General features: G+C 44.0%; 54 protein-coding genes and 1 pseudogene (2 of these 55 cut by a window edge). 21 read left to right on the forward strand and 34 right to left on the reverse strand.

Annotated elements, in window-relative coordinates:
* Together ACQRBJ_RS05455 and ACQRBJ_RS05460 are read left to right on the forward strand one after the other, a co-directional pair.
* Window positions 1–1,054: the 3' portion of a sensor histidine kinase gene (locus ACQRBJ_RS05455; RefSeq protein ID WP_153123077.1), read on the forward strand. It extends 506 nt beyond the left edge of the window; the window shows 1,054 of its 1,560 coding nt (coding positions 507–1,560); the start codon falls outside the window, past its left edge; it ends in the stop codon at window positions 1,052–1,054.
* A 48-nt stretch (window positions 1,055–1,102) separates the two neighbouring features.
* Window positions 1,103–1,801: a response regulator transcription factor RprY gene (locus tag ACQRBJ_RS05460; protein WP_153123075.1), complete on the forward strand. Its 699-nt coding sequence runs from the start codon at window positions 1,103–1,105 to the stop codon at window positions 1,799–1,801.
* 66 nt (window positions 1,802–1,867) lie between these two features.
* Here the strand turns inward: ACQRBJ_RS05460 and ACQRBJ_RS05465 are convergent, their stop codons facing one another.
* Entirely contained in the window at window positions 1,868–2,059 is a 192-nt protein-coding gene (locus ACQRBJ_RS05465; RefSeq protein WP_153123073.1) for a hypothetical protein, read from the reverse strand.
* Window positions 2,060–2,298: 239 nt separating this feature from the next.
* On the opposite strand from ACQRBJ_RS05465, the gene rpsF reads away from it, so the two are divergent.
* The 8 genes from rpsF (at window position 2,299) to ACQRBJ_RS05505 (ending at window position 8,391) form a co-directional block, all read left to right on the forward strand.
* Complete coding sequence (rpsF, locus tag ACQRBJ_RS05470; RefSeq protein ID WP_153123072.1) at window positions 2,299–2,643, forward strand: 30S ribosomal protein S6; 345 nt, start codon at window positions 2,299–2,301, stop codon at window positions 2,641–2,643.
* A gap of 2 nt (window positions 2,644–2,645) precedes the next feature.
* On the forward strand, window positions 2,646–2,915 hold the full coding sequence (rpsR, locus tag ACQRBJ_RS05475; protein ID WP_006847399.1) for a 30S ribosomal protein S18: 270 nt from the start codon (window positions 2,646–2,648) through the stop codon (window positions 2,913–2,915).
* Window positions 2,916–2,934: 19 nt separating this feature from the next.
* Window positions 2,935–3,459 carry a 50S ribosomal protein L9 gene (gene rplI, locus ACQRBJ_RS05480; protein ID WP_445303034.1) on the forward strand — a complete coding sequence of 175 codons (525 nt, stop codon included), beginning with the start codon at window positions 2,935–2,937 and terminating at the stop codon, window positions 3,457–3,459.
* 208 nt (window positions 3,460–3,667) lie between these two features.
* Window positions 3,668–4,555 (forward strand): ACP S-malonyltransferase, encoded by an 888-nt coding sequence (gene fabD / locus ACQRBJ_RS05485; RefSeq protein WP_217759918.1) that lies wholly within the window; start codon window positions 3,668–3,670, stop codon window positions 4,553–4,555.
* Between the two features lie 91 nt (window positions 4,556–4,646).
* A complete protein-coding gene (locus tag ACQRBJ_RS05490; protein WP_297158660.1) occupies window positions 4,647–6,839 on the forward strand; it encodes an alpha-amylase family glycosyl hydrolase in 2,193 nt (730 codons plus the stop codon).
* A 662-nt stretch (window positions 6,840–7,501) separates the two neighbouring features.
* Window positions 7,502–7,813, forward strand: a complete 312-nt coding sequence (locus ACQRBJ_RS05495) for a helix-turn-helix domain-containing protein (protein ID WP_117727878.1) — start codon at window positions 7,502–7,504, stop codon at window positions 7,811–7,813.
* Window positions 7,773–8,111 carry a hypothetical protein gene (locus ACQRBJ_RS05500; protein ID WP_445303035.1) on the forward strand — a complete coding sequence of 113 codons (339 nt, stop codon included), beginning with the start codon at window positions 7,773–7,775 and terminating at the stop codon, window positions 8,109–8,111. The genes ACQRBJ_RS05495 and ACQRBJ_RS05500 overlap by 41 nt, the downstream gene beginning before the upstream one ends.
* Before the next feature lie 94 nt (window positions 8,112–8,205).
* A complete protein-coding gene (locus ACQRBJ_RS05505) occupies window positions 8,206–8,391 on the forward strand; it encodes a hypothetical protein (RefSeq protein ID WP_308397549.1) in 186 nt (61 codons plus the stop codon).
* Window positions 8,392–8,462: 71 nt separating this feature from the next.
* On the opposite strand, the gene ACQRBJ_RS05510 is transcribed toward ACQRBJ_RS05505, so the two are convergent.
* The 4 genes from ACQRBJ_RS05510 to ACQRBJ_RS05525 form a co-directional block, all read right to left on the reverse strand.
* Entirely contained in the window at window positions 8,463–9,713 is a 1,251-nt protein-coding gene (locus tag ACQRBJ_RS05510) for a TonB family protein (protein WP_445303036.1), read from the reverse strand.
* Between the two features lie 21 nt (window positions 9,714–9,734).
* Window positions 9,735–10,517, reverse strand: coding sequence for a hypothetical protein (locus ACQRBJ_RS05515; RefSeq protein WP_445303037.1), 783 nt, complete (start codon window positions 10,515–10,517; stop codon window positions 9,735–9,737).
* Window positions 10,514–10,960: a hypothetical protein gene (locus ACQRBJ_RS05520; RefSeq protein WP_445303038.1), complete on the reverse strand. Its 447-nt coding sequence runs from the start codon at window positions 10,958–10,960 to the stop codon at window positions 10,514–10,516. The genes ACQRBJ_RS05515 and ACQRBJ_RS05520 overlap by 4 nt, the downstream gene beginning before the upstream one ends.
* A gap of 886 nt (window positions 10,961–11,846) precedes the next feature.
* Window positions 11,847–12,191 (reverse strand): hypothetical protein, encoded by a 345-nt coding sequence (locus ACQRBJ_RS05525; RefSeq protein WP_445303039.1) that lies wholly within the window; start codon window positions 12,189–12,191, stop codon window positions 11,847–11,849.
* A 565-nt stretch (window positions 12,192–12,756) separates the two neighbouring features.
* Here ACQRBJ_RS05525 and ACQRBJ_RS05530 point away from each other — a divergent pair.
* Together ACQRBJ_RS05530 and ACQRBJ_RS05535 are read left to right on the forward strand one after the other, a co-directional pair.
* Window positions 12,757–12,984, forward strand: coding sequence for a hypothetical protein (locus tag ACQRBJ_RS05530; protein WP_445303040.1), 228 nt, complete (start codon window positions 12,757–12,759; stop codon window positions 12,982–12,984).
* A gap of 93 nt (window positions 12,985–13,077) precedes the next feature.
* A complete protein-coding gene (locus tag ACQRBJ_RS05535) occupies window positions 13,078–13,287 on the forward strand; it encodes a DUF4248 domain-containing protein (RefSeq protein WP_441936826.1) in 210 nt (69 codons plus the stop codon).
* A 285-nt stretch (window positions 13,288–13,572) separates the two neighbouring features.
* Here the strand turns inward: ACQRBJ_RS05535 and ACQRBJ_RS05540 are convergent, their stop codons facing one another.
* The 12 genes from ACQRBJ_RS05540 to ACQRBJ_RS05595 form a co-directional block, all read right to left on the reverse strand.
* Window positions 13,573–14,466, reverse strand: a complete 894-nt coding sequence (locus ACQRBJ_RS05540) for a YitT family protein (protein ID WP_295346239.1) — start codon at window positions 14,464–14,466, stop codon at window positions 13,573–13,575.
* 41 nt (window positions 14,467–14,507) lie between these two features.
* Complete coding sequence (locus tag ACQRBJ_RS05545; protein WP_089542938.1) at window positions 14,508–14,693, reverse strand: DUF4250 domain-containing protein; 186 nt, start codon at window positions 14,691–14,693, stop codon at window positions 14,508–14,510.
* Between the two features lie 149 nt (window positions 14,694–14,842).
* Window positions 14,843–16,294, reverse strand: a complete 1,452-nt coding sequence (locus ACQRBJ_RS05550; RefSeq protein WP_445303041.1) for an NADH-quinone oxidoreductase subunit N — start codon at window positions 16,292–16,294, stop codon at window positions 14,843–14,845.
* Window positions 16,295–16,309: 15 nt separating this feature from the next.
* Window positions 16,310–17,809 (reverse strand): complex I subunit 4 family protein, encoded by a 1,500-nt coding sequence (locus ACQRBJ_RS05555; protein WP_445303042.1) that lies wholly within the window; start codon window positions 17,807–17,809, stop codon window positions 16,310–16,312.
* 33 nt (window positions 17,810–17,842) lie between these two features.
* Window positions 17,843–19,798, reverse strand: a complete 1,956-nt coding sequence (nuoL, locus tag ACQRBJ_RS05560) for an NADH-quinone oxidoreductase subunit L (protein ID WP_118081956.1) — start codon at window positions 19,796–19,798, stop codon at window positions 17,843–17,845.
* Window positions 19,799–19,804: 6 nt separating this feature from the next.
* Window positions 19,805–20,113: an NADH-quinone oxidoreductase subunit NuoK gene (gene nuoK / locus ACQRBJ_RS05565; protein ID WP_006846356.1), complete on the reverse strand. Its 309-nt coding sequence runs from the start codon at window positions 20,111–20,113 to the stop codon at window positions 19,805–19,807.
* Window positions 20,110–20,637 (reverse strand): NADH-quinone oxidoreductase subunit J family protein, encoded by a 528-nt coding sequence (locus ACQRBJ_RS05570; protein WP_006846357.1) that lies wholly within the window; start codon window positions 20,635–20,637, stop codon window positions 20,110–20,112. Before ACQRBJ_RS05570 ends, nuoK begins: the two co-directional genes overlap by 4 nt.
* Window positions 20,638–20,652: 15 nt before the next feature.
* Entirely contained in the window at window positions 20,653–21,183 is a 531-nt protein-coding gene (locus tag ACQRBJ_RS05575) for a NuoI/complex I 23 kDa subunit family protein (protein ID WP_006846358.1), read from the reverse strand.
* A gap of 105 nt (window positions 21,184–21,288) precedes the next feature.
* Window positions 21,289–22,374: an NADH-quinone oxidoreductase subunit NuoH gene (gene nuoH, locus ACQRBJ_RS05580; protein ID WP_006846359.1), complete on the reverse strand. Its 1,086-nt coding sequence runs from the start codon at window positions 22,372–22,374 to the stop codon at window positions 21,289–21,291.
* A gap of 2 nt (window positions 22,375–22,376) precedes the next feature.
* A complete protein-coding gene (locus tag ACQRBJ_RS05585; protein WP_445303043.1) occupies window positions 22,377–23,948 on the reverse strand; it encodes an NADH-quinone oxidoreductase subunit C in 1,572 nt (523 codons plus the stop codon).
* Between the two features lie 19 nt (window positions 23,949–23,967).
* Complete coding sequence (locus ACQRBJ_RS05590; RefSeq protein WP_006846361.1) at window positions 23,968–24,693, reverse strand: NADH-quinone oxidoreductase subunit B; 726 nt, start codon at window positions 24,691–24,693, stop codon at window positions 23,968–23,970.
* On the reverse strand, window positions 24,684–25,034 hold the full coding sequence (locus tag ACQRBJ_RS05595; RefSeq protein WP_006846362.1) for an NADH-quinone oxidoreductase subunit A: 351 nt from the start codon (window positions 25,032–25,034) through the stop codon (window positions 24,684–24,686). The genes ACQRBJ_RS05590 and ACQRBJ_RS05595 overlap by 10 nt, the downstream gene beginning before the upstream one ends.
* Window positions 25,035–25,507: 473 nt before the next feature.
* On the opposite strand from ACQRBJ_RS05595, the gene ACQRBJ_RS05600 reads away from it, so the two are divergent.
* Both ACQRBJ_RS05600 and ACQRBJ_RS05605 read left to right on the forward strand, forming a co-directional pair.
* Window positions 25,508–26,008 (forward strand): hypothetical protein, encoded by a 501-nt coding sequence (locus tag ACQRBJ_RS05600; protein WP_445303044.1) that lies wholly within the window; start codon window positions 25,508–25,510, stop codon window positions 26,006–26,008.
* Window positions 25,962–26,555, forward strand: coding sequence for a glycosyl hydrolase family 28-related protein (locus ACQRBJ_RS05605; protein ID WP_445303045.1), 594 nt, complete (start codon window positions 25,962–25,964; stop codon window positions 26,553–26,555). The genes ACQRBJ_RS05600 and ACQRBJ_RS05605 overlap by 47 nt, the downstream gene beginning before the upstream one ends.
* Before the next feature lie 312 nt (window positions 26,556–26,867).
* Here the strand turns inward: ACQRBJ_RS05605 and ACQRBJ_RS05610 are convergent, their stop codons facing one another.
* The 14 genes from ACQRBJ_RS05610 to ACQRBJ_RS05675 form a co-directional block, all read right to left on the reverse strand.
* The gene (locus ACQRBJ_RS05610; protein WP_217760343.1) at window positions 26,868–27,482 is read right to left on the reverse strand and encodes a deoxynucleoside kinase; all 615 of its coding nucleotides are present in this window, start codon (window positions 27,480–27,482) and stop codon (window positions 26,868–26,870) included.
* Window positions 27,483–27,610: 128 nt separating this feature from the next.
* On the reverse strand, window positions 27,611–28,228 hold the full coding sequence (locus ACQRBJ_RS05615; RefSeq protein ID WP_294970577.1) for a deoxynucleoside kinase: 618 nt from the start codon (window positions 28,226–28,228) through the stop codon (window positions 27,611–27,613).
* 218 nt (window positions 28,229–28,446) lie between these two features.
* The gene (locus tag ACQRBJ_RS05620; protein WP_445303046.1) at window positions 28,447–29,628 is read right to left on the reverse strand and encodes an AGE family epimerase/isomerase; all 1,182 of its coding nucleotides are present in this window, start codon (window positions 29,626–29,628) and stop codon (window positions 28,447–28,449) included.
* A 30-nt stretch (window positions 29,629–29,658) separates the two neighbouring features.
* Window positions 29,659–31,002, reverse strand: a complete 1,344-nt coding sequence (locus tag ACQRBJ_RS05625; RefSeq protein WP_445303047.1) for an MFS transporter — start codon at window positions 31,000–31,002, stop codon at window positions 29,659–29,661.
* 124 nt (window positions 31,003–31,126) lie between these two features.
* Complete coding sequence (locus tag ACQRBJ_RS05630; protein ID WP_295346255.1) at window positions 31,127–32,299, reverse strand: glycoside hydrolase family 130 protein; 1,173 nt, start codon at window positions 32,297–32,299, stop codon at window positions 31,127–31,129.
* A gap of 29 nt (window positions 32,300–32,328) precedes the next feature.
* Window positions 32,329–33,492, reverse strand: a complete 1,164-nt coding sequence (locus tag ACQRBJ_RS05635) for a glycoside hydrolase family 26 protein (RefSeq protein WP_445303048.1) — start codon at window positions 33,490–33,492, stop codon at window positions 32,329–32,331.
* Between the two features lie 101 nt (window positions 33,493–33,593).
* Window positions 33,594–34,934 carry an acetylxylan esterase gene (locus tag ACQRBJ_RS05640; RefSeq protein ID WP_445303049.1) on the reverse strand — a complete coding sequence of 447 codons (1,341 nt, stop codon included), beginning with the start codon at window positions 34,932–34,934 and terminating at the stop codon, window positions 33,594–33,596.
* Between the two features lie 184 nt (window positions 34,935–35,118).
* Entirely contained in the window at window positions 35,119–36,675 is a 1,557-nt protein-coding gene (locus ACQRBJ_RS05645; protein WP_445303050.1) for a cellulase family glycosylhydrolase, read from the reverse strand.
* A gap of 13 nt (window positions 36,676–36,688) precedes the next feature.
* Window positions 36,689–38,329 carry a glycan-binding surface protein gene (locus ACQRBJ_RS05650; RefSeq protein WP_445303051.1) on the reverse strand — a complete coding sequence of 547 codons (1,641 nt, stop codon included), beginning with the start codon at window positions 38,327–38,329 and terminating at the stop codon, window positions 36,689–36,691.
* A 33-nt stretch (window positions 38,330–38,362) separates the two neighbouring features.
* The gene (locus tag ACQRBJ_RS05655) at window positions 38,363–40,156 is read right to left on the reverse strand and encodes a RagB/SusD family nutrient uptake outer membrane protein (protein ID WP_445303052.1); all 1,794 of its coding nucleotides are present in this window, start codon (window positions 40,154–40,156) and stop codon (window positions 38,363–38,365) included.
* Between the two features lie 51 nt (window positions 40,157–40,207).
* Window positions 40,208–43,414 carry a SusC/RagA family TonB-linked outer membrane protein gene (locus ACQRBJ_RS05660; RefSeq protein WP_445303053.1) on the reverse strand — a complete coding sequence of 1,069 codons (3,207 nt, stop codon included), beginning with the start codon at window positions 43,412–43,414 and terminating at the stop codon, window positions 40,208–40,210.
* A 243-nt stretch (window positions 43,415–43,657) separates the two neighbouring features.
* Window positions 43,658–44,677, reverse strand: a complete 1,020-nt coding sequence (locus ACQRBJ_RS05665) for a hypothetical protein (protein WP_445303054.1) — start codon at window positions 44,675–44,677, stop codon at window positions 43,658–43,660.
* Between the two features lie 388 nt (window positions 44,678–45,065).
* A complete protein-coding gene (locus ACQRBJ_RS05670; RefSeq protein ID WP_445303055.1) occupies window positions 45,066–46,379 on the reverse strand; it encodes a glycoside hydrolase family 5 protein in 1,314 nt (437 codons plus the stop codon).
* A 383-nt stretch (window positions 46,380–46,762) separates the two neighbouring features.
* Window positions 46,763–47,716 carry an ATPase gene (locus ACQRBJ_RS05675; RefSeq protein ID WP_445303056.1) on the reverse strand — a complete coding sequence of 318 codons (954 nt, stop codon included), beginning with the start codon at window positions 47,714–47,716 and terminating at the stop codon, window positions 46,763–46,765.
* A 221-nt stretch (window positions 47,717–47,937) separates the two neighbouring features.
* Between ACQRBJ_RS05675 and kdsA the strand changes: the two genes are divergently transcribed.
* From kdsA to ACQRBJ_RS05695, 4 genes are all read left to right on the forward strand, one after another.
* Window positions 47,938–48,690, forward strand: coding sequence for a 3-deoxy-8-phosphooctulonate synthase (gene kdsA, locus ACQRBJ_RS05680; protein WP_445303057.1), 753 nt, complete (start codon window positions 47,938–47,940; stop codon window positions 48,688–48,690).
* A 158-nt stretch (window positions 48,691–48,848) separates the two neighbouring features.
* The gene (locus tag ACQRBJ_RS05685) at window positions 48,849–49,829 is read left to right on the forward strand and encodes a KpsF/GutQ family sugar-phosphate isomerase (RefSeq protein WP_153125880.1); all 981 of its coding nucleotides are present in this window, start codon (window positions 48,849–48,851) and stop codon (window positions 49,827–49,829) included.
* A gap of 71 nt (window positions 49,830–49,900) precedes the next feature.
* Window positions 49,901–51,172, forward strand: coding sequence for a cardiolipin synthase (gene cls / locus ACQRBJ_RS05690; protein ID WP_445303058.1), 1,272 nt, complete (start codon window positions 49,901–49,903; stop codon window positions 51,170–51,172).
* A gap of 21 nt (window positions 51,173–51,193) precedes the next feature.
* The gene (locus ACQRBJ_RS05695) at window positions 51,194–51,826 is read left to right on the forward strand and encodes a response regulator transcription factor (protein WP_445303059.1); all 633 of its coding nucleotides are present in this window, start codon (window positions 51,194–51,196) and stop codon (window positions 51,824–51,826) included.
* Window positions 51,827–51,970: 144 nt separating this feature from the next.
* Here the strand turns inward: ACQRBJ_RS05695 and ACQRBJ_RS05700 are convergent, their stop codons facing one another.
* Window positions 51,971–52,927, reverse strand: a complete 957-nt coding sequence (locus tag ACQRBJ_RS05700; RefSeq protein ID WP_294972030.1) for a LuxR C-terminal-related transcriptional regulator — start codon at window positions 52,925–52,927, stop codon at window positions 51,971–51,973.
* A gap of 362 nt (window positions 52,928–53,289) precedes the next feature.
* Here ACQRBJ_RS05700 and ACQRBJ_RS05705 point away from each other — a divergent pair, with 362 nt between their 5' ends.
* From ACQRBJ_RS05705 to ccsA, 3 genes and pseudogenes are all read left to right on the forward strand, one after another.
* Window positions 53,290–53,922, forward strand: a complete 633-nt coding sequence (locus ACQRBJ_RS05705) for a hypothetical protein (protein WP_445303060.1) — start codon at window positions 53,290–53,292, stop codon at window positions 53,920–53,922.
* A pseudogene (locus ACQRBJ_RS05710) lies at window positions 53,900–55,046 on the forward strand (di-heme oxidoredictase family protein); the annotation flags it as partial. The gene ACQRBJ_RS05705 and the pseudogene ACQRBJ_RS05710, both read left to right, overlap by 23 nt.
* A 162-nt stretch (window positions 55,047–55,208) precedes the next feature.
* Window positions 55,209–56,417: a cytochrome c biogenesis protein CcsA gene (ccsA, locus tag ACQRBJ_RS05715; RefSeq protein WP_445303061.1), complete on the forward strand. Its 1,209-nt coding sequence runs from the start codon at window positions 55,209–55,211 to the stop codon at window positions 56,415–56,417.
* 111 nt (window positions 56,418–56,528) lie between these two features.
* On the opposite strand, the gene ACQRBJ_RS05720 is transcribed toward ccsA, so the two are convergent.
* Together ACQRBJ_RS05720 and rny are read right to left on the reverse strand one after the other, a co-directional pair.
* Window positions 56,529–57,227 carry a tRNA 2-thiocytidine biosynthesis TtcA family protein gene (locus ACQRBJ_RS05720; protein ID WP_445303062.1) on the reverse strand — a complete coding sequence of 233 codons (699 nt, stop codon included), beginning with the start codon at window positions 57,225–57,227 and terminating at the stop codon, window positions 56,529–56,531.
* A 110-nt stretch (window positions 57,228–57,337) separates the two neighbouring features.
* A protein-coding gene (gene rny, locus ACQRBJ_RS05725; protein WP_294971458.1) for a ribonuclease Y crosses the window boundary here: on the reverse strand, window positions 57,338–57,671 show its end. It continues 1,202 nt past the right edge of the window; only the last 334 of its 1,536 coding nucleotides appear in the window; its start codon lies off the right edge, out of view; its stop codon occupies window positions 57,338–57,340.

Consider the following 57,671-nt stretch of genomic DNA (forward strand, 5'->3'; position numbering starts at 1 on the left):
TGATAAGCCTTTGAAGGAGCGTATCAACTTCAAGCAGCTGGATCAGGACTTGAAGGCAGAGATGATGAACAATGGTATTAACATACCATATCATTTCACCGTAACTACACAGGATGGACGTGAGGTGTATCGCTGTCCAGACTATAGCGATGAGGGCGAGGAATACAGCTATTCGCAGGTACTTTTCCGTAACGACCCGCAGTCGAAGATGGGAGTTGTGAAGATTCATTTCCCTGATATGAATAGTTACATCTTCTCCAGTGTGCGCTTCATGATACCAAGTATCATCTTTACTCTGGTATTGCTGATTACCTTCATCTTTACCATTGTGGTTATCTTCCGACAGAAGAGATATACGGAAATCAAGAACGATTTCATCAACAATATGACCCATGAGCTGAAGACGCCTATTGCCAGTATCAGTCTGGCAGCACAGATGCTAAATGATTCCTCTGTTTCCAAGAGTGAACAGATGCAGAAACATTTGGGTGGGGTGATAAACGATGAGTCTAAACGACTTCGCTTCCTTGTAGAGAAAGTGCTGCAGATGAGTATGTTCGACCGTAAGAAGGCGGTATTCAAGAAGAAAGAACTCGATCTCAATGAGATGGTGGAAAACATTGCTCATTCATTTGCACTCCGTGTTGAGCATACGGGGGGTAAGGTATATACCGATATTGAAGCGATTGATTCGGGGCTCTATGTAGATGAGGTACATTTCCAGAATGTAATCTTCAATCTGATGGATAATGCGGTGAAATATCGCAAACCGGATGAGCCACTCAACATTACGATGAAAACCTGGAATGATGAAGAACATCTTTATCTCTCTATAACTGATACCGGATTGGGTATGAAGAAGGAGAATCTGAAGAAAATCTTCGATAAGTTCTATCGTGTTCATACTGGTAATGTGCATGATGTGAAGGGATTCGGTCTCGGATTGGCCTATGTGAAGAAAATCGTGGATTTGCATGATGGCGAAATCAAGGTAGAAAGTGAATTCGGCAAGGGTACTACTTTCACCATAAAACTGCCGGTAATACATAGTTAAAAAGGAAATAAATAATAGGAATATTAACAAATTAAAATGGATTAAGATATGGAAGAGACAATTAAAATCTTGCTTTGTGAGGATGATGAGAACCTGGGTATGTTGCTTCGCGAATATTTGCAGGCAAAGGGGTATTCTACAGTGTTGTGTCCTGACGGTGAGCAGGGATTCAAGGAATTTACAAAGAATAAGTATGATATAGCTGTTCTTGACGTGATGATGCCGAAGAAAGACGGTTTCACCCTGGCACAGGATATTCGACAGGCTAATGCGGATCTGCCTATCATCTTCTTGACAGCCAAGACATTGAAGGAGGATATCCTCGAAGGTTTCAAGATTGGTGCTGATGATTATATCACCAAGCCATTCTCTATGGAGGAGCTGGTATTCCGTGTAGAGGCTATCTTGCGCCGTGTACGTGGCAAGAAGACCAAGGAGAGCACTCTGTATCACATCGGCAAGTTCGTATTTGATACACAGAAGCAGCTCCTTACTATTGGTGATCAACAGACTAAGTTGACAACCAAGGAGAATGAGTTGTTGGCTCTTCTCTGTTCACATGCCAATGAAATCCTGCAGCGTGATTTTGCCCTCAAGACAATCTGGATTGATGACAACTACTTCAATGCTCGCTCTATGGATGTGTATATCACCAAACTTCGTAAGCACCTGAAGGATGATGATCAGATTGAAATCATCAATATCCATGGCAAGGGTTACAAGTTGATTGTGCCAAACCAGGATTAATAAGCCGGAAAGACAGGCAAAGTATTCTGCTGATTAAAAAGATAAGGATGAGTCGAAGCAGTCGGCTCATCCTTTTTTGATAGTATAAATATATCCCGCTACCCCAGCAAGGATAAAAAACAAACCAGCGTAGAGCATGCTGTTGTTCTTGATGTTCATCGCAAAGCTGGCAGCAAGTAGCAATACGCCCAACACAATGAAAGCCATGCCCATGGTAGGGAGAGCACGGAATGATTTCTTTAATTTCTGATTCTTCATAATCTTTACTTCTTATTTTATTTTATATATTTAATAAGGTGTAACCCTTCAAAAAGTCTTCTAAAAACTTCATAAAAGCTAAAAAGAACAAATGTTTTCTGCAAAAGTACAAAAAATATTTGGTTAATTCAAGAAAAAGTCGTACTTTTGCACCGCAATTCGTGAAAAGGATGTTTTATGGCATCTTTTACGAAGCGCAAAATATTTATTAATAACAAATTTTAATTATCAAAAGTAGTATGAATCAATACGAAACCGTTTTCATTTTGACTCCCGTTTTGTCTGATGAACAGATGAAGGAAACGGTCGCTAAGTTCGAGAAGGTACTCACCGATAATGGTGCTGAGATTCTGAACAAAGAGGCTTGGGGTTTGAAGAAGTTGGCTTACAACATCGAGAAGAAGACATCAGGCTTCTACAGCCTGGTTGAGTTCAAGGCTGAGCCAACTGTTATCGCTAAGCTCGAAACAGCTTATCGCCGCGACGAGAAAGTAATTCGTTACATGACTGTTAAACTTGACAAGTATGCTGTCGCTTACGCAGAGAAGCGTCGTGCAAAGCTTGGTAAAAAAGAGGAGGCTTAATCATGGCAGATCAGAAATCAGAAATCCGTTATTTGACCGCTCCTTCTATCGACACAAAGAAGAAGAAGTATTGCCGTTTCAAGAAGAGCGGTATTAAGTACATCGACTACAAGGATCCAGAGTTCTTGAAGAAGTTCTTGAACGAGCAGGGTAAAATCCTTCCACGTCGTATCACAGGTACATCTTTGAAGTATCAGCGCCGTGTAGCACAGGCTGTAAAGCGTGCTCGCCAGATCGCTTTGCTTCCTTACGTAACCGATTTGATGAAGTAATTTAAGGAGGAGAAGAAGAATGGAAATTATTTTGAAGCAAGATATTATCGGTCTTGGATACAAGAACGATATCGTTAATGTAAAGAGTGGTTATGGTCGTAACTTCCTTATCCCTACAGGTAAGGCTGTTATCGCTTCTCCATCTGCTAAGAAGCAGTTGGCTGAGGATTTGAAGCAGCAGGCTCACAAGCTTGAGGCTATCAAGGCTGAGGCTGTTAAGAAGGGCGAGGCTCTCAATGGCGTTGTTCTTACTATTACTGCTAAGGTTAGTGCTACTGGTCAGCTCTACGGTTCAGTTAACGCTGCAACTGTTGCTGAGGAGCTCGCTAAGAAGGGCATCGAGGTTGATCGCAAGATCGTTACTATGAAGGATGCTAAGAAGGTTGGTGAGTACGAGGCTACAGTACACTATCACAAGGAGGTTGAGGTTAAGGTTCCTGTTATCGTTGTTGCTGAGAATGCTCCTGTAGCTGCTCCAGCTGAGGCTTCTGTAGAGGCTCCTGCTGCTGAGGCTGCTGAGGAAGAGGCTCCTGCAGCTGAGTAATCCTTAATCAATCAATTTGTCATTAGTACGATAATTTTCGCACTGTAAAGCAAATTAATATAAAGAATCCCTTTTGCCGGAAGGCATTAGGGATTTTTTTTGTTTTTCTCTCCCGATTCTCAGAAAAAAATTGTATCTTTGCACCCGAATTGGAAGTATTTATAGTAAAATAGTATATTAATAATAAACTTTTAAAATAAGGATAAAAATGAAAGCATTTGTTTTCCCTGGTCAGGGTTCTCAGTTCGTAGGTATGGGTAAGGACCTCTACGACAACAACGCATTGGCAAAAGAACTTTTCGATAAGGCCGACGAGATTCTCGGCTTCAAGATTACTGATATTATGTTTGCAGGTACTGATGAGCAGTTGAAGGAAACCAAGGTTACACAGCCTGCTGTGTTCCTCCACTCTGTTATCTCTGCTCTCTGCTTGGGTGAGGAGTTCCAGCCTGCAATGGTTGCTGGTCACTCTCTCGGTGAGTTCTCTGCATTGGTAGCTGCTGGTGCAATGGCTTTCGAGGATGGTTTGAAGCTTGTTGCTGCACGTGCTAATGCTATGCAGAAGGCTTGCGAGGCTAATCCTGGTACTATGGCTGCTATCATCGGTTTGCCTGATGAGAAGGTTGAGGAAATCTGCGCTCAGGTAAGCACAGAGGGCAACGTAGTTGTTGCTGCTAACTATAACTGCCCTGGTCAGCTCGTTATTTCTGGTAATGTTGATGCTATCAATGCTGCTTGTGAGCAGTTGAAGGCTGCTGGTGCTAAGCGTGCTTTGCCTTTGAAGGTGGGCGGTGCTTTCCACTCTCCATTGATGCAGCCTGCTAAGGATGAGCTTCAGGCAGCAATCGAGAAGACTACTTTCTCTGCTCCTAAGTGCCCTGTTTATCAGAATGTAGACGGTAAGCCTCATACTGATCCTGCTGAGATTCAGCAGAACCTCATCGCTCAGCTCACAAGTTCTGTACGTTGGACTTCATCTGTTCAGGCTATGATTGCTGATGGTGCTGATGATTTCACAGAGTGTGGTCCAGGCAAGGCTTTGCAGGGTATGATTGGCCGCATCGACAAGAATGTAGCTGCTCACGGCATTGCTTAATTGAGATTTAATTATAGTCAGCGCTTTATTTTCTCAGCAAAGGCGTTGTTGGGAAGATAAAGCGTTTCATTCTTTACGTATAGACCGCTAAATGAAGGAAAAAATTATTATTTACCAGGTTCTCCCTCGACTCTTTGGCAATCAGAATACCAATTGCAAGGAGAATGGTACAATAGAAGAAAACGGTTGCGGAAAGCTTAATAACTTTACTGATGAGGTTCTGGCCCGTATTCATGACATGGGCTTTACACATATTTGGTATACAGGTGTGATTCGTCATGCCACACAGACAAACTACTCATCTTATGGAATTCCTACCCAACATGCTGAGGTGGTAAAGGGCAAGGCAGGTTCGCCATACGCCATCACCGATTATTATGACATCGATCCGGATTTGGCGGAGAATGTCAGTCTAAGAATGAAGGAGTGGGAAATGCTTATTGAGCGCACGCATAAGGCTGGTATGAAAGTTGTGATGGACTTTGTGCCAAATCATGTGGCTCGTGAGTATCATTCCATTTGCAAACCGGCAGGTGTACGAGATTTGGGAGAAGATGATGATCCTAACATGCATTTTTCTACCAAGAATAATTTCTATTATGCTTGGGGCGATTTAGATTTGAACGATGTTCGCTACTCTAAGCCGGAGTTCAAGGCTTTTCATGCCAAGGATGCCAAGATATATGAACAATATAAGGAGAGTCCTGCTAAGGCAACGGGTAACGACCGCTTTGACAACCGTCCTGGCTGCAACGACTGGTATGAGACCGTGAAACTCAACTATGGTGTAGATTATTGTGATGCGGGAGGCAGAAGCTATCATTATGAGCCTGTGCCAAATACATGGGGCAAGATGACGGATATCCTGCTTTATTGGGCAAGCAAGGGTGTAGATGGTTTCCGCTGCGATATGGCAGAGATGGTGCCTACTGCATTCTGGTCTTATGCCACACAGATATTGAAATCGAAGTATCCTCACATTGTTGTAATAGGTGAGGTATATGATCCTAACCAGTACCGCAACTATGTGAAGGCAGGTTTCGATTATCTTTATGATAAGGTGGGAATGTATGATTGCCTGCGTGGTGTGGTTCGGGGTGAGCGCCCTGCTGCCAGTATCACTCATGAATGGCAGGTGGTGGATGATATCCGCCAGCACATGCTCTATTTCCTGGAAAACCATGATGAGCAGCGCATCGCCAGCGATTTCTTCTGCGGCAATGCCATGAAGGCAATTCCTGCAGCAGCCATGAGCCTCTTCTTCCAGAAGAATCCTTTCATGCTTTATAGCGGACAGGAGTTTGGCGAGAAGGGTATGGACAAGGAGGGATTCAGCGGAAGAGATGGTCGTACCACAATATTCGACTACTGGAGTCCTTCAACTTTGGCACATGCTTATCAGGATTCTGCCGATGAGACTTTGACAGCTGAGCAGAAGTATCTGGCAGCTACCTATCGCCAGCTTCTTCGTCTTGCTAATGAAGAGAAGGCGCTTCGAGAAGGTGATACTTTCGACCTGATGTATGTGAATCCTGGTTCAGAGGGCTTTGATCCACGTACCAATTTTGCTTTCCTTCGCAAGAAGGATAATGAGGTGATGCTCATCGTGCTCAACTTTGCCCAGGAGGCTCGCCAGCTTCAGGTATGTATCCCTGGTCATGCTTTCGATTTCTTCCAGATCACTGAAGAGGAGGTTCTCGTTACCGAACTGTTCTCGGGAGGCAAGAAGAAGGTTGAGCTGAAAAAGGATGGTGTATTCCCGATATCCATGGATGCTAACGGAGTAAGAATCTATAAATTCAATGTCAAGATGGAGGAAAGTGATATTATATTGAACGAGCATCATAAGGAGGAGTTCCCTCCTGCTCATACGGCTGAGCATCTGCTCAACCAGTTGATGGTTCGTATGTTTGGTTGCGAGCGTAGCAAGAATGCCCATGTCGAGCGCAAGAAGAGTAAGATGACCTTCGTAGTCGATCACAAGCCTACCCGCCAGGAGGAAAAGGAGATTGAGACGGAGATGAATCGCCTGATAGAGCTTGATATGCCAGTAACTTACGAGTTCGTAGATCGTGATCACATTCCAGCAGAGGTGAAACTCGATCGTTTGCCTGATGATGCTAGTGATACCTTGCGTCTGGTTCGTATCGGTGATTATGATGTTTGTCCATGTATTGGCAAGCATGTACGTTCTACGGCGCAGATTGGTAAGTTTGTATTGCTCGGAACAAATTGGGATGAGCATGCCCATTCATTGCGTATTCGTTTCAAGATCGTGCAGTAGTGATAAAATATAGTAACGATATAAAAAAAGCAGCAATGGCTATACTTTTCAGTAGTAGCTATTGCTGTTTTTTTTTCTTATATAGCAAGATGTGATTTTTTCTCCTGATATAAATTGTTTATGCACCAGGGAGAATTCTTCGTTCAGCGTCTTTGAATGTCGGTTCAGCGTCTTTGAATGTCGGTTCAACGTCTTTGAACGACAGTTCAACGTCTTTGAATGACGGTTCAACGTCTTTGAATAGAAATTTATCCTATAAGAGAGAAACATTTATTGAGGTATAGATGCTTTTCTATGCCTTTTGACATCTTTGTTAGTGTCAGTCTTATCCTATAAATACGTTTCTTTGTCTGTGCTCGTCTGATGGGCACATACGGACCAACTGATGGGCATCGATGGATCAACAGACGAGCACTCACTGCTCATCACGTGAGCATTGAGTGCCCATAGTATAGAGTGATTTTTGGGCACTTTGTGCAAAAAGAGCATCAAAAGTACGTCATTTATCAGAAAAAATAGAAAGGAAAAAAATAATCTCTTGAAAGCTTGCCAGTCTCATTCCTTTTTATTATTTTTGCAACCATAAATATCAGTATATTGAAGATAAAGGCTGATATAAAGGGTAAATATCATTATAATGATAGATAAATGAATAGAAGATTATGGCAGATTTATATGAATATTCTACTCCAGAGTTGGTACGCTTGTTGGGAATGAGATTCAAAGAATATAGAATGAGATGCAATCTCACCCAGAAAGAGGTAGCCGAGCTTACGGGGCTTGGTTTGACCACCATCCACAAGTTTGAGAATGGAACAGCGGGCAATCTTTCGCTTGCCACTTTTCTTCTCTTGTTGAAGGTGGTGGGGCAGATTGATGCCATAAATGATGTGCTTCCAGAACTACCCCCTTCACCTTATTTGATGAGAAAGGATGAGAAGAAGGCACAGAGAATACGTCATACAAAACGATGATAGATGGATCAGTTCCATAGAGTCAGCGATAAATGCTCATCTCGTATCATGGGGGTTGGAGGATAAAGACAACAGTTCTTCTTCTTCTTTTGAGATAGATGGCAAAAGTTGTACAGATGTTCGCATAGAACAGGCCTACAAAGGCAACTTCCATTTGTATGCAAGCATAGATGGGCGAGGCTGTAAGTTTATTATCGGAAAGAACAAGCCCGAATATGCTTTGATTCAAGAGTTGGGATTGTCCAATCTTTCTAAATCGATGCTCAGAGATTTGGTTGCGAAATATCTGGTGAGATAGAATAAATGGGATAAAAAACAGAAAACGGCAGTTTCTTTGATAATACTTTTCTATTGTCTTCATCAATTATGAGGATAAAATCATACATAGTGCAATGTACTTGTTGTATATCAGCTATATTAACGAAGCAACAAACTTTGTAGAAAGCCTAGGTGGTGGTATCGATACTAAGGATTGGGGATATGAGAAGGACGAAGATGAGATAGAATGGATAAGACGATGCTTGCGACAAGCTACGAAGATGGTAAAATCAAGAAAGGGCAAAGGGTTAGGTCGATAACGAGAACCAGCCATTCTCTCATATAATGAAGGAGAATGGCTGGAGCGGACACATCATATTTTCTTTGTGTCTTATTGCAACCGGAATACGAAAGGATGGCTACATTCCACTTTTACGGTTTTTCCATTTATTTGTCCAGGAATCCATTTCGGCATGGCTTTGACTACTCGCATTGCCTCATTGTCCAAACTCGGACTAACAGATCGGTCTACCTCAACGTTACTTATACTGCCGTCTTTTTCCACGATAAACTTTACAACAACCCTTCCTTGAATGCCTTTTTCTTGTGCCCATACAGGATACTTAAGATTAGATGCGATAAATGTATTTAATGCATTGGTGCCACCAGGGAAAGAAGGCTGTTGGTCAACATCGTCACCATTAAATATCTTATTGCTCTCACTTTCATTTTGTTCCTTTTTTGAATAAATATCATTATCTCCCTTTTTGAACACATAAACATAGTTAGTAAGGTACTTATCTTTTAAGCCTAAATCATTGAACCTTACAGCAACAGGTTTCACCCTGCTAGAAAAAGTTATTTTTACACTATCCGCATAATCAAAAAAATCCTCTCTAATATATCCGCTGGTTCCCCCCTCTCCTCCACTTATTTCCCAACGCATATAAGGTCTTTGACTGAACAATATAGTTGAAGGACACAAATCACTAGCATAGCCTTCTGATTCTGGGTTTGTGACATAAACAAATTTGTCACAACGTAGCATTGGTAATACTATTAGATCGCCATATCGAAGTCCTTGTTCAAAGTTCGTTTTAAACTCCTTAGCAATGTCAATCGGAACCTTGTAGCGTATTTTTGTTGTTATATGTCTGAATGAAAATGTTACAGGATATTCTTCTTTGTCGGCATTATAAGTGTCTAAATTCATCCTCCAATCACTACCTTCAATGTTATTTTTAATAACATTATAGCAAATCGAATCAAATACTACCGTTGAACCTTCTTGCAAGCGTTTGTCGTAGTCTACAGTTTTCTCAAACTCTCCCTTTTCCAGCCATTTCGAAAACTCACTTCCGATTTCTTCGTTTATCCAGTATTCATCAGATTGACCATGCCAGTATTTTTTCAAGTATTCTTTCATGTATTCTGTTATATCATTACTTGTCGATGAGATATTAAGTCTTTTCTTTTGCTGTACTTTTGTCGTTGTACTTTTTCTTATGGGCACAGTTTTTCCCTTGATTACCTGCGCAGGATTCCCCGACTTTCTTATTCGAGGTGTAACCTTTCTTGTCTGAGCATTGACTGCGACAAGAACAAATAGCGCAGCCACTATCATTAAAATCGTTTTCTTCATTGCTTTATATTTTAATTGTTTTCAATCATAGAAATACATTAGATGTTCCAACCCAACTTCCACCTTGACTCCATTGTTTTCACCTCTTGAAAACCTTATGTATCTTTTTCCTTCTTCATATTCCGATTTTGCTATATAATAAGTTTGATATCCGTAACCTTTCTTTTTCAGTTCCACCTGGAATGGATTGAAATCGTAATACTCTTTATTGACTATATCCGTAACATTCAGCCCCTCACATACAAGTTTTTCAGAAACAGGTAATGTCATTATTGACTTCGCCAATTTGTTGAAATCTTCTGCATTGTTCAGTTCTAAATACAATTTTCTTGAAGCTATTGCAGGCAAAACAAAATCCTCGTATGATGCTTCGTCATCATATTCATAAACATTACCTTGTCCATCAGTCAAATACATATCGTAATTTTCGCCATCACCAATGTATTGGAAGATATAAGTGGCTTCATCGGAATCAGTAGTAGTCTCTGCCGACTCACTTATTGATGAATGCTCTTTGGCTGCTTCTTTAACGGCATTCTTTCCGAATTTATTTAACCCAAACTTACCCACACAGAGCAATATGATGACAAGTACAGGCAATAGAACTTTCCATGTTCTTCGAATAAAGGAAGGCTTCTCATCCATCTCTTCTTCACTATAATCTTCTGGTTCTTCGCTTTCTGTCTGTTGAGGGTTGCCAGACATATCGTTTGTGTCAAGCCATTCTCCGCAGTATCTGCACTTTTTTGCCACAGCGAGTATTTTCTCTCCGCAATATGGGCAACGTTTGTATTTTGAATTCATAATTCTATTGTTTTTAGTTGATTTCGTATTATATTTCTGATGAGTTGTTCTATGGCTTCTGCATTTTTACAACAATAAAGATTATAATTTTCTATAGTGTCATTCTGCTCTCCATGTAGAGCAGAAATTTGGACAACTTTGTACTGGTTTTTACTTGCCAACTCATACACCGTGTTCACGGTATCTTTAGAAGTACGTGAGGCGCACACGATAATTTCACAACCAGCATCAATAAGTTTTTCTATTGGTTCACGATTTCCCCAAGAATCTCCCACAGATGATATGCCTATACCATGCTCGACATTTTTATCTTGTACAATAGACAAGAAATCTCCTGTACTTTCAGGGTAATGTCCTGTTAGGCGGAAAAACAACTCTCTGATCGATGTCGTTTTTCCAGAATTAGCTCGTGCGCTAAGACAGATAATTGTTTTGTCAATCATACCGTTCCGTTTTTTACCAATGGCTACCATATTGGCATGATTAATAAATGGTTGGTATATATACATGAAAGCGTGGAGCCAGTCCTGTCACTCGTTCCACTTGTTAAGGCCTTCGCATTGCCCTGTTCGTCCGAAACGAGCAACGCCGAAAGCCCCACGCCAGTGTAAGTATATAGAAAGCACCCTTGACAACGAACAATAGAATCGTCCGAAGCCAATGAGAACTGTATATAATACACCCCATGAGGCGTTCCCGTTGCTTTGTCTTTGACGAACAGTTGAGAGTTTGCGAAGTTCTAACAAGTCAAAACCAAAGCGTACAGTTACGCCTTATATGTATATATGTCTGCCCAACCTCTGCCCATCGGGGCTTCCGGTATGGGTATAGACGTTACAAAGATAACACTTTTATCTTGGAAACCACTTTATTTGGCTGGAAAAGTATGATTTTAAGGTCTGATTTAACATTATTAAATATGAATATGTCAAAGAATTCCACTTTTGCGTGATTTTTCTTGCTGAAAAGTTTGTATTATCAAGGATTACTCGTTTCTTTGCACCGTCTGTTCCCACCAAGCCTCTCAACGATGCTCAAATGCGTGGGGCTTTTTTGTTTATATGGGTATATGGCAACAAGAATTCCGTTTATAAAAACATATTCCACGCCCCATGAGTTAGTGCAGCTACTCAAAACAAGAGGTATGGAGTTTTGAATCTTGGATTAAAATCTTTACTTTTCGTATCTAATCAGGCTCACACGGATCTCACGGATTCAAACTACTTCCAGCCTCTACAGCTTTTGGTTTTACAGCACCCCCTTCCAACCAGCTTTCACCAGCAGGAAGGCGGCGCCTTAATGGTTCTAAATCAAACTAAAAAAATGAAATTATTGTTTTCCAATCTCGTCCTGGGCCTTCTTCAAGGCGCGGATTCTTAACTCCTTCTCTACTCGCTTCTTCACTTCCTTCTCTATCTTGTCCTCAATAATCTGGTTGAGAGGACGGGAGAATGGATGGCAACCGTAATCGGCGTTCTCCTTCGTGTGACAGAACAACACCGTGCAAACTTCCAACAATGCCTCCAGACGAACCTCCTCGCTAGGATAATGGGTGAAAATCCAATTGGTAAAACGGACAAACTCGGAGAGCAACATATGCTCGCCCTTGTTCAAATGGGTGAAGAAACTGCGGGTCAGGTGAAACGCTTTCTTGATGTCACTCTTCTTCAACACCCAGGCACGCATGCCTTCGGTCTACTCATGATAAGTCGCCTTCTCTGAATAAATGTGCTTGGCAGACTTCACTAACTGGTTTGACAACTTGTCGAAACACTGCTCGGCAGTCTTCGACGAAATCTCAGCCGCGAGCTTCAACTTCTCAGCGGCAGAAAGTAGGATTTTCTTTTTTCATCGTTCCTTTTTAAACAAAATTAATACTTAAATTATTTATTTTTACCACAATGTGGTAATTTTCGATTTCCTATATCGCCCTTTTGTCGTAACTTTGCTGACAGTTACCGAATGGTGAACAGCGGGGTGAACACTTGCCCCAAGCATTCACCTTTTCGGCTCCGGGGTGAACCCTAATAAAAAGAACTTTGTATATACAGCGCATGCTAGAAATATAAGAGTCTCTATTATAATGGGTTATATAGTATTTTTAACACATTATTAACGCTAAAGGTTGGCATCGGGGTTCACCCTTCACCAACTTCATCGCCAAGTGTTCACCCACACTCTTTCGTAGAGTACGTTGCAAACAACAAAATAGAATATTAACAACTGATAATTTTAAAAAATGGAAAAAGAACCAAACAAAAGCATGTATGAGGCTGCTACGATGCCATCGTACTTCCCTTGTACCAAATCTTCGGAGAGCCATCCACTCGCCGACTTCCTAAAACCTACCTACATGTTCCAGCTCGACTTCGACCATGTGAAGAAGGAAGATATGGCCATAGAGAAGGAACCTATCGAGCTGAACAGCGACGCTGCCGTCGATCCTACGGATACTTTCGGGGACTAAGTATCTTACTTTCGACCCGTAAGTATGTTACTTTCAACCCGTAAGGATAATACTTTCAACCCGTAAGTATAATACTTAAACATCAAAAGCTATATGGATATAAGAAGCTATACGAAGCAGGAACTGGCTCTGCTCTATTTCCCCGATTCGTCACCCATGGTGGCAAGTGCTCATCTGATGCGTTGGATTTGTCGCAATCCCGACCTTCTGAAGAAGCTTCATGAAAGCGGATACGACAAGAACAGCAAGGAATTCACACCTATGCAAATTTCCTATATTATCTATTTTCTCGGCGAACCATAGGCTTCCAAGTATGAGAAAGTATGAGAAAGTGTGAGCAAGTATGAGAAAGTATGAAGTGGCGTTTTCAGATTTCGTATCTTTGCTTTGTCATTCAAAGAGGATGATGCTCCTGCCCCATCGGGGGTAGAAGGATACTATCACTAAATTAACCACTTTATGATTCAGTACGTGTTAAAAAAGAACATCAATGAGAAGATGCCGAATGCCTATGGCAAGTTCTTCGCCTATCCGGTCATCACTCAGACATGCGATATCTGCGTGACATGCCAACAAAAAAAGCATGGATTAAACTCCATGCTCTTTTTTGCTTTTATATTTAATCTTGTCAAAACCTTCACCATACACACCGATAACGGCACTCTGACTGACAAAGGCATGTGGATCTATCTCACTGATAAGACGGAAGATAGCAGGAGCCTGGCGCTGCTTTGCCAGCACGAACAGCATCTTCACATCCTGACCGGAATAAAAACCGCTGGCATTCACCACCGTTACTCCCCTATCAGCATCTACATTGATGCGCTTGCCTATCTCCTCATACTTCTGCGAAATGATAAAGAACTGTACGCTTCGTCTTCTGCTGTTTACCACCTGGTCGATACAGAATGCCTGAACACAAAGGACTACATAACCATATAACACCTTCTCCCAATCGTGTACCACCAGATAGCTGGAACTGATGATGAAGATGTCGCATATCATAATCACTCTACCTAAGGAAATGTCGCGATACTTGTTGATGATGGCTGCGATGATATCCGTACCACCCGTACTTCCACCAACAGAGAAACCGAGTCCGATTCCGCAGCCACAGAAAACGGCACCCAGGAAAGCAGCCCATAAAGGTTGGTTTTCCAAGAGATGAATATCGCCTAAACGACTGGAGAAGAAGGAGGTCAAGGCGGTTACCACGATGACGGCATAAACGGTCTTGACGCAGAACTTAGCTCCCAAAATCTTGAACGCACATATTAATAAGGTGGCGTTGACGATAAAATACGGAATTTGCACAGGGCAACCGGTTGCCCAATAGATAATACTGGAGATACCAGGAAGTCCGCTTGCTGTTACATTGGTTGGCAAGAGGAACACGTTCCATCCAATAGCGTAGGATATCATACCCATCGCAATCAAAACATAGTCTTGTACAGACTTCCACAAGGGTCGAGGAGAATTCATATTTAATTAATAGTTTATAATTAATAGTTTATAGGGTACTCTTACCAGAATTTCTTCTGCTGCTCTGACCACTCAAAGCCCTGAGTAGCCATTTTGGTTTCTAATGCTGCACGGTTCACATTGAAGTGATTACAAATCTCATCGAGTGTTTCAAACTCGTGGTCACGAAGCAGGAAGTTGATGGCGCTTACGAGCATCGGAACATCATTCATTGGTAACTTATCCATTTTTCAATTGATAATTAATAATTTATAATGTATAATGGAGGCACCATGCCTCTTTCGGGGTGCAAAATTACTGCAAAATTCAGACAATACCAAAAAAAATCCCAGCAATCTTTTACCGATTGCTGGGATTTTTATAAATTATTGATGATTTACGCATTCACTGCAACTGAAATCCAGTCGAAGACGAATGAGCAAATACCGAATGCTACGATACCTACGGTGCAGATAGCAAGCGCCAACTTGGTTGAGCATGCGCTCTGGAAAGTAGGAAGCGGATTATCGCTGTGCTTGATGAACATAGCCTTCACGATGAGCAGGTAGTAGTACAAGCTGATAACAGTGTTTACCAACGCGATGAATACTACGCCGTATGCCCAGGCTCCCAATGTGGTGTGGATGTCGTGTGTACCAACTGCTGCCATGAACACGAAGAACTTCGAGAACATACCGGCGAATGGAGGAATACCACCCAATGAGAACAATGCCAAGGTCATCAGGAATGCCAGACGTGGATTGGTCTTGTACAAACCATTGTAGCTGTCCATCTGAACTGTACCGTTGTTGTGCTCCTCAATAGATGAGATGATGGTGAAGACGCTCAGGTTGGCTACTACGTAAATCAATACATAGTAAGTCAGGGCGCTCACGCTCATCGCTGAGTTACCTACCACTGCCAACATGATGTAACCTGCCTGAGAGATAGAAGAGAATGCCATGAAACGCTTCAGGTCGCTCTGACGGATGGCAAACAGGTTGGCGATAGTGATAGAAAGTACAATCACGATGTAAAGCAACGCGGTCCAGTACTCTACCATTGGCTGGAACACCTTCATGAGGATAGCGCAGAGAGTAAACGCTGCAGCACCCTTAGATACTACTGACAGATAACCTGTAACTGTAGTTGGTGCACCCTGGTATGAATCGGCTGTCCAGAAGTGGAAAGGAACCAAGGAAATCTTGAAACCGAGACCACTGAAGAAGAATACCATACCGGCGATGGTCAATGGTGATGCAGAGATAACCTTTGCGATATCATCGAAGTACAAAGTACCACAAGCAGCATAGAGCAGAGAGATACCGTAGATCATCACACCACTAGAGAAAGTAGCGGTCAAAATGAACTTAGCTCCTGCCTCAGCAGAATTGTGACGGTACTTATCGAATGCTACCAAGCAAGCCATTGGCACAGATGCCATTTCAAGACCGAGGAAGAACAGGAGGAAGTGGTTGGCACTAACCATCATGTTCATACCGAGCAAGGTAGAGATAATCAGCATATAGAACTCACCCTCCTTGAAGGCTGTGTCCTTGCGGCTCAACCACTCCTTAGCCTGTACCATCACGATGAGGGTACCCAGAGCCAGGATGGTCTTCAAGACACCGGCAGCAGGACCTGTTGTGTACATGCCGCCAAATGCCTCTGTGGCTTCTGTTGGGAAGATATTGATGACGATGTGAGCCACCATCAAGAGACATACCAGAGGATTGAACCACTTACGGTCTGCGCTCTTGGAACTGCAGAAGTCAGCAATGAAAGTGATCAACAGAACTACCATCAGGGTAGCTTCTGGAATCATATTTAAAAATTGACTGTAATTCATTTCTTCTGATATTTATTACATGATTACACTAAAGATAGGACCGACAGCGTCCATGATAATCTCCTCTGCCCAGAGTGGGAACATACCGAGACCAGCAACGCAGGCGATAAGACCTGCTACAGCGATACGCTCGTCCCAGGTAGCATCGTGAAGCTTCTCCAACTTTGGATTAGGAATCTTCTGATAAAGGATCTTACCAACACAACGCAGGATGTAAACCGCTGTTACTACGATAGAGGTACATGCGATGATGGTACATACGCGATGGAATGTATCTGCATTCTGGAAGGCACCTACGAAGATAGTCATCTCGGCTACGAAACCAGAGAAACCAGGCAAACCGAGGTTAGCCAAACCAGCTACTGCATAACCTACAGAGAGGAATGGAATAATCTTCATCAAACCACCCAGATAACGTACGTCACGTGTACCAGCCTGATGGTAAATCATACCGATAACGGCGAAGAAGAGGGCGGTCATCAAACCGTGAGACAACATCTGGAGGATTGCACCAGTAGCGGCTGTCTCGGTCATCATACAGAGAGCGAAGAGCACCATACCACAGTGAGATACTGATGAGTAAGCGTTGATGTACTTCAAGTCGGTCTGCACACATGCTGACAAAGCACCATATACGATAGAGATAGTAGTCAGTACGAGGAACACCTTGATCCAGAATCCGTGAGTAGCAGCTGGCAAGAGGAACATGGCGATACGGAAGCAACCGTAACCACCAAGCTTCATCAATACACCGGCGTGCAACATAGATACGGCTGTTGGCGCACTGGCGTGACCATCAGGAGACCATGTATGGAATGGGAACAGCGCACCGAGGATACCGAAACCGATAAAGAGCAATGGGAAGAACACGTTCTGCACGCTCTCTGGAATCGCATGAGCACCATTGGTATGGTGAGCGATATCCAGGATTTCGAAGGTCTGAGCACCACTGTAGAAGTAGATTCCCAGGATACCGATAACCAAAAGGGCTGAACCACCCATCAACATCAAAGTCAACTTCATGGCTGAATACTCCTTTGCACCACTACCCCATACACCGATGAGGAGGTACATAGGAATCAGCGCAACCTCATAGAACATGAACATGGTGAACATGTCGATAGAGATGAAGAAGCCATATACACCGATGCTCAGGAGTGTGAACCAGAGGAAGTATTCCTTCTTCATTGGCTCCATCTGCCAGGAAGCAAATGTACCGGTGAACACGATGATAGAAGTCAGGAGAATCATCACCACAGAGATACCATCCACACCGAGTGAATAGTTGATGTGCAATGGTTCAAACCAAGGCACACAGTAGGTGAAGAGCATCGGAGCTTGGTCGGCTGGCATTGTCTCACGAGCTTCGAGAAATGCAAACACCAAATAGATGGAGAGACCGAGCAATACGCTGGCACCTGCTACCATCACACCACGAACCTGCTTGTCGTTGCGTGCCAACCAGAGGCCGAGCAACATCAGGAGTGGTACTATGACGAATATACTTAAATTCATTTCTTTTCTATTTACTTAATTGTGAGACTTTCATTAAAGAAGTGCGAGCAGGCACAATGTCAATGCTACGGTACCGGTGAGGAACCAGATAGCATAGCTGCGAACATCACCACTCTGCCATGGGCGGATGGTTTCACCTGCCTCCTGTGTACCCCAAGCCATGAAGTTGAAGGTACCATCGATAACGCGACGGTCGAACCATGCGATTGGCTTTGAGAAGCAACCGAAGACAATCTTGTGGGTGAAGAACTGCCAAGCATCGTCGATATAGAAACGGTTCAAGGCTGCCTTGTGCAACTTAGGCATCTTCTTAGCCAAAGCGTCTGCCAATGGAGTCTTCTTAGGAGCATACATATAAGTAGCCAGACCGATACCGATGATAGCAACGATAACAGAGGTTGTTGCCACACTCATGTCGATATGGATATCGTAGCTCTGACCTGTAGCAGATACGAAGTGACCGAATGGAATCAAACCGCAGAGGCAAGAGATGATGGCAAGGAATACCAATGGACCCCACATCACGAAAGGAACCTCCTGTGGCTTGCGACGGTTCTCTGGATCCAGCTCATAGTAGCTCTGTCCCCAGAAGATGACATAGTAGAGACGGAACATATAGAATGCTGTCATACCAGCTACCACTGTCATGAACCAGCCCATAAATGGAGAGAACTGGAAGCAAGCTGAGATAATCTCATCCTTTGACCAGAAACCTGCGAATGGAGGAATACCTGCAATCGCCAAGCAACCGATGAGGAAGCAGATGTTGGTAATAGGCATATACTTGTGCAAACCGCCCATGTAATCCTTGAAGTTGCTGCCGATGATGACGATGATGGCACCAGAGCAGAGGAAGAGCAACGCCTTGAACATAGCGTGAGTAAACAGGTGGAAGATACCAGCCATGTAACCCAAACCACCATGGTGGTTATCTACTGCGAAGCAAACGCCGAGCGCTACGAGCATGTAGGCAATCTGAGAGATAGTAGAGAAAGCCAGACCACGCTTGATATCACGCTGGCAGCAAGCTACGGCTGCTGCATAGAATGCGGTGAAGGCTGCAATGTAAGCTACATAGTGAAGAGTCTCAGGAGCATACTGTACCCAGATTGGGAAGAGGCTGGCAACCTGATATACACCGGCTACAACCATGGTAGCGGCGTGGATCAACGCAGAAACAGGAGTTGGACCCTCCATCGCATCTGGCAACCAGATGTGCAATGGGAACATCGCACTCTTACCGGCACCACCGATGAACATGAGGAACAATGCAGTTGGCATTACCCAAGCTGCACCTGCCAAAGCAGAGTTGAGCTCTGGCTGAGCATTCAAGTCGTAGTTGAAGGTTCCTACATAGAAGCTGTAGAACAGGATACCGATGAGGAAGAAGAGGTCAGCGAAACGGGTTACGATGAACGCCTTCTTGCTGGCATGTACTGCAGCATGCTTTGGATAGTAGAAACCGATGAGCAGGTATGAGCAGACACCCACCAACTCCCAGAACAGATACATCTGGAAGATGTTGGTAGCTACTACCAGGCCCAACATTGACATGGTGAAGAGACTCAGGTAAGCGTAGAAACGCTGCATACCCTTCTCATATTCCTCAACCTTGTAGTTCTCATCACGCTCTGCCATATAGCCGAAGCTGTAGATGTGAACCATGAAGCTGACGGTCGTAATCACGATGAGCATCAATACGGAGATTGGGCTCAGGCGGAAACCAATGTTGAAGGTGAGCAACTCTGTAAACTTCAACCATGTGAAATTAAATACGGTAACAGTTGGGTACATACCTGTTGAGGCATCACGACCCACTGCAAAGAAGTACTCGTATGCTGTATAGACAGACATCGCGAATACACAACCCATCAATACGGTACCGATGAGTGCTGCTACCGGTCTTTTCATCTTCATACCCACAAGTCCCAGAACCAGGAAGCTCAGGAATGGCAGAAGAAGTATCAAAAATGCATAATTGTATTCCATTGTCTTTTAGAATTTCATGTTTTCAATACTGTTCACCTGGTCACTGTGATAGTTGCGGTAAACGTTGATAATAATAGCGAGCGCTACGGCTGTCTCGGCTGCTGCTACTCCGATAGAGAACAATGTGAAGAAGAAACCTTCCAACTGTCCTGGGAAGAGGATGCGGTTGAACACAGCGAAGTTCAGGTCGGCTGCATTCAATACAAGCTCGATGGAGATGAGCATGGCAACGAGGTTACGGCGTGTACAGAAGCCATAGACTCCGATGAAGAACAAGAGTGCTGAGAGCACGAAGAAATATTGTACTGGAATCATTTCTTATCCTCCTTTCTTGCGATTAAGATACCACCGATGATACATGCCAACAGGAATACAGAGATAAACTCGAATGGCAATACATAGCCATACTTGTCAGCACCTACCAGTGCAGAACCTACCTGGTCCATTGGCACCTCGGTGTCGGCTACGGTTGCAGCCATATCAATAAAGTGATTCTTCAACACGATGACTGCCAAGGTTACGAAACCAACGAGGCAGACGAGTGCGCGACCTACAATCCTGCTACCCTTGACATGCTCCACAAGACCCTGGAGAGTACGCTTTGATACCAACTGGATAGCGAAGACATAAAGCATGGTGATACCTCCGGCATATACAGAAATCTGAGCTGCACCCAGATAAGTATAGTCGAGCAGGAAGAACATGCCTGCTACACCGAAGAGCACGAACAACAGGAAGGTTGCTGCACGCATGATACGCTTGGTGAACACGCACATGATGGCTGAGCCAAGAATGACTACTGCCAAGATGACGAACATAAATAAATTTGCTGTTATCATTGTCTAAAGTCCTCCTTACTTAGTCTTGGTGTTAAACTTACCGATTTCCAATGGGGCACCACCATCGATGAGGTTAGGAAGGCTTCCGCCCTTATAAACCTCCTTGTCAAGGTGCATCACCAACTTGTTGCGGTCGAAGACTGCATTCTCGAAATCGTTGACAAACTTGATTGCACCGAAGTTACATGCGTTCACACAGAGCTCACAGAACATGCAGTCGCCCAAGTCGTACTGGTAATCTACCAGCTTGCGCTTCTTCTTGCCTGTCTCTGGGTCCTCCACCATCTCGGTTACAATCTTGATGGTATCGTTAGGGCATGACTTCTCACACAATGTACAACCCACACACTTGTAAGCCTCGTTCTCATCACGAACGAAGACCAGGCGACCACGGAAACGTGGAGATACGTGGAGTGTAGTCTTGCGGTTCTCAGGATACTGCTCTGTGCTCTTTGGTGTGAAGTACTCCTTCATGGTAGTCTTCATACCGATAGCGAGGGTCTTCAAACCCGCTGCAATACCGCCGAAATATGAATTGTTAGACATACTTTTATTTTTTGTTTATTTGTTAAGAAATAACAGAAGTTTCAAGTTGTAGAACTATTGTCTTAACTCCTTAACTTCTTTAACTCCTTTAACTCCTTAATAATATTATCCGTGGAATCCGAATGCTACGCATACTGTCATCAAGATCAGGATGACCAGTGACAATGGCATCAGATACTTCCACTCCAACTTCAGAATCTGGTCGATACGCAGACGTGGGAATGTCCAACGTACCCACATCAGGAGCCATACAACGGCGAAGGTCTTACCGAAGAACCAGATGAAACCTGGAATAAGGTTCATCAGATTGTCGAAGCCCTCGATACCGATGTTCAATGGCGCCCAACCACCGAGGAATACGGTAGAAGCGATACCAGAAATCACGAAGAGGTTGAGGTACTCTGCCAGGTAGTAGAAACCGAAGCCCATACCTGAATACTCAGTGTGGTAACCAGCGGTCAACTCACTCTCAGCCTCAGCCAAGTCGAAAGGACCACGGTTAGCCTCAGCATTACCTGCTACGAGGAATACGAGGAAAGCCAGGATAGCTGGCACATGACCCTTGATAATCAACCAGTTCCAAGCACCAGTCTGTGCCTCTACGATACCGCTTACCTGCATGGTTCCGGTAAGAACTACTGCAGAAATCAGACAGAGACCGAGAGACATCTCGTAAGAAATCATCTGTACGGCACCACGCATGGCAGATACCACAGAGTACTTGTTGTTAGATGCCCAACCTGCGAGGAACACACCCAGCACGCCGATAGAACTTACGGCTGTGATGAGGAATACACCTACGTTGAAGTCAAGAATATGTGCTCCCTTGTTCCATGGAAGGAATGAGAAAGTACCTACAGAGGCAATGATCACGAGGAATGGTGCCATGTAGTAGAGCAGCTTGTCGGCTCTATCTACGGCGAAAATCTCCTTGATCAACATCTTGAGCACGTCGGCGAATACCTGGAAGATACCCCAAGGACCTACACGCATAGGGCCAAGACGGCACTGGAAGTAGGCACACACCTTACGCTCCATGAAGATAAGTACGATTGCAATGAGGGCGTATGCTGTCAAAATGCAGATACCCACGAGCACGCACTCTATCAGAATCGACAGGAAGTCGCCCAAACCCAAGGTCTGGCGAAGCAGATTGTCGATGAATGTTGTTACTATACTAAAATCAAACATAATTATCTATCAATATCAGGGATTACGAAATCGATTGCTGCACCTGTAGTGATGAGGTCGGCGATCTTCTGACCACGGAGCATTGGATCCAAGGCTCCTGTGAGTGAGAGACCCATCGGACGCATCTTCATACGGTATGGACTCTTGTCACCCTTTGAGTCGAGATATACACCAAACTCGCCGCTGGCACCCTCTACAGAGAAGTACCACTGTCCCTCTGGAACCTTGATGATTGGCTTCTGCTTGATGTAGTACTCACCCTCAGGAATATTGTCGATCAACTGCTCGATGATGTCCAAGCTCTGATACAACTCCTGGATGTGTACATAGTAACGATCCATTGAATCGCAACCGGTAAGGGTGATTTCCTTCCACTCTACCTTGTCGTACATATCGTATGGATGACGCTTGCGGGTATCGTTCTTCCAACCTGATGCACGACCAGCAGGACCGGTTACGGCATAGTTGATACAATCCTCATAGTTCATTGGACCTACACCTTCGAGACGGTTGTGAGTAATCACGTTGTCACCGAATACGTCGAGGTATTCCTGAATCATCGGACGGAGATACTTGCAGAGGGTCTTCACGTTCTGAACGAAGTTAGGGTCGATATCTGCCTGCAGACCACCGATACGGTAGTAGTTCTGAATAAGACGGCCACCGGTTGTCTCCTCCATCACGTTCAATACGTGCTCACGGTCGCGCATACAGTAAAGGAATGCGGTCAAGGCACCCAAGTCCTGTGCGGTACAGCCGAGGTACAACAAGTGTGAGTCGATACGCTGCAACTCATCCATAATGGTGCGGATGTAGCGGATACGGTCTGAGAGTTCGATACCCATCGCCTCCTCGATAACGCCTACCAATGCGTGGCGGTGCATCATCGCAGAAAGATAGTTCAGACGGTCGGTCAATGCCAAGGTCTGTGGATAGGTCATGTTCTCCCACATCTTCTCGATACCACGGTGAATATAACCGAGGTGTGGATAGATGCGCTTCACGGTCTCACCATCAATAACAGTCTGCAATCGGAGCACACCGTGGGTAGATGGGTGGTTAGGACCGATGTTGACAACATAGTCGTTCTCATCAAAGCGACGCTTCTCTGTAGCTACCAGATGACCATCAGCACTAAGACTGTATTCTACAGTGAAATCATCCTCTGGCTCATCAGTACAAGGGAACTTGTTTGCCTCAGGACTCATATCGAAGTCCTTACGCAATGGATAGCCCTGGAAATCGGTGCGGAGGAAGAGACGGCGCATGTCTGGGTGACCCAGGAACTTGATGCCGACGAAATCGAAGACTTCACGCTCCAGGAGGTCAGCCACCTTCCAGAGATTGATAACTGTAGGAATCACATCACTGCCATCCACCTTCTTGGCGATGGTCTTTACTGAGCAGCGCTCGTTGGTCTGAGTATTCTCGAGAATATAGATACATCCGAGACCTTCCTCACCGAAGTCTTCACCGATGATGGTAACAAGGTAGTCGAAATGCTTCTCGTTCTTCAACTTCACCATTTCAGAGGCGAAATTATCAAAACTCAATTCAATATTATTCAGTTTCATGTTCTTATACCTTATTATATTAATCAGTTAGACCTTTCTGAGGGTCGAAATCCTCAGGTACTTCAGTTACGATGATAGGCTCCTTGTGTCCGAGCTTCTCGCTGTCAGAGAGGTTCTCGTTGCTCAAGCCGCGAAGACCACCCTTGCTCATAGAGAGTTCCTTCTCATCCTGAGTCATCTTGTGGTTAGCACCACCGAAGAATTTCTCAACCTTTACCTTACGCTGCAACTGCATCATACCGTAAAGGATAGCCTCAGGGCGTGGAGGACAGCCAGGGATGTAAACATCCACAGGAACCAACTCGCTGATACCACGAACCACATTGTAGCTCTTCTTGAACGGACCACCAGAGATGGTACATCCACCCACAGCTACCACATACTTAGGCTCAGCCATTTCATCATACAAACGCTTGAACACTGGTGCCATCTTATTGGTAATAGTACCGGCACACATGATCAAGTCTGCCTGACGTGGAGAGTTACGGGTTACCTCGAAACCGAAACGGGAGAAGTCGTAACGTGCACAACCTACAGCCATGAACTCGATACCACAGCAAGAGGTACCGAAGGTCAAAGACCAGAGTGAGTTACTACGTCCCCAGTTGATGGCAGCATCGAGCGAACCGACTACCACGTTAGCACCACCCTCATTGAGCTCCTGCGCAATTTTTTCGAGGGTGTCATTGTCCTTAAACTCGTCGTAAGGAATACTCTTGATAGAGGCTCTTTTGTTTACTTCCATTCCAATGCTCCTTTCCGCCAAGCGTATGCAAGGCCAAATACCAATACCAACAGGAAGAACCCGATGCTCACGAGAGCCATAGGTCCAAACTGCTTAACGACAACTGCCCATGGGTAAAGCAATACTGTCTCGATGTCAAACATCAGGAAAAGGATGGCGAAGAGGTAGTAGCCGATGTGTGATGGCAACCATGAGCTGCCACGAGTCGGAATACCGCACTCAAAAGGTTCACCCTTTACCGGATTGTATGAACGAGGACCGATCAACTTCGCAATGACATAAGCAGCCACCACCAAGGTTACAGCCGTCAGCAAAACGGTGATAAATAGTGTAAAGTTCATAAAAATTGTTATAACGTTATTTATTTAATTGCTTCTAAGCGGTTGCAAAGGTAACAAATAATTCTGAAAGAAAAGAAATTAAAAGTGTTAAATGTTAAATTCAGGGCAAAATTTATACCGAAGGTATGTCTTGCAGCTTAAAAACCACGCCCAAAAGGCATTTGTCTCTTAACTTCTTTCTAACTTCCCTAACTTCCCTTAACTTCCCTAACTCCCCTTAACTTCCCTAACTTCCCTTAACTTCCTTAACTTCCCTAACTTCCCTTAACTTCCCTAACTTCCCTTAACTTCCCCACATGCGAAAGTTAAGTATAATACATTTAGGCACGCACGTGTTCTATATTTTCCATACGCACACTGCATCCTGCATAGTTAAAGATTCTTAAATAAAAAAATGATATTCTTTGAAAAGACAGCCGAAACTGCTACCGACTATATCGTGGACTACTGGCAAGATGGTGAGGAAAGCCAAAATGTGGGATGACTTCGCCAGAAAGGTAAGCGCTCAAACCGTGAATATCGGCAAGAACAAGCAGATGTTCTGGACCTCAAAAGTATGGGTGAAAGTGCGTGAAAACAGTGTAGATTCGGAACACTGGAGAGATGCTGCCCTCTGGTGCGATATAGGCAAGAAGGGATATATCAGGAACGAACAGTTTGATAACAGGTGCGCCTTCGGACCGGGTACAACCTTCTGGTTTCCAGCAGGTACAGGAACTAAGGTTTCCCTCATGTCGTATTTCAAGATTACCACAACGACGATAGACGATTCTGTTCCTATGCTCGACAGAGAACGTACCAACATCGAGAGAAAGAAGGTGGGATTACCTTCACTCGAAGAAGAGGAGAAGGGATCTGGAACCTATATGTATGTCTATACACTTGCCACGAAGAATCCAAATCTCCGTCCTGCTATCAAGATTGTAGATGAACAGCCCGTTCTTCTACAGCCATCGGAAAAGAACAATACCTGAGGGCGTAAAGGTTTATGCTGCAACAGCAGATGAGACCCAGGATTCAACGGCCATCATCAAGAACTTAACAATGACGCTGACAGAAGTGGATGTCATCAAAGTCATCAATGCCAACAAGGGATATGTGGTGTATGGACCTGTTGGTACCTATGCCTTCCACTCCACTTCCCGTGAAAGCAATGAAGCTACCATCCTGAAGGGTAACCCAACGTCGGAATATATATCTTCCGACAACAACAACGGTTACGTCTTGTCATACAAGAGTACCTGGGGATTAGGTTTCTACAAGTACACAGGCTCGCAGTTATCGCCTTACCGTGCGTGGTTGCCACAGAACATGGTGAGCAAGCGTAATAGTGAGAATCTGGCTTTGGACAAGCAGGCCATCCATCTGGTCTTTGCCAAAGGCACTTCCGGTATTCTCCCTCCTACTATCCGGGGAGACCAGAAAGAAGAAAAGCTCTTCAACCTCTCTGGTCAGCCAGTAGGCAAAGCCGCCAAGGGGCTTGTCATCAGCCGGAAGAAAGGAAAGTTTATCAAGAGATAATTCAATTCTTTAGCTTATTGCTCCAATAAGCTATTGGGAAACAGACAAAGAGGGTGTGTCATAAAATTATGACACACCCTCTTTGTCTGTTGTATACTATTGATATGTTGTTTGAAAAGATAGTATATGTTTTTAAGATATATAGCTTCTCTGGCCGCACAACAGCTGTTGTGCGCTTGCATATCAGCTGTTGTGCGCTCGTACATCAGGTGATGTGCATGCGGTGGTCAACAGTTATGCACCAACTGTATCTAAGCTTATGACACGGTCTTTTTTACGACCATTGTTGAACCACCGGCTAAGGTTAAGTTCTTATTTGAAGAGCCCGAAGAGTTCAGCATCTATCAGATCGGTCACCTTACGGAAGTCTTCAGGATTCTCACCAAACTCCAGATTGTCACCATCAACGATGATGAGGCGACCCTTGTAACTCTTGATCCATTCTTCGTAACGGTTGTTCAAGCCCTGGAGATAGTCGATGCGGATACTCTTCTCGAAGTCTCTGCCTCGCTTCTCAATGTGCTTGACAAGCGTTGGAATACTACTCTTGATGTAAATCATCAGGTCTGGGAGCTTCACCAGACTAATCATCAGATCAAAGAGATCGGTATAATTATCGAAATCCCTATCACTCATCTTACCGAGGTCATGAAGATTAGGAACGAAGATGCGGGCATCCTCGAAGATAGTACGGTCCTGTACGATGGTCTGTTCTGAACGGGAGATTTCCACGACATCATGGAATCGCTTGTTCAAGAAATAGATTTGAAGATTGAACGCCCAGCGTTCCATATCCTGATAAAAATCAGCCAGATACGGATTATTATCTACCGGTTCGAAGTTTGCCTTCCAACCATATCTTTTGGCAAGCATCTTGGTTAATGTAGTCTTGCCACTTCCTATATTTCCTGCTATTGCTATATGCATCTTTTTTTACTTTTTTACTTTTAGTTTTGGCTTGGGGACCAGCGATGGAATCGCTGGGAATGGGGGCACAAAAGGGGGATGGCGCTTTTTACCCTTTTTTACCTTTTTACCCTTTTACTTTTTTACCTTTAAGAAAAGAGGCCGAAGAGCTTGGCATCAATCTTATCGATGATGTCACCAAACTGCTTGGGGTTGTGCTCGAAGTCGAGATTGTCTACTTCCACAATGAGCACATTGCCGGTATATTTGTTCATGATGAAATCTTCGTAGAGATTGTTGATACCTTCCAGATAATCCAGAGGCATCTTCTGCTCATAATCACGACCGCGCTTCTGGATATTCTTCACGAGGTGAGGAACTGAAGAACGGAGATAAATCATCAGTTCAGGCATCTCTACCACTTCCATCATCGACTCGAAAAGCTCCATATAAGTCTCGTAGTCGCGCTGGTCCATGTTGCCCATCTTCCGGTTGTTGGCTGCAAAGACATATACACCTTCGAAGATGGTACGGTCCTGGATGACCGTCTCCGTACTGTGCTGGATTTCGAGCAGATTCTTGAATCGCTGCTTGAGATAGAACACTTCCATGTTGAGTGCCCATCGGGGGATGTCCTTGTAATAGTCATCGATATAGGGGTTATCAGCCACGGGCTCCAAATACTTCTTCCAGCCATAGTGTTTGGCGAGCATCTTGGTCAACGTGGTCTTACCGCTACCGATGTTTCCTGCTATTGCTATATACATTTATTTTGAAAGAATAATTTACATTTAATATTTAATCATGGGGCTAGCGCCCTGCATTGACTGCAAAATTACAACAAATATTTGGGATAAACAAAAAAAGTCCCGCAGATTTCGCAAATTACGCCAATTATTATCCATATAGAATAAAAAACAGCATAATCTGCAAACTGCGGGATCAACTTATAAAATCAACTATTCATTCAGATGTGTGTTTCTGTCTAATAGTCTCGTTCGATGAGTTCGAGACACATGCGGGAGTTATGGTAAGGACATTTCCAGAAACCAGCCTTATCATCCTCCTTGTTCACCGTACCATCTTCCAGTATAGCCCAGTGCCACTCACCGTTCTTGGCGTCCAGGAGATGCTTGGCTACATAGTTCCAGCAGGAGATGGCAACCAGAAGATTCTCTTCGGTGCAGAAATACTGGTAGAGGTCGATATGGCCGATGATGTTCTCGCACTGCACCCACCACTGGCGCTGGAGATCATACTTATCTCCATCTTTCCAATGCTCGTAAACCATACTGCCATCCGGACGTAAGCCTTCATCTGCAGCATCGGCTATACGACGGATGATGTGCTCTATCTTATGCAGCAATACCTTATCGCCCAGAACAAGAGCGGTTTCGTGGAGCAGCCAGGAAGCCTCGATATCATGACCATAACTCTCGATGTTGCGCTGGCCCTCCCACTCGTCATTGAAGAAGAGGTCGAGATGATAAGTCTCCTTGTTCAGAAGCTTATCGGTGAAGATATCGAGCAGATTACGGATGCTCTTCTCCAGTTCCGGAGTCTTCCATACACGATAAAGATTGGTATATGGCTCGATGATATGCAGATGGGTATTCATCGTACGGGAACCATTCTCGTCCTTATCAGAGAGACGCATGTCGGCAATCGGATTCCATTCACGGGTCAATGCTTCGATATATCCGTTGTTCTCGGCATCAAAGGCATGCTTCTCGATGTCATGATACAAGGAGATAGCGATATCCAGTGCCTCCTTGTCGCCTGTTGCACGGGCATACTCTGAGAAACCATAGATGGCAAAGCCAATAGCATAAGTCTGCTTCTTGGTATCGAGCGGATTGCCCTGATAGTCAACACTCCAGTAGATGCCGCCATATTCCTTGTCCAGGAAATGATCACGGACATACTCCTTGGCACGGGTGGCAGCCTCAAGATATTCCGGCTTCTTCAACACACGGTAGGCAGCAGAGAACGCCCAAAGGATGCGGGCATTCATCACAGCACCTTTCTCTGCTTCAGGGTGTACCTGGTCATTACCATCTACACGACCATAAAAGCCGCCGTTTTCCTCATCTTTCACCTTGTCAATCCAATACTTGAGGATGTTGTTCTCCAGGACATCCTTCATCGTTTCTTTCAAGTTTTCCATTTTTCAAGTGATTATCAGTTGTACATCATTCTACTTCTTGATAGGGAACTTCCATGACAATACCATCAACAGGAAGGCAATGACAGCAGGGAAGAGTGAGAACAATGACCATACCATCGTGAGCACAGAGTCGGTGACACTGGCTGGGTCGATCATCGTATTACCCATCTTATCTGTTATCATGTTGGCACCTGCCCAGCCCAGGAAGAGGGCGATGAGAGAACCGGAAATGGCGGTACCAAACTTCTGGCTCATCGTACCGGAAGAGAAGATAAGACCCGTAGCTGATGTTCCGAAATGCTCGGTATGATAGTCGGCTACATCTGCATACATTGACCACATCAATGGCGAATAGATACCGATACCCATAGAGGTAAGGATAACGATAACTATCATCACCCAGATATACGACGGATTCATCGGGATGAAGAAGAAGACAACAGAGAGAACCAGACAGAGAGCTGCAGCCCAGAAGAATGCCATGCGCTTGCTGCCTACCAGACGGGTGAACCAAGGAGATACACCACCGAAAATCATACAGGTTACTTCACCGAATGCCATGAAAACGGTATAGTTGATAATCAATCCCTCGATGGTTACATTGCCATGCAGACAGTAATCAAACATATAGCCAGCTACGGCATAGCGGAATCCGTTGAAGAAGTTGGTGCAGACGGCGATGGCTGTCATATAGAGCCAAGCCTTGTTGTGAACGAGGTCGGCAAACTGCTGAAAAGAGAACTTCTCTGCACGCTTTGGCTTGAGACGTTCCTTGGTGAGGAGTCCACAAGCTAAGGTCATCACAGCAGCAATGATACCGAGTACGGCACCAATGACTGCATACTGATGAGCAGCATTTCCACCTACCATCTTCTGGAGATATGGGAAGGAAAGCAAGGTAGCAAAACCCATCGCATAAGCTCCCACCATACGGAAAGAAGAGAACTGGTTCTTCTCATCATCATCTTCGGTCATCACACCAAGCAATGAACCGTAAGGAACATTCACCATAGTATATACCGCCATCATCAGGAGATAGAGGGCATAAGCATAGATTCGCTTGCCTACAGGACCGAAGTCTGGCGTGTAGAGCAAGAGGGCGAATATCAATCCGAAAGGAATGGCACCATAGATGAGCCAAGGACGATAGGTGCCGAAACGGCTCTGGGTACGGTCAGCAAGACTACCCATCAACGGGTCGGTAACCACATCGAACATACGAGCCACAAGCATCAGCACCGCAGCATCGGCAAAAGAGAGTCCGAAGACGTTGGTAAAAAACAGAGGAAATGCAATAGACATCACCTTCCATACGATACCACCGGCAGCAGCATCACCGAGTGCATAAGCAATTTTTTCTTTTATACTAGCCATTGTTTTACTTTGAACTTTTAATTTTGAACTTTGAACTGTACGAAAAAGGGATTCGCCCCTCGTACATATTTATAATACGTACGAGGGTAAAGAATCCCTACAATCTTAATACCTATGAAAAAAATTACTTATTTAATGTTTCCTTATTCTTTGCAACTAAAGCCTTGATCTTCTCTACTGAGAACTGAGTGCGATAGTCGTCCTTTGGTGTATTCATGCAGTAATCAACCAGACGGTCGATGGTAGAAGTAGCTACATGCATACGTGTATCAGAAGAAGCATAGTAGATGAATACCTTGCCATCCTCATCTGCAATCCAACCATTGGTGAAAACAACATTCATCACATCACCGATATACTCAGGACCTTCCGGTACGAGAAGGTATCCACCTGGCTCTGCAATCACCTCTGTAGGATCCTCAAGAGATGTCATATACATATAGAGCACATAACGGAGACCGCTGGCACAGCCACGAACACCGTGAGCCAGGTGCAACCAACCCTTATCTGTCTTGATAGGATGAGGACCCTCACCGTTCTTCACCTCCTGAATGGTATGATAGTGACGGGCATTGATGATCTTCTCTTCCTTGATTTCAGCATGGGTGATATCATCAACCAATGCCCAGCCGATACCACCGCCTGAACCTGTATCGATGAAACCATCCTGTGGACGGGTATAGAAAGCATACTTGCCATCAACGAACTCTGGGTGGAGAACCACATTGCGCTGCTGACTCTTGGTCTTCAAATCAGGAAGACGCTCCCAGTTTACCAAGTCCTTGGTACGTGCGATAGCAGCTGTTGCTGTTGCAGCACTGAGGTCACCTGGCTGATCATCATCATGACGCTCTGCACAGAACACGCCATAGATGTAACCATCCTCATGAGCGGTGAGTCGCATATCATAGATATTGGTAGCAGGAACCACATCCTCTGGCATGGTGATAGGCTCATCCCAGAAGCGGAAATTGTCGATACCGTTAGGACTCTCGGCTACAGCAAAGAAACTCTTGCGGTCAGCACCCTCCACACGAACAACGAGGAGATACTTTCCGTTCCACTTGATGGCACCGGAATTGAGGGTAGCATTCATCATGATGCGCTGCATCAGATATGGGTTACTCTTCTCATCGAAGTCGTAGCGCCACTCCAATGGTGTATGTTCTGCGGTAAGGATAGGGTTCTTATACTTCTCGTAGATACCGTTTCCCCACTCTACCGGTTCATTCTTACGGCTCAACAATTCCTCATGATGAGCACGGAGAGCCTTCACTTTTTCTTGAAATGTTATCATAATATATCTTTTTTTACTTTTTTACCTTTTTATTTTTTTACCTTTACAATGTCTTTGACAAAAAGGACTTTCTTTTCGTTCTTGAATGCCTTGAAGTCATTGACGATGGCTCCATCACCTACTCCAGGGAGATAAGCTTCCTCCTGAGGTTTGTCCCAAGCATTGCGCCAGAAGAGAACGTAGCTCAACTGATACTTCTGAAGTACTGGCCAAAGAGTCTGGGTGAACCAGTTCTGCTTCTGCGAAATGCCTCGGCATCCTGTCTCGGAGAGCGCAGGAATCTTGTTGATTTTCTGGGCAGCCTGCATCATCACATCCAATGTCTCGGTAAGATTCTTCTGATAGGTGGCATCATTGTTGTCAAACTCATAGATGTCAACGCCTACCAGATCAACGAACTCATTACCCGGATAACGCTCCAAGAAAGCATCAACGTTCTTCTCGTCTCCCAAGTTTGGTGACCAAGCCCATACGATGTTGTTACACCCTGCTTCAGTAAGTCTGTGATAGGTTTTTGCGTAAAGTTGGTTGTATTGCGCAGGTGTACAACTATTGGCTCCCCACCAGAACCATCCGCCATTCATCTCATGCCACGGACGGAAGATAACGGGAACGAGTTGTCCTTTATCATTCTTCAACGAGAGGATGAAATCTGATACTTTCTTGAGCCATGCATCAAACTTCTTCTGCTGAGCACCTCCGTCAAGAACAGCAGCTACGGCATCCCCCTTCGGATCCCATGCGTTCTCTCCTGTTGCCGGATTCCATGGGTGCCAACTCAAGGTTACGATACCACCACGCTTGTGCTGTGCCAGAATCTCCTTTCTCATACGGTCGAAAGGAACGCCGTCGAGATTTTCCTTGCTGTCGAGTTCTATCTTACCGAGGTCGAATCCCATCACTGCAGGATAGTCGCCCGTAGTGAGGAGCACGTCGCTCTTTCCTTCATCCCATTTCCAGGTGGTACCATACACCGGGTCATCCTGATGACCCAACATGATACCCTTGCTTAATAATTTCTGCAACCGAGTCTTCAGCTGTCCTGCAGGTGTTTTACTGCAATCTTTCTTGCCTTTGCAGCAGGATGTATTAGCAGCCTGGACTGATGTACCAATGACACCGTCCACCTGAGCCATTGCTCCCTGCATCGCCAGCAGACAAGCTGCACTCAATAAATATTTCTTCAATACCATATCTTTATAATATTAAGTGTTAAATGTGAAGTTATTAGCATTTGAATTGGCTTTCCCTTCTGACGCCGAACGTTGTTTCTTCACTCTTCGTTCTTCACTCTTCACTTTCGAAGCTGCGCTTCGATGAATCGCTGCCATTCATCCCACTGCTCCTGATACCAAAAATGTCCTGTCATCTGATAGAGACTCAAGGTCTTAGGAGCCTTTACGCTATTGTAAAGTCCGTAAGATGATGTAGGAGGAACCACCTCGTCATTATATCCGAAGCTATACCAACCCGGACAAGTGATGCGACGGGCGAAGTTGGCACCATCATAATAGCGGGCTCCTTCGAGGCGCGCCTTCTCCAAATCAGTCAGTTTCTGCTCTTTCCAGGCAGCACCCTGTGCCTTGTCTTCCGCATAGAAGTAGTGAGGCCAACCGCCTGCAACTCCGTGAATCTCAGCCTCATAATCGCACATAGCATCATGAACAGGAGCCAGGAAAGTGATGCGCTTATCGAGAGCTGCCACTGCGATAGAAAGGAATCCACCCTGTGAAGAACCGGTCACACCTATGGTCTTGCCATTCCATTCTGGAAGGGAAGCGATATAATCCACACCACGGACAGCACCGGTTACGACTCTCTTATAAGAGTTGCGGTTCGGATTTTCGAGATTGGTATCCCAGTAACCATTCAGTTCACCATTGGCAAGATCATCATATACCTTCTGCTCCATGGTAACAGGAACACCGTGAATACCGATTTCGAGCACGATGCACTCAGCAGGAGCTGTATAGGTATCGCCAGCATAAGGGCGGACACCGGCACCAGGAACACGGAGAAGAGCAGGATATTTACCTTCCTTGACCGGAACACTCAGGATGCCATACATCTTAGAGCCCCAGCGGTTGTTGTTATAGCTGATTTCATATACATTCTTATCCTTGGTACAACGCTCTGGAAGGAGCACCTTGGTAGGATTGAGGTCATTCTGTCTTGCCTCATCCAATGCCTTCTTCCAGAAAGCATCAAAGTCTTTCGGTTCCTTGGCAAACGGCAGGATCTTTTCTGGAGAGAAACCTGCAGTACAAAGTCCCTCATAATTCTTACCATCTACATGAGCTATCACCTTGAAGCGATAGAAGCCCGGCTGCTTGAGCGCCCCACTCCATTTCATGGTTCCGTCTTTCAGAACAGCACTCTTCTTCACTTCCGGAAACATTGCCGGACCAGCTTCGTAGTCTATCTTGACGTTATCGAGAAGCGTTCCGCTTTTTCTCACATTGACGGTGAAGTTAGCTTTCTCACCTACCTTGTAGTTCCAATTCTGATGATCAGGAGTAACCGAAACCACAATGTTGTTGCCTCTGATTTGTGCGCGAAGGTTCAAAGAACCCAGCGCACTTATCAGAACACTTATAATTATTAACTTAAAAACCTTTGCATTACTATTCTTCATTTTTATGTCCATATTGTTAGTTACACTGTCAAGTTTTACGGTTGCAAAGTTAACATAAATCTTTCTATAACCCTTGTACTATTTTGCTAAATGATTACACTTTCTTTTCAAAGCATAAAAAAAAGGTGGAAAATCTAGCCGCCGCCAGATATTTCCACCCAATTATTATTAAATTAAATACGATTTACTTAACACGATTCTTCACCAATGCATCAACAATTGGAGCCTCGTCCTCAAGCCATGTATTAGTACTGCGGTCGAGCAAGCCCATCCACCAGAAAGCAGCAGTCTTATACTCATTGCACAAAGAAGTGACATAATCCGCATACTTAGCACGCTCTGTCATCTCTGGATGATCACCGAGAGCACCGAACTCACCGAAGAAATAAGGAATTCCAAGAGCACCGCACTTCTTATCTACACGATTGAAGATAGCCTTGATTTCAGCCTTCTGGTCATCACCGAAATCATAGATGTAATACTTCTCGTTTTCATCAATCTCCTTCTTGGCATCAGCACTCTCACCCTCTTTATGACGGTTTCCGTTACAGAACCAATAAGGATCATAGCTATGGAATGTAGCACAAATATGGTTTGGATGAGTATCTGTAGGAACAGCCATCGCATTGACAGAGACATCAGAAGAACCACCATCTCCATAACAAGAAATCAAAAGATTTCGATACTCATTGTTTCCACCAGTAGCTCGAACCACGTTAACGAAATCCTGCTGCAACTTATTGATAGTTTCGAATGCAATATCTCCTGCAGCTGGTACAGTCCAACTAGATTTGGCATTCAGAATTTCATTAAATGACTCAAAGATAACCTTGTCATCAAAATCTTTCATTTCTGTAGCAATCTGCTTCCAGATAGCCTGATAGATCTTGGTTACATTCTCATAGTCATTATCTGCGTGAAGCCATGCTGAGTTAGGGTCACCGCTACCATTGTTAGCACCGGCATCATGCTGGATATTAACAATGCAGTACATACCCTCATCATTAATCATTTTTACGATTTCCTTTACACGAGCCATCCATTCTACATCGATAGCATAATCCTCATCCTTGGTATAGGTCTTAGAGAACTTGGCAATGTGAGGATGCCATGTTACAGGCAAGCGAAGCGCATTGAATCCCTTAGCCTTGAGGGTCTGGATAGTTTCCTTGGTTATCTGTGGCTGTCCCCAAGCCTTTTCCCAGTCTGCAACAGTTTTCTCCTCTGGCTTCCACCAGTTTCCATAAGGACAAGAATCCATGGTGTTACCCAAGTTGTAACCGAGAACAAAATTCTCAACCATTTCCCATGCACTCTCATGACCGTCATCAATTCCGGAAATACCTGCCTGATTTACGGTAATGACCTTAGTCAGACCACCAGCTGTGATGGTAAGAGTAGAAGTACGTGGAGCTTCTGTATTCTTTTGGGTAGTGACCTTAAAATAAGAACGGTAGTTGGATGCTGTAGAATCAGAAATATTCCATCCGTAACCTTCGTGAGGAGTCACACTGATCCAGCTGGCATCTGCCTCGGGAACAGAAACTGTCCATTCTGCATCAGTATTGACACCGAGCATCACAGACGACTCACCCAAAGGCATAGAGAGAGACTCTATTGTTACACCATCATTGGTGATGGTTAATCCTGTAGCAGCATTATTATCATCGCTGTCGCTGCAGCTCATGAAGAGAGCTGCAACGAAGAGGAGTGCGAAACTAAATATATTTTTTAATTTCATAATTTTTCAGTTTTTACTTTTTTGGAATGTAAATCACACGGATATTATCAAATTTCACATCAAGCTTACCAGAAGTAGTACTCTCGTTGATGCTCTGGATGCGGAACTGATTCAAACCAACAGACTTGATAGCAGAGAAATCCTTGCCTGCATAGCAATTGAACTTGCTCAATGGAACAACGGCACGATACCACTTTTTCTTGTAGAACTTACCATTGATATCCTGAAGAACAGGACCATCAGGATAGTTACCTACCTGTGGATTAGAGTCATAACCACCATCAGGCCATTCAAAGTTGTTATACTGGTTTTCTGCATCGCCCAATGGCTGTATCAGATAACGGAGATAACCCCAATAAGAACCATTGTTGTAATCACCTGCATCATAAACATTCATGGTGAAATAAAGTTCGTCAGCCGTAGCTGAAGCAGGAATGTTATCAGAGAATGAGAAAGAATTACCACTCCAATCCTTGCGGAAATAGATCATGGTTCCCCACCACTGCTGATATTCTGTAGCAACATCAATGTGAGCATACTTACCATCGGCATTACCTGCATCCACATAAGAAGCATTTGGTCCCCAACCATTATCTGTAGCATCGCCATCGAAGGTGGTCAGGATGGTTGAATAATCGTAGAAACGGTCTACGCTAGCAGAACCTGCAGGATTGGTTATTGTCAAAACCATATTATTACCCTCTACAGCTGGTTTTTGCTTGAATGGAATAAAGATAGAGTCTTCTGATTCTGCAACAGTATAGTCACCATCAGCCTGCTTCAATACCACATTACCATAAGTAATCTGGTCAATCTGAGTAAAGTCACGACCTGTCAAAACCAAGGTCTCACCAATCTCTGGCATATCGTTAGAGCAACTATTGATTACAGGTTTGCCTGGCAAGTAGTTGAAGTTAAGATAAACTGTACCAGCTGCACACTGCAAAACCAGAGCTCCGTGCTCAGGTGCACCCTCAGGAACGGTTACACCAACGATAGAAGTTGTACGATAAGCCTGGTTTTCAGGATTGATGGCATGATCAGCCTTTTCGATATTGAAATCACAAGCAATATGATTGCCAGGAACCTCATTATCTTCCCAAACCTGTTCATCAAGTTCATCGCCTGTTACATCAGTGATATATACCTTCTCGATATCCACGAGATTGTAACCATAAACCTTCATCACATTACCAGCCTCACGAGGATAGACTGCGGCAATACGTGAAGCAATAGGACCAGGAGCCAACACCTTAAACTGGTAGGTGGCAGTACCATGAGAGGTCTCGATACGAAGTTCATCCTTCAAATCACTGTTGAAAGCAGTCAACTTAAAACCTTTTTCCTCTGTAGGAATGGTAACAATGAGACTGTGAGGAGTATTCATTGTAGAGTTGAAACTTACATTCTGGTCATTGATATATACATTACGTACATCACTGAGATTATGACCCATTACAGCAATGACCGAACCGCAACCCGCCTTGCTGAACAAGCTGTCAGCCTTAGCCGGATCACAAGCACGGATACCTGTAATCTCAGGAGTACCATAGCCTTCCTCATCATCCTTACAAGAAGTAATGGTGATGGACAACATTGCCAGCAAAAGCAATGCTAACAAGCCGAATCTATGTTTAATTATATTCTTATTCATAAGATAATTATCTATTAAATATTGTCTTTACTCTTATTTTTCTACATCCCAGGTGAAATCATAAGGCTGGGCAGGCATGCTCAAGTACTTATTCTGGATAACATCACTCTCAGGATAAGGCATGAAGATATTATTCTCAGAGAGAACAACAGGCTGATAACCTGAAACATACTTAGCAACCAACTCGTTGACATTATAGGAATATTTGTCACCAGAAGCTATGATTGTATTATCACTTTCGCTCACAGTTAATCTGTCATTCCAATATACATGTCCCTCCTCATCAGCGATGTACCAGGTTCCTGTACCAGGTGGAATCACACGATAAGAGAATGTGCCGTTAGAATTTCTATAAAGAGAATTTTCACGAATTTCAAAAGCACGATGCTGCTGACGGTTGAAGAAGTTCAACATAGTCTGTGGTTTCCAGCGATACCATGTCACCATATCCCACCAGTTGAAATACTCCATACAGAATTCGATGCGACGCTCACGGATAAGATCCTTCAATGTGATGCTTGTAGGATGAACAGCTTCAACACGAGCTCGATTATGAACGGCATCAAAAGCAGCCAAAGCCTCAGGATCAGAGGTACTCTCATTATTACCGAGAATAGCTTCAGCCTTCATCAGGTATACATCAGCCAAACGCTGGATATAGGTATTCAATGGTGAAGCCATCTGAGCAAGTGCTGCCGGCTCTACATCATTCTTTGTTCCAAGCACACCCTTCTTGCACTGCATCCAATTGTGCTTGTAGGTATAACCACCATCAGCCTTCTTGATATAGCTATAATAGCAATTTGGAGAGAACCAGGTAGCCTTGCGACGGATAGAATCGGCTGGATCTTCATTGTAATAATCAAGCATATCGCATGAAGGTGACAAGCTACCACCCCATACATTCACATCTGTTACTTCTGGGAATGCCAAATCGGAATAAGTAGCATTCATTGCACCCCACTCACCAGAGTTTGGACTAGCCCAACGCATGGCAAGAACGGTTTCACTGTTGTCATTGTTCTGAGCCTTGAAAAGATCCTCATAGTTACTCATCAGAGAATACTGGCCGCTATTGATTACCTCATCGCAAAGTTTCTTCACCTCTCGCAAAGTCTCTTCATTGCGCTGATGATCAACGGTAGAACCCTCTTCCCAACCACTCTGTGCCAGGAGAGCCTTAGCCAAGGCTGCCTTAGCTGCATATTTAGAAGGGTGATGATTGCTTCCAGCCTCAGGCAACAATTCTGCAGCCTTACGGAAGTCACGGATGATGAACTTCAGTACATCAGCCTCTGTATTCAATGGCTGGTTTGGATTCTGAACCAACTTATTGTTGTCCTCAAAAAGGATGTTGTCACCCCAACCACGGAGCAGATAGAAGTAAGCCCAACCACGCATCAGATAGCATTCGCCCTCAGCAGCTTCCTTAACTGAAGGGGTAACGCTACCAGTACAATACTCCTGCAAATTGGAAAGGGTTGCATTACTCATGGTCACAACATTATAGAGTGCAGACCAGGCAAGGCTAAGATCTTCTGTCAGGGCAGTAACCTTGAAATTAGCAAATTCTGCACTTACATATGGATTCCATCCATCATTGGCACGGAAAGATCCCATACCGATTAAGGCACGACGGTTAAAGTTAAACCATGCCTTGTTATAAAGAGGCTCCACACCTTTTCTCACAGCAGCATCCGAAGAATAATAAGTTGGCGCTGTGTAATTGCCGCTAGGTGTCTTGTCCAGGAAGTCTGAGCTACAACTGGTAGTCATAAGCGCAGAAGCTGCCAAGGCAGAAGCCAGAAATATATGTTTTGTATTCATATTATATCCTATTTTAATATATATAAATGTATATTGATTAAATCAGAGCACTTAGAACGCCAACTTCAAACCGAAGGTGTAGATTCTCTGTGATGGATAACGATAGTTATCAATATTCTGCAAGATTACACTCTGACCATTGGCACCAATCTCTGGATCATAGCCGTCGTAACCCGTGATGGTAAACAAGTTCTGAATATTACCATAGATAGACAAACTTTGGATCTGCAATGGAGCCAACCACTTCTTAGGGAAGTTGTAAGTCAGAGAGATTGACTTCAAGCGGAGATAAGAACCATCTTCTATGAAACGGCTACTTACACGGTTGTTGTCGTTCTGATTCTGACCAGCAGTACTGATACGCTGTGCTGTAGCTAAATCAGGATTGGTGACATATACATTATTAATATCTGTAGCCGAACCATTAGGGTCAATCAGACCAACCTTTGCATAACCGGCTACTTCCTTCATCATGTTACCATACTTCTCAGGATTGGTATGACCCTGACGAACATAGTTGTAGATGTCACCACCCACACTACCATTGATGAAGAAGCTAAAGTCGAAGTTCTTCCATGTAATGGTGTTGTTCAAACCGAAGGTAAAGTCTGGGTTAGGATCACCAATAAAGGTACGGTCGTTGTTATCAATCTTACCATCGCCATTGACATCCTCGAAAATATAATCACCTACCCAAATGCTGTTAGGGGCAATAGGATACATGTTGCCATCGCCATCGGCAGGACGTGGAGTAGGAACCTTGTTGCCAGCAGCATCAAGCAAGAACTCACCCTTGCTGTTCTTCTGATAGAAGTCGTCGGCTGTCTTGTACATACCGATTACATTATATCCATAGAAACGCCCTACAGGTCCACCGATCTTTGACAAAGTCAAGGTCTCTGTACCGATTTTACCAGAGATGGTGGCATCGTCACTGTTGAGGGCAGTCAACTTGTTGCGGTTGATAGAGAGCGTGGCACCTGTGCGCCAAGACCAATCGCCCTTATTGATATTCACGGTGTTCAAGGTAAACTCAATACCTTTATTCTCGATAGAACCAGTGTTCACCCAAGGAGCACTCATACCCTGCCAATCGTTATTGATGACGTATGAAGGAAGAGCTGCCTCCATCAAGAGGTTATCAGTTTTCTTCAAATAAGCATCTACGATGAATTCGATGCGGTTATCGAGGAATGCAAAGTCCATACCCACATTCCATGAGTTGGTACTTTCCCACTTCAAGTCAGGATTTGGGAAACGAGCAGGATAATAACCTGTACCCCATGCGGTTGACACATTGTTCATTGTAGCGCCATAAGCAAAAGAACCTGTGCTCTGGTTACCAACAAGACCCCATCCAAGACGAAGTTTCCAGTTGCTCAACCATTTTACATCCTTCATGAATGGCTCCTGTGTGATACGCCAAGCCAAAGCTGCAGATGGGAACCAACCCCAACGGTTGTTCTTACCGAAGGATGAAGAACCATCGGTACGAAGAGTAGCTGTCAACAGGTAACGGTCCAGGAGATTATAGTTCAAACGGCCAAAGTAAGACTCAATAGCCCATGGTGTACCATCATCACCAGAGTTGGTTGCTGTAGAAGAGTCACCAATACTCAATGAATGAAGGGTATCAGAAATATAGCCCTTGCGAGAACCAGACAGACTCTCCCAAGTACCCCATTGAGCCTCATGACCCAACATGATCTGGAAATGATTGTTCTTGAATGGATCAAAGTCATAGGTAGCATACTGCTTGAATGAGCTATATTTACTCAAGGTCTTGGTACGTGTACTCTGACTCTCTACCTTAATATTACCATAGGAATAGTCTGGAATAAAGTAGTAAGAGTTACCCCAACCACGGTTACCACCATATTCGATACGGATATTTAATCCCTTGACAGGCTTGATGTTAGCGAATACATTGTAATCCAACTGATAGTTGTTTGTACGGTTTTCCTTCATGTTAGCCTCAAAGATTGGGTTGCTGTATGAAGTATTGAAATCGTTAGCCTCAGGCACACCATAACTGCCATCAGGGTTGCGGGCAGCAACATCAGGGAACTGGTTCAAAGCAGTATTGATGACATCATTCTCAGAGAAAGTCAAGGTCTGCTTTGTATTAGAATAGGCTGTATTAAAACCAACCTGAACCCACTTATTAATATTGGTATCAAAATTTGCACGGAAGCTGGCACGTGTAAAGCCGGAACCAATACCTACACCATCCTGGTCGAGATAACCGCCAGAGAGAGAGTAATGCATGTCCTTATTACCACCACTTACGTTTATTGCATGATTCTGCATGAAAGCAGTCTGGAAGAGTTCCTTCTGCCAATTGGTTCCATCGGTCAAAAGTGAAGGATCCTTAAAGTCCTCGCGTATACCATAACCACGAGCTTCCTGACGAGCATTATAGAAATCGGCATACTCCTTAAGGTTCATCACATCAAGGTATTCAGGAATAGCCTGCCAACCGATATAACCGTCATAAGAAACCTGCGCCTTACCATCCTGACCACGCTTGGTAGTTACGAGAACGACACCATTAGAGGCACGGGAACCATAGATGGCTGTGGCTGACGCATCCTTCAAAACCTCAATAGAGGTAATATCCGAAGGGTTGATACTTGCCAATACGGAAGTATTACTGCTGGTATTACCACTTACAGGAATACCATCGATGACATAAAGAGGTTCATTACCATTAAAAGAGTTAATACCACGAATCTGCACAGAGATACCACCACCAGGAGCACCAGAGTTCTGGGTTACCTGAACACCGGCAATACGTCCCTGCATGGCTTGTTCCATACTGGTATTAACACCTTGTTTAATAGCCTTTTCATCAATGCTGGATACAGAACCTGTCAAATCTGAACGTTTCATGGTACCATAACCTACAACAACCACCTCGTTGAGCGAGTGAGTGTCTTCGGTCATCACAATACTGATTTTACCATTAGCAGGTACTTTAGCGGTTTTATTGGAATAACCAACATAAGAAATTTCAAGAGTCTGTCCTGGCTTGGCATTGATAGAGAATTTACCATCCAAGTCAGTTACAGTACCCGCACCTTTAACACCCTTGATTTTAACGGTCGCACCAATTACGGTTTCACCATTAGCATCGGTAACAGTACCTGTCACCTTACTTTGGGCGGAAGCTGTCAATGGCAACAACATCATCAAGGAGAGTGCAAGAGGTCTGCCTATGACAGACTTGCACTTAGAATTTAATCTGTTGTGACTCATAATTTATTATCTATTAAGTTTAAATTTATTTTAAAATTAGTTGTTTACCCATTAGAATAAAGGGAAGTAATTCTGTTATTCGGGTACAAAGATACTACTTTATTATCACAAATTATGATACTTTTTTGCTGATTTTATATAGCATTTTACATTTTTCTAGTTTTCTAAAGAAAAAGCAACAAAAAGAGGGTAGAGAAATTCCTCCACCCTCCTTATTTTACTTTATTTTAAAAGTTGTCCTTATTATTTTTGAACAAACTTCTTACCGTTCTGGATAACAACTCCCTTGTAAGACTTGTTCACCTTCTGACCTGCAAGGTTATAAATCGGAGCGTTAGCATTTACCTTAGAAGCAACTACTGCGTTAGAAATACCTGTTCCTGTAGTCAATTCTTCAACCGTCTTACTTGTCAGATAAACCTTAGTAACTACAATTTTTGTAACCTCAATATCATCTTTAGTATACTGCTCGCCATCAGGCTTATTAAGATTCTGGTATGCATACTGAGAAAGCTTACCCCATTTTGAGATATCTACCATATAAGTCTTAGCTTCGGTAGAAGCAGGCAAATCCTGATTAAAGTTTACATCAGCACCATCAAGAAGTTTTCCCTGAAGAGCAATCTGACCATGACCATCAACAGAAGCAATTTCAAAGACCAAAGTATTGAATGCAGAAACATCCTTATCCAACCATTTGCTATCCCAGCCATAATCTTTAGCTTTCAACTCATGAGTACCACCGGTTGCATCAATATCAAAAGTCTTTTCAATCTTATCGGCAGCAGCCTTAGCTTCTTCATATTCAGCCTCGCTTGCAAAGTAAGCAGCCTTAATGGTAATAGCACCAACAGTATTTCTATTCTGAAGAGCAACAGCATTCATCGTCTTAGAATGAGCTGCATCAAGTTTAACTGCCAAGATACCACCGGCCGGGAAAACAGTACTAGTTTCCGTACTTGTGTAATAATTTGCTCCATACTGACCTGTCGTACCATCCTTTTCATACTGTGCTATCAAATTAACTTCTGCACATGTACCAGTAGTATACTCAAATACGACATAATCGAATGCAGATTTATCAGCATACGTAGTTTCTCCGGTAGCTTCATCAGTACTACCATAATTAATACCCTTCCATTGCCACTGACCAGCAAAAGTCACCACATTGTCGGTTGCAATACTGGAAATATCAATATCCTCCTTTGCACTAACAGATAAAGCTGCAAAAGCAGCAACTACTAAAGTAAATAACTTTTTCATAAGCTCTTTATTAATTTATAGGTTTAAAAAATGTTTTTATGAATCAAATTTAAATTTTGGTTCTTTTCGATGGCAAAGATACAACAAAAACAGCGAAACAAATGATACTTTGTTGTCTAATTCCGATACTATTTTATCAAAGTACAAAATATACTATTTTTATAGCCAATATTCCTACGGTTCCCTCGTTTCAAGTGAGGCTCACTTGATTCTGGGCAGGATGTATCTGAAATTACATCGCGACGTATCTGGCGCTGCGTCGTGACGCATCTGTTACTGCGTCGGGACGTACCAGATGCTACGTCGGGACGCAATTTCGGGAACATCGGTAAGCAGAGACACTTAAACCAAAACTATACTTATTTATTATTGCTTTTCCTCTATTTTTCTAAGGTTTCGGATAGATTTTCAGGTAATCTTCCATACCTATCTCAGCACCATCTACTACACCTTTAAATATATAAGAGTCGGAGACTACTTCCTTGGCACGGTTGAAGAGCGTCATGTGAGGAAGAGGCTGCACGTTGATGTCCCAAACGTAGGGAATGAGACCAGCCTTCAGTATCTCGGCAGTAACGGAACTGTACCATGCCATCATACTTTCATCATGCAGTTTCTGATTACCCCCATAGAGAGAAGCATCCTTGCGGTTGGCACCGTATTCACCGATGACAACAGGATAACCCTTGTCCACGAACTTCTTCTTCATCTTCATCACCTGGTTGGTAATATGCTGATAGGCATCCACATTTTTATTGTTATACGAGATGGTGTTGACGGTGCGTCCCTGATCGTCAGCAGGCGCATGTCCCTTCCAGTAGAGTGCCACCTTGCCCCAATCGGCATCCTTGTCCATCAGGGTGAAGATATATGGATCATAGAAATGTACCTCTGCCATCAACCGGTTCTTTGCCGAATCCTTGAGACGGGCAATATCATAGGTATCCTTCTCAGCCAGATCTATCTCCGTCTTCGGACCCTGCATGATGAGTACACGTTTGGCATTCTTGCCACCGGTAGAACGAACGGCATCCAGGAACACCTGCTCATATTCAAGGAGTCTGTCGGCAAACTCCTTGCTGTCGGGAGCCAGCATTTCACCCTTTGCCAGTGGACTGCCCCCACCTACTCCAGGTTCATTCAATGCTGCAAAAAGTAGGCGCTGATCATAGTCCTTGAACTGATTGGCAATATTGACCCACAATTTGCGATACATCTCCTTATGTTCTGAAACATTCGCCTGATTGGTAAAAGCATCATGCTCCATCCAACCGCCATCCCAATGTTCGTTGATGATGACACAGAGTCCGGCATTGAGACCATAATCCACAATCTCCTTGATACGAAGCACCCAAGCAGGGTCTATCGTCATCTTCTCCTTGTCTACAATATGACCAGCCACCCAAGAGGTAGGAATGCGAAGGCTGTTGAACCCCAGCTTCTTCAAGCTCTGGATATAACTTTCAGTTGTCTTGTCATTCTGCCATGAAGTCTCCGACTTTAACCCGGCGTTGTTGGTAAAGATATCATTCCAATTACAAGCCTCCATCGTATTACCAAGATTAACACCTGGCGCCATATAATGTGCCAACTGGGTTGCAGTAAGTTTCATCTTCGTCATACGTCTATCAGCAGGTGCCACTTGTGCACTAGCCCATGCAAACTGGGCAGCTGCCGCTAAAATCATAACTATTTTTTTCATATTATTTATATATATATCGTTATAGTTTTATGTAGTTATACTGCAAAGATAAAGAAAAAACAGCTATAGCTATGTAGTGTTTTGTTAAACTGATACGTACAGAATGTTACAAGGGCATATTTTTGTCTTTTGGGGGAAAGAATATGTTACACAAAAAAAAGGGCGCACACCAGAAAATGTATGCCTCGATTTATCTTTGCTAGTTCACGGTGGCAAAGATAAATAATAAATAAACACGCATGGGTACTTTTATGTTAACACGGTATGTATAAAATGTTATACTATCAAGGTTTATTAAAAAAAATGCACCAAAACGTAGCATTTTATACGTTTTGATGCATTATTATTAAGTTTTCTGATACTTTTTCTTCACAGCCATTCTTTTACCCTTTCCGAAGAGAATGAAAGGCAATCAGCCCCTTCATTGGGGCTCTTAATATGAGAGCAATCTTCAGGTGATGTTCATCTTCCATCACGTTTCTGAGAGGCGATTCGAAATAGTGGGCAATGCTTCCCACGAATCCCAGTTCCAGGTTTTCTCCCAAGGAAACATCCCAAGCTTTCACTCCCGACGTCAACCTGCTGATGTCCTCAACGCTGGCCTTCACATAATCAATATAAGGAAGTAGATTGTTACGGTAAAACAAGTCAAAGCTACTTAATATCATCCGGTAGAGCGCCATGGCTTCGTTCAGCTCATCGCTACCGTTTTCATGTTTCTCTCCCTCGGCTATCTGCTGGGAAATGAAAGGACAGATAGAAGCCAGAAAGCGATTGGCTAAAGGCTCTTTATATACCTTATTAATAATAGTAGGGTAATCAAGTCCTGACCATGCCAGATATTTCTCCTTGAGAGAAGCAGGAAGTGTTCCCTTGAAGATACCATTCAGAAACAGCTTACCCAATACAGCTCCACTACCCTCATCCCCCAGGATGTAACCCAGCGGCGGAGTATTCATAACGATGTTCTTTCCATCATAAAGACAACTGTTGGCACCTGTACCCAAGATACAGGCAATACCCGGTTTATCACCAAACAGAGCACGAGCAGCACCCAACATATCACCTTCCACTTCTACCCTAGCTTCCGGGAAAGACTGCTGCAACAAGGACTGCATACGAGGTTTCATCGCCTCAGTTACACCACTGCCATAAAAGAACACTTCCTGAGGCTGCTCGTTCAACACTAGTTTATCACAGAGAATCTGCAATATATCAGCATCACTCTGATGAATCGGATTGATGCCTTGAGTATTACAAGTCATCAACACATCCCCCTGGTCACTTATCAATGCCCAATCGGTCTTGGTACTACCACTATCTGCTATCAGTTTCATCTTCGACTATTCTATTAATCAATACTATTTCTTCCTTAGAACATTCATCCAAGTAACGTCTAAGACACTGCAAATTTACAGAATTTCATTGAAATATCATCATAATAAATTGAAAAAGATACGCCCCAAAGGATAATATCTCAAAAAAGGTTCATGAATCTTTGCTTTTCTCTTCTTTTTTTAATAACTTTGCAGTCAATAACAATAAAACACGTATAATTATGGCAACATTCATAGCAGGACCATGCGTCATCGAGTCGATGGAACTACTGGACACAGTAGCTCAGGAACTCGTTCGCATCAACCAGAAGTTAGGAACCGACATTATATTCAAAGCATCATTTGACAAGGCAAACCGAACCAGCATCCACTCTTTCCGTGGTCCTGGTATGGAAAAGGGTCTACAGATGCTCAGCGATATCAAGTCAAAGTATGGACTTCGCATCACCACAGATATTCATGAGAGTTATCAGGCTGAGGCTGTAGGCAAAGTATGCGATATTCTCCAGATACCAGCCTTCCTCTGCCGACAGACCGATCTTTTGGTTTCTGCTGCTAAAACGGGTAAGATTGTCAACATCAAGAAGGCACAGTTCCTGAGCGGAAGAGATATGAAATATCCTGTAGAAAAAGCTTTGGACAGCGGTGCCAAGGAAGTATGGCTCACCGAGCGCGGCAACTGCTTCGGATACAATAATCTCGTAGTAGACTTCCGCAACATTCCAGACATGAAGGAGATTGTTCCTAATGTCATCATGGACTGCACTCACAGTGTGCAGCGACCAAGCGCTGGCGATGGCAAAACCGTGGGCGACCGCAAGTTCGTACCAGCCATGGCCATGGCAGCCAAGGCATTCGGCGCAACCGGTTACTTCTTTGAGGCACACCCAGACCCAGATCAGGGAAAAAGTGACGCTGCCAATATGCTGGAATTAGACAAGCTGGAGGCTCTCATAGCTGATTTGCTCGCTTAACAAAGTATATTAATTAACTTGTCTAAGTATATTAGTTTACTTGTCTAAGTATATTAGTTTACTTGTCTAAGTATATTAGTTTGCTTGTCTAAGTATATTAGTTTGCTTGTCTAAGTATATTAGTTCCATTCAATAAAGAACATTTATTTTAGAAAATAATGAATCACAAGATAAACGATATTGACAACATGACAGTCCGCTCGTATGGAGAGCAAGCCCTTCGTGACGAAGCTCAAGCCATACTCGATCAAATTTCCTATATGGATAGTAATTTTGAGAAGGCAGTAGATATGATGTATCATTGCGAAGGAAAGATTATCGTAACCGGTGTAGGCAAAAGTGGACACATAGGTGCCAAGATTGCAGCTACTCTGGCATCAACAGGTACACCTGCCTTCTATATCAATCCTCTGGATGTATATCACGGTGATTTAGGCGTAATGACAGATAAAGACGTAGTTCTGGCACTGAGCAACAGTGGCCAGACCGATGAGTTGCTTCGCTTCATTCCAATGGTACTCCACATGAATGTGCCTATTATTTCGATTACGGGAAATCCCAATTCCTTGTTGGCGAAATATTCCAATCACCATATCACGGTAAAGGTAAAGAAGGAAGCTTGTCCGCTGAACCTTGCTCCAACCAGCAGTACCACTGCGGCTTTGGCGATGGGAGATGCCTTGGCAATAGCACTGATGCAGGTACGCCACTTCAAGCCGCGCGACTTTGCACAGTTCCATCCTGGTGGCGAATTAGGTAAGCGTCTCCTGACTACCGCAGAAGATGTGATGCGCAGCGACGATATGCCAATCATCCCTAAGGAGATGCACCTGGGCGAGGCTATCATCCACGTCAGCAAGGGCAAACTGGGATTGGGAATCTCGCTTGATGAAGACAATCGTGTCATCGGATTGATTACTGATGGCGATATCCGCCGTGCCATGGAGAAATGGCAGGCTGAGTTCTTCAACAAGACGGTGAACGACATCATGACCACCACTCCTAAGATGGTGACTCCGAAGACCAAGATTTCGGAAATTCAGCGCATTATGCATAAGTACAAGGTACATACAGTACTCGTAGTAGATAAGGATAATCATTTGAAAGGCATCGTTGATCACTATGCCTGCATGGTGTGATTTTAATTAATAATTTATAATTAATAATTTATAATTAATAATTTATAGCAAATAGATTATTAGGAGTTGACATGAGACTCATAGAGATAATAACAACGATAACACTGATGCTTGCCAGTTCGCTGTGCAGCGCACAGACCAGCGATTCATTGATAGTTAATCAGCTTCGTGGGAAAGGTGTGAGTTTTTCTCACGATAATTCTGTTACGCTCCTGATGAGCGGACAGGAGAAATTTGATGATATGTTTCAGGCAATCCGTCAAGCCAAACACAGCATTCATCTGGAATACTTCAACTTCCGCAACGACAGCATCGCCTCCCTACTCTTCGACCTCCTGGCTGAGAAGGCAAAGGAGGGTGTAAAGGTAAGAGCCTTGTATGACGGATTCGGAAACTCATCCAACAACAAGCCATTGCGCAAACGGCATCTCAAGAGAATACGTGCCAATGGCATTGAAATATATGAATACAAACCGGTTAAGTTTCCATGGGTACATGCCATCTTCAACCGTGATCACCGTAAAATCGTGGTCATTGATGGACAGATTGCATATACAGGAGGTATGAACGTTGCCGACTATTATATCAATGGTACAGAAGTAGTAGGCGAATGGCATGACATGCACTGCCGCATTGATGGTAGCGAGGTGAATACCCTGCAAAAGATATTCCTCAAGATGTGGAACAAGGTTAGCGGTCAGCATATTGACGGCGAAGAGTTTTACCGCAAGGAGAAAAAAGATTATCTGGTAGAGAATCTCAAACCCGACACCACTGCTACCGCCTATCATAAAACGGTAGGCATCATTAACCGTGAGCCCCATATCACCAAGGATATCATCCGCTATTTCTATGTGAACGCCATCAACGACGCACAGGATAGCATCAAGCTCATCAGTCCTTACTTCACCCTAAGCCACAAACTGAAGAAAGCACTGAAGAATGCAGTAAAAAGAGGCGTAAAGGTAGAAATCATGCTCTCTACCAAGAGCGATATTCCATTGACTCCAGATTGCGGTTTCTATAATGCCCATAAGCTGATGAAGGCTGGTTGCCATGTATGGATGTACACACCAGGCTTCCATCATACCAAGATTATCATGGTAGATGGAAAGTTCTGTACGGTGGGCAGCGCCAATCTCAATGCCAGAAGCCTTAGATGGGATTACGAAGAGAATGCTGTAATTGTAGACCCTTACACTACAGACCAGCTGGTAAAGCTCTTCGATGGAGAGAAGAAAGACAGTTTCCTGCTCAACGAAAAGAACTGGAGAGAATGGCGCACGGGGTGGCAGAGATTCAAGGGATGGTTTGCAGCCACCTTCCTGACCCCTTTCCTATAAATATATAAAAAAGAAGATATAATGAATGAAGAAATGATGAAAGCAATGGCAGGGAAATCAATGCCCGAACTAGCCATTGTAGATAATAATACGCTGGCAGCATTGGGACTGAAAAGTCTGCTGGAAAGCGCTATTCCGATGGTAAGAATCAAAACCTTCGGTACATTCGGTGAATTTGAATCGAGTGTACCCGAGCGATTCATGCACTATTTTGTAGCAATGCCTATCGTATTGGCGCATCGCTACTTCTTCATTGACGAAAAGCATCGCCATCATACCATCGTACTGACTCCCAGTTACGATCCCAACTCGCAACTGCAAGGTTTCCACTGTATCTGTACCAACGTACCAGAAACGCAACTGATCAAGGAACTGATGAGTCTGCAACATTCAGGTCACCCCCATGGTGAACATATTCCGATGATGGGCGACTCATCTCCAAAAGAAAAAGTGTTGACTGATAGAGAAATCGAAGTTCTGTCCCTGATAGCACAAGGCAAAATCAACAAAGAAATTGCCGATCAACTATGTATCGGACTCACTACCGTGATTACTCATCGCAAGAATATCCAGGAAAAATTAGGAATTAAAAACGTTTCTTCACTCACTATCTATGCCGTGATGCATGGATATGTGGACATCAACAAAATCTAAACGAGCAAAATTATCCTCTTAAATGGTGACGACAAGATTTCACATACTTAAATATAATGATAGTGCCTTCCTCACAGCTTGTGGGGAAGGCACTATCATTTTATAAAAAATAACATTTCAATGATGACTGTTCCTAAGGAAAAACTAGAGTTTCACAGTAGAAATGTCAACCAGATTGTTCACGATGGCATAAATTGTCAAGCCTGCAGGAGAATGAATCTGAAGCTTTCGGGCGATATTTCTGCGGTGAGTGATTACCGTGTTGATAGATATAAAAAGATGATCCGCAATCTCCTTATTGGTCATACCCTGAACCAAGGCTACAATCACATCTTTCTCACGATCGCTCAACTGTTCATCGCTCATCGGTGTCTGGTTAATCATGTTCGAAATCTTTGCACTCACATCATTCTGCTTCAATTTAAGTTCAGCATTTCTCACGGCAGGAATAAAGATTTCTTCCTCCACCTCAGAGTGATGCTTCAACCATACCTCATTGTTATATATATCATAGAGGGTAGCACTCAGCTGGTTGTTATGCAGTCCATCCGAAGGCAGATACTTGATGATGATGCTCTTCAACTCCTTCAACTTTAAGTCCACCTGAGCATGATGCTTCGAGAAGGTCTCTATATCGAAGTTCGCACTGGCATTACCATCGATAAGTGTCTGAACATAAGGAAATACCATCTTTTCCTCATACTTCATGTGATTGGTGATGCTATGGGCATAATCATCATAAAGCTTGAGGATAAGGCGTGCCAGATTATCCTTTTCATCCAGCGCTTCAACCAGTTCCTTACGGATCAACGGCAACTGGAAATCTATGTAATAGGCATGCGATGCTTTGAGATAATGCAAGAGGGTCGGCAGCGACAGGCGGTCGGCATTGTCATACTCCTTGTAACCATTAATCGTCAGGTTTACCACGGACAGGAAAGTATAGGTATCCACCTTCTGCTCGTCGCAAACTTCACGCACAGTCTTGTCGCCAAAGCCCAGGTTGATGCCGAAGCTACCGAGGCTCTGCAAGATATTGTAATTGTCTCTAATGATGCTGATCATCTTGTCGTCAGCTTCATACATCTTCTGATTTTTCATCTTCTTTTATCCTTAAATGAAAACATCCTTGTATCAAGAACATTCATAATGTTTCTATTTCGGCTGCAAATATACTAAAAAGTTTTGAAACTCGCAATACCTAGAAATGGGGATGCCACAGTTTACCGATTTTTAGGTATTGCAAGATTTTTTAAAACTCCGTACCTTTGCACCCGAAATCGAGAAAGAGCGCAGTGATGATTGCCACTCCCGAGCGGCAGAGCTGCGTAATTCCTTATTAAGCTATTGGGCTTTAAGGAGATACTAGGCCTCTAAAGTGTCGAGACCGCAAACAGACATCTGCGCTCTTTTCTTTATTATACTAAGGATTATACGATAACAATAAATTCAAAATAATAAAGATGAACAGTTTAAGAATTGGATTGATGTCCGCTGCCCTGGTTGCCGGTTTGGCAACGGCAAGTGCACAAACTGTGGCTGCCGATAGTGTGATGCAGCATGTAAACGGCAAGCGCATCGACAACTACTGCATCAAGGGCTTACGCATCGGTCTGAGCGGATACTATGGTCATGCCATCGGCAACTCTTACCCAAACAACAAGGATGGAGCAGAATCTAAGTACAAAGGTGTGGTAGCTATCGGAGCCATCGACTTCACATACAATAATTATAACTGGATTGTACGCGGTCAGGCAGACTATGGTTACCTGAGTGATGCAAAACAGTTGAAGTACTTTACTAATCGTCTAAATGGTCTCTCTCCATTCCATCACTCAGCATTTGTCAGCAAGAATGCTTTTGCATACGGAATCGAGGCTGGCTACAATGTTTTCTCACAAATTGAAAAACTCCGTCAGGACAACCAGAAGCTGTATCTCTTTGGCCGTTATGAGCACTATAATCCATACGCTTCCAAAACCAAAAATACATCATACGACTACACAAACGTACAGCGTATGGCAGTTGGTATCAATTACTATCCAGTAAAACAGATTGTAGTAAAGGCAGAATACCATCACAGAGGCTCCACGTAAGGGTCTTGGCCCAGCATGGGTTCGCAGCAGTTGTATCCACTGCCATCCTAACTATGGTCATGGTAAGGTCCAGAACCAGTATCAGGCAGACCTGTTCGGCAACGGCTATCTGCTCGTAATTTATCACCCTACAGCAGGTACTACCGCTGACGGAAAGGCTTACGCAGCAGAAAGTTTATCAGAATGAGGCGGAACACGTAGAGTTGAATCCAGGCATGTGGGACAAGGCAAAGAATGATTGGGCTTCAGGTGCCTGGTACACTTTGGCAGATGGAACCAAGAAGGTGAAGAAGTTTACCTATGCCATGACCCGTGCTTCCCTGCAGGATGGAGCAGGTGCCAATGCCATATAGAACATCACCAACGTAACACGTTCCGACCGTCATTACCTCTATACCAGTCCAGCTTGGGCAAAGTATCAGAGCGAAGACCCAGAAGTAATCAGTTATATCAAGAAGCATGGTGCTGACGAATCTTCTGTACTCCACCCATACTATGCAGATGGAACTGACGAAGGTATCAAGGAGAGAGTAAACGAGATTCTGAGCTGTAACAATGCAGCCAAGTCAGCTACTTTCGAGAAATACCTATTGAATGGTGCTCCTTACAATGGCGAGGAAGAGATGAGCGACAAGGATTACTATGACTTCATGGTATGGCATCGTGGTCTTGCCGTGCCTCGTGCCCGCAACCTGAACGACAAGCAGGTACAGGAGGGCAAAAAACTCTTCATGAGTTGGGGATGCGCCAGCTGTCACAAGCCATCTTGGAAGACAGGTGATGACAACTACGTAACATCCAAATATCTTGCCGACAAGAAGTTGCCTCGCTATCAGAATCAGACCATCTATCCATATTCTGATTTCGTTCAGCACAAGCTCTATATGATGAACGACATCCACGGATCATGGTGCCGCACCACTCCACTCTGGGGCCGTGGCTTGAGCTACGTGAATACAGGTGCCGAAGACCGCCTGCACGACTGCCGTGCCCGCAACGAGGTGGAAGCCATCATGTGGCACTGCTACAGCAAGAAGAGTCATGCCTACAGTGCAGCCATGAACTTCTACAAGGCACCTAAGAGTGAGCGTGATGCTGTGGTCAAGTTCCTGCGTTCTATTTAAAATCATCTTATCAATTAAGAATATCAGGCAGCCAGGTACCTTATCCAGATACCTGGCTGTTTTAAAATGTATGACTAAAAAACATCTGGATAAGTTTGCTTATCTCAGAATTATATCGTAATTTTGCAGCAAGATTACACTAGAAAGATTTCAAAACGAACAATGATTAAAAAGATATTATTCATCCTCTACATACTGATACTCGTATGCATGGCAGTAGCCAGCATCGTAGAGAAAATAGAAGGCACGGATTATGTCCATGCCCATTATTATGGAACCTGGTGGTTTATCCTGATTTGGGCAGCACTAGCCGCACTGGGCATTTTCTATATCATCCAGCGAAAGGTGAAAGCTGTTTCTACCTGGGCGCTCCATCTTTCCTTCGTCATCATCCTCGCTGGTGCCTTCATCACACATGTCAACGGCAAGCAGGGAATGATGCATCTTCGCATCGGAGAACCTTCGGATATTTATTTTTCCAACAATCCAGGAGAAGGTATCAAGCAGAGAAAACTGCCTTTCACTCTGAGTCTTCAGAAGTTTGACATCCATCTATATGAAGGCACGAACAATATCAAGGATTATTCCTCGCAATTCAGAGTAACGGATGGCAATGAGATGGAGGAGGCAAAGGTATCGCTCAATAAAATCTATACCCACGGCTCTTACCGGTTCTATCAGGCATCCTATGACGAGGATGAGATGGGAAGCGTTCTTGCCATCAATTCCGACCCTTTCGGTATTCCGGTAACGTATTGTGGCTATTTCCTGCTTTTCGTTTCACTGATCTGGATACTTCTAGATACAAAGGGTGGATACAGGAAGCTGCTCAAGCGTTCATATCAGCAGTTCAGAAATCTTTTAATGGTCGTATTCTGTCTTGTAGAAATAGGATTCATCTTCCTGATTTATCATTTCAGCCACATCGATTTTTCTACAGGTGAGCGTGCACCGATATTAAACAGTCCTTATTTCTGCGTGCACGTCAGTGTCATCATGATGAGTTATGTACTTCTGATACTCACCTGTCTCTGTGGTATTCTGGGCATCTGCTGGCGTTCCCGCCGGGAAAGAATGCGGGATTTGAGCCGTCTTTTCCTCTACCCTGCCCTAACAACTATGGGATTCGGCATTTTCATCGGTGCCATCTGGGCGAATGTCAGCTGGGGAAACTATTGGAGTTGGGATAGCAAGGAGACATGGGCACTCATCACCTTCATGATTTATGCCGTGGTGGTACATACACAAAGCTTGCCGGTCTTCCGCAAGCCGCTGGTGTATCACATCTATATCACCCTGGCTTTCATGAGCATTGCCATGACATACTTCGGAGTAAATTACTTCCTTACGGGTATGCACTCATATGCATAAAAAAATGCAATAGGCTTCAATGGCAAATGAAGCCTAATGCATTGTCCAATGAAAGTAGTTGCATGTACTCATGCAACTACTTTCGTTTTTGATTGCTTCTTCTACCATATTTTATTCCACAAAAACAGATCGCCAAAGACTGTAGCGGGCTTCGGGATTCAACTGCTCCAACTGCTGGAAGATGGCTTGCATATCCGAACGGCGGGTAGTCTCTTCGTAAGGACACAACGTCTTCTGCTTAGTGAAATGCAACTCTTCTGCCACCTGACGGATATCCGCCTCATGCACCAGACAAAGGGGGCGGATGATGGTGAGCGGATAATGTTTTAAAGGAAGACTGGGCTGCATGGTGGAATGAGAACCCTCGAAGGTGATATTCATCAGCAGGGTGACGAGGATATCATCCATGTGATGGGCCAAGGCTATCTTGTTAAAACCATTATTTACAGCAAACTCGAAGAGCGTCTTGCGTCGGTTCCAGGCACAGAGGAAGCAACGGGTCTTGCGGGGATCGGTGGATTCATCGAAAGAACTGTGCAGAATATGGAGCCGGATGCCATTCTCATCACAGAAATCCTGAAGATAAGAGCGGTCAGTCTCGTAAGGAATATTATCCATGATGATATGAGCTGCTTCCACTTCTATATGCGGTTTGAAGATACGGGCACGCTGAGCCAGCAGCCTAACCAGTTCCAGGGAATCCTTACCGCCACTCAAAGCAATGAGAATGCGATCACCATCTTCCAGAAGATGATAATCCACACAGCCCTTGTTGAAACGCTTTAATACTTTCTGTTCTGCCTTTATCATATTATTTAGAAAAAAAAGCCGTACCCTATAAAAAGAGCACGGCTTTATCAAGATACATTCCCCAACCAACGGTAAGGAAACGACAATTTAAACTTCAATATTCTCAAAAATTACTTAGCGTAAGCTACGCTACGTGTCTCACGAATGACGGTAATCTTAACCTGACCAGGATAAGTCATCTCATTCTGAATCTTGGTAGCAATCTCGTCTGAGAGCTTGATACTCTGCTCATCAGTCATCTTGTCTGCACCAACGATAACACGAAGCTCACGACCAGCCTGGATAGCATAAGTCTTGGTTACACCAGGATAACTCATGGCAATTGCCTCCAGATCGTTCAAACGCTTGATGTAAGCCTCAACAATCTCACGACGTGCACCAGGACGGGCACCAGAGATAGCATCACATACCTGAACGATAGGAGCCAACAAGGTGTTCATCTCC

Origin of the sequence: Prevotella sp. SGI.167, from assembly GCF_050313615.1 — a bacterium.
GTDB lineage: Bacteria > Bacteroidota > Bacteroidia > Bacteroidales > Bacteroidaceae > Prevotella.

Bases quoted from the DNA above. Each gene is read 5' to 3' on its own strand.
- ACQRBJ_RS05460 (WP_153123075.1), top strand. From the start codon at position 1,103: ATGGAAGAGACAATTAAAATCTTGCTTTGTGAGGATGATGAGAACCTG.
- ACQRBJ_RS05465 (WP_153123073.1), bottom strand. From the start codon at position 2,059: ATGAAGAATCAGAAATTAAAGAAATCATTCCGTGCTCTCCCTACCATG.
- rpsF (WP_153123072.1), top strand. From the start codon at position 2,299: ATGAATCAATACGAAACCGTTTTCATTTTGACTCCCGTTTTGTCTGAT.
- rpsR (WP_006847399.1), top strand. From the start codon at position 2,646: ATGGCAGATCAGAAATCAGAAATCCGTTATTTGACCGCTCCTTCTATC.
- rplI (WP_445303034.1), top strand. From the start codon at position 2,935: ATGGAAATTATTTTGAAGCAAGATATTATCGGTCTTGGATACAAGAAC.
- fabD (WP_217759918.1), top strand. From the start codon at position 3,668: ATGAAAGCATTTGTTTTCCCTGGTCAGGGTTCTCAGTTCGTAGGTATG.
- ACQRBJ_RS05490 (WP_297158660.1), top strand. From the start codon at position 4,647: ATGAAGGAAAAAATTATTATTTACCAGGTTCTCCCTCGACTCTTTGGC.
- ACQRBJ_RS05495 (WP_117727878.1), top strand. From the start codon at position 7,502: ATGGCAGATTTATATGAATATTCTACTCCAGAGTTGGTACGCTTGTTG.
- ACQRBJ_RS05500 (WP_445303035.1), top strand. From the start codon at position 7,773: ATGAGAAGAAGGCACAGAGAATACGTCATACAAAACGATGATAGATGG.
- ACQRBJ_RS05505 (WP_308397549.1), top strand. From the start codon at position 8,206: ATGTACTTGTTGTATATCAGCTATATTAACGAAGCAACAAACTTTGTA.
- ACQRBJ_RS05510 (WP_445303036.1), bottom strand. From the start codon at position 9,713: ATGAAGAAAACGATTTTAATGATAGTGGCTGCGCTATTTGTTCTTGTC.
- ACQRBJ_RS05515 (WP_445303037.1), bottom strand. From the start codon at position 10,517: ATGAATTCAAAATACAAACGTTGCCCATATTGCGGAGAGAAAATACTC.
- ACQRBJ_RS05520 (WP_445303038.1), bottom strand. From the start codon at position 10,960: ATGATTGACAAAACAATTATCTGTCTTAGCGCACGAGCTAATTCTGGA.
- ACQRBJ_RS05530 (WP_445303040.1), top strand. From the start codon at position 12,757: ATGGAAAAAGAACCAAACAAAAGCATGTATGAGGCTGCTACGATGCCA.
- ACQRBJ_RS05535 (WP_441936826.1), top strand. From the start codon at position 13,078: ATGGATATAAGAAGCTATACGAAGCAGGAACTGGCTCTGCTCTATTTC.
- ACQRBJ_RS05540 (WP_295346239.1), bottom strand. From the start codon at position 14,466: ATGAATTCTCCTCGACCCTTGTGGAAGTCTGTACAAGACTATGTTTTG.
- ACQRBJ_RS05545 (WP_089542938.1), bottom strand. From the start codon at position 14,693: ATGGATAAGTTACCAATGAATGATGTTCCGATGCTCGTAAGCGCCATC.
- ACQRBJ_RS05550 (WP_445303041.1), bottom strand. From the start codon at position 16,294: ATGAATTACAGTCAATTTTTAAATATGATTCCAGAAGCTACCCTGATG.
- ACQRBJ_RS05555 (WP_445303042.1), bottom strand. From the start codon at position 17,809: ATGAATTTAAGTATATTCGTCATAGTACCACTCCTGATGTTGCTCGGC.
- nuoL (WP_118081956.1), bottom strand. From the start codon at position 19,798: ATGGAATACAATTATGCATTTTTGATACTTCTTCTGCCATTCCTGAGC.
- nuoK (WP_006846356.1), bottom strand. From the start codon at position 20,113: ATGATTCCAGTACAATATTTCTTCGTGCTCTCAGCACTCTTGTTCTTC.
- ACQRBJ_RS05570 (WP_006846357.1), bottom strand. From the start codon at position 20,637: ATGATAACAGCAAATTTATTTATGTTCGTCATCTTGGCAGTAGTCATT.
- ACQRBJ_RS05575 (WP_006846358.1), bottom strand. From the start codon at position 21,183: ATGTCTAACAATTCATATTTCGGCGGTATTGCAGCGGGTTTGAAGACC.
- nuoH (WP_006846359.1), bottom strand. From the start codon at position 22,374: ATGTTTGATTTTAGTATAGTAACAACATTCATCGACAATCTGCTTCGC.
- ACQRBJ_RS05585 (WP_445303043.1), bottom strand. From the start codon at position 23,948: ATGAAACTGAATAATATTGAATTGAGTTTTGATAATTTCGCCTCTGAA.
- ACQRBJ_RS05590 (WP_006846361.1), bottom strand. From the start codon at position 24,693: ATGGAAGTAAACAAAAGAGCCTCTATCAAGAGTATTCCTTACGACGAG.
- ACQRBJ_RS05595 (WP_006846362.1), bottom strand. From the start codon at position 25,034: ATGAACTTTACACTATTTATCACCGTTTTGCTGACGGCTGTAACCTTG.
- ACQRBJ_RS05600 (WP_445303044.1), top strand. From the start codon at position 25,508: ATGTGGGATGACTTCGCCAGAAAGGTAAGCGCTCAAACCGTGAATATC.
- ACQRBJ_RS05605 (WP_445303045.1), top strand. From the start codon at position 25,962: ATGAACAGCCCGTTCTTCTACAGCCATCGGAAAAGAACAATACCTGAG.
- ACQRBJ_RS05610 (WP_217760343.1), bottom strand. From the start codon at position 27,482: ATGCATATAGCAATAGCAGGAAATATAGGAAGTGGCAAGACTACATTA.
- ACQRBJ_RS05615 (WP_294970577.1), bottom strand. From the start codon at position 28,228: ATGTATATAGCAATAGCAGGAAACATCGGTAGCGGTAAGACCACGTTG.
- ACQRBJ_RS05620 (WP_445303046.1), bottom strand. From the start codon at position 29,628: ATGGAAAACTTGAAAGAAACGATGAAGGATGTCCTGGAGAACAACATC.
- ACQRBJ_RS05625 (WP_445303047.1), bottom strand. From the start codon at position 31,002: ATGGCTAGTATAAAAGAAAAAATTGCTTATGCACTCGGTGATGCTGCT.
- ACQRBJ_RS05630 (WP_295346255.1), bottom strand. From the start codon at position 32,299: ATGATAACATTTCAAGAAAAAGTGAAGGCTCTCCGTGCTCATCATGAG.
- ACQRBJ_RS05635 (WP_445303048.1), bottom strand. From the start codon at position 33,492: ATGGTATTGAAGAAATATTTATTGAGTGCAGCTTGTCTGCTGGCGATG.
- ACQRBJ_RS05640 (WP_445303049.1), bottom strand. From the start codon at position 34,934: ATGAAGAATAGTAATGCAAAGGTTTTTAAGTTAATAATTATAAGTGTT.
- ACQRBJ_RS05645 (WP_445303050.1), bottom strand. From the start codon at position 36,675: ATGAAATTAAAAAATATATTTAGTTTCGCACTCCTCTTCGTTGCAGCT.
- ACQRBJ_RS05650 (WP_445303051.1), bottom strand. From the start codon at position 38,329: ATGAATAAGAATATAATTAAACATAGATTCGGCTTGTTAGCATTGCTT.
- ACQRBJ_RS05655 (WP_445303052.1), bottom strand. From the start codon at position 40,156: ATGAATACAAAACATATATTTCTGGCTTCTGCCTTGGCAGCTTCTGCG.
- ACQRBJ_RS05660 (WP_445303053.1), bottom strand. From the start codon at position 43,414: ATGAGTCACAACAGATTAAATTCTAAGTGCAAGTCTGTCATAGGCAGA.
- ACQRBJ_RS05665 (WP_445303054.1), bottom strand. From the start codon at position 44,677: ATGAAAAAGTTATTTACTTTAGTAGTTGCTGCTTTTGCAGCTTTATCT.
- ACQRBJ_RS05670 (WP_445303055.1), bottom strand. From the start codon at position 46,379: ATGAAAAAAATAGTTATGATTTTAGCGGCAGCTGCCCAGTTTGCATGG.
- ACQRBJ_RS05675 (WP_445303056.1), bottom strand. From the start codon at position 47,716: ATGAAACTGATAGCAGATAGTGGTAGTACCAAGACCGATTGGGCATTG.
- kdsA (WP_445303057.1), top strand. From the start codon at position 47,938: ATGGCAACATTCATAGCAGGACCATGCGTCATCGAGTCGATGGAACTA.
- ACQRBJ_RS05685 (WP_153125880.1), top strand. From the start codon at position 48,849: ATGAATCACAAGATAAACGATATTGACAACATGACAGTCCGCTCGTAT.
- cls (WP_445303058.1), top strand. From the start codon at position 49,901: ATGAGACTCATAGAGATAATAACAACGATAACACTGATGCTTGCCAGT.
- ACQRBJ_RS05695 (WP_445303059.1), top strand. From the start codon at position 51,194: ATGAATGAAGAAATGATGAAAGCAATGGCAGGGAAATCAATGCCCGAA.
- ACQRBJ_RS05700 (WP_294972030.1), bottom strand. From the start codon at position 52,927: ATGAAAAATCAGAAGATGTATGAAGCTGACGACAAGATGATCAGCATC.
- ACQRBJ_RS05705 (WP_445303060.1), top strand. From the start codon at position 53,290: ATGAACAGTTTAAGAATTGGATTGATGTCCGCTGCCCTGGTTGCCGGT.
- ccsA (WP_445303061.1), top strand. From the start codon at position 55,209: ATGATTAAAAAGATATTATTCATCCTCTACATACTGATACTCGTATGC.
- ACQRBJ_RS05720 (WP_445303062.1), bottom strand. From the start codon at position 57,227: ATGATAAAGGCAGAACAGAAAGTATTAAAGCGTTTCAACAAGGGCTGT.